Source organism: Weissella oryzae SG25, assembly GCF_000691805.2.
GTDB lineage: Bacteria > Bacillota > Bacilli > Lactobacillales > Lactobacillaceae > Weissella > Weissella oryzae.
On the sequence record NZ_DF820494.1, the window covers coordinates 1 to 57,671 of the forward strand.

Consider the following 57,671-nt stretch of genomic DNA (forward strand, 5'->3'; position numbering starts at 1 on the left):
ATGCTTCTGTTACACAAATGCAAAATTGGGTGTTTATGTAACAGGCGTTTTACAAAAGTATTCCTAGTTCGTAACAGATGTGCATTTGGGGTTGCAATTTCCCCTTGATTTTAAACTAATGATAATATATATTATGTAAACTAGGAATTGTCGGGAATTGTCAAGTATTAGATGCAACAAATTTCAAAATAAGTTTTCTCACCCCTCGCAAACGCCCATATAAAGGCATTTGCGATTTTTTACATTTATATAACAATTTACTTTGGTGAAGAAAACTTGGGTGCAACATGGCTACTTAACCTTTAATATTTTTGCTGATAACTTGGTTTCTTTCAAATTATGATTATACCGAAAGCTAAATTTATTTTCAATTCAGCACAAATAAACCTAGCTTTTTCTAGGTTTTTAACAGATTATCCTTATTTGTTAATCATCTGAAGGCTTCTAAAATTTCAATACTCGGACAAGTGTCCATCAATCATGCATTTTATGTCTTAGAATGCGTTTGACAAGCGTTGCTTTTTATTAAGTTCACGTACATACTTTCTAAACATTCTCATTGGACTTTGACCGTTAGAAAATACATGTGTCAGAGGTTTATCGTTAATTTCTTCAGTAACTTCATCTACACGTTCCTGAGAAACTTTATTGAATGATGTACCTTTAGGAAAATACCAAGGTGCACGTAGGTTTCGATTTGTGCGTTCATTAGTGCCGCGCTCATATGGTGCGTAGGAATTTGCTATGTATAGTGAACCGAATTTATTCAAAATAAAGCCTGTTACTAAGCTATTAATAAATTCATGGCCATTGTCACAAGTAATCGACTTAATGTATTTGCCGTACCGTTCGTTAACTGATTCTAAAGCTGCCAGAATGTCTGTAGCTTGTTTAGACTTAGCTTTAACTGCTACCTGGAAACGGCTTTTACGTTCAACGAGGGTAATGAGGAGGGACTTACCCCCACCTTTTCTCCCCTCTACTCCGTCCATTTCCCAGTGACCGAACTCAGTTCTATTATTAATTATGTCGGGCCTATCATTAATGCTGAATAACTCGGCCAATTTAGTTTTTTTGTTTTTCTCACGTTGACTTTTATACATATTTTTAACAATGCTCCGCTTAAATCGTTTACCTTGCATTGGTAAGTCATGATACGTTACATTCGGGATTTTTTTTCGATTAATCCACGTGTAAATAATGGTTGAATTGGAGAATAACTTTGGGTGTCTTGCGACTACTGCACCTGGTGTATAGTGTCGTTGGTGAATTTCTCTTTGTAATACCTTAGTTTTATAGCTATTCAGAGAACTATGTCGGCCAGCACGTCTAACATGCTTATCTACAATATATTGGCCCTCACGGGCTGTATACATGAACTTTAAGAACCTTGTGGGCGTTTTTTCATTAGGGTTACCAGTGGTTGCTCTCCTAATCTCACGCGTGAGTGTAGAGCGGTCCTTGTCTACTTTTTCGGCAATATAAGCTAGTGTACGATCCTCTTTAAGCAATGTTTCAATCTTAATCCGGTCTTCAAAGGTAAGTTGTTGTTTAGATTTTGACATAAGAATTGTGGCCAGTCTTTCTATGTTATATTTGATGCATCAATGTTCAGTAATGCACAATTATATAATTTAGTCTATCAATCTAGGTGATTGCAACCATGACATAAAAAAAGCCAATTACTCAAAAGTAATTGGCTTTGGGTTTATCCCAAAAAATAAATGATTATTCTTTTATCACCATGATCGAAAACAAAGCCAACTTTTTCTTCAGTGGCAACATTCGTTGACAGCTCAACTTCTTGTTCAAAGGGTAATACTATGACTTCTCGATTTTTATCATTAGGCCATTCTATCATTAGTGTTTTGGCACGTTGATCAGTCTTTGTAATCACAACACTCCTTACTGTCTCTTTGTTCCGCTCAACTGTATTCGAGAAATGTGTACCATCATGAAGCTGTAAATCTTTAACTTTCACCATGTTTTTTTGCATGTTCACCCCGCCTAAACTCATAAGATAAATTCATTATATACTCACCTTCAGACAATTAGTATTTTGGATTTCTTACAAATCAGAGCGAATGTGACAGTGTGCACATAATACGTTAAAATAAAAAGAAAAACCCACGTGCAGTCCCTTACTTTGACGAGCTAGGAACACGTGAGTTATCTCATTCGAACGGTTTAATTATATAATAAATTAGTTTCATTTTAAACAGCTAACACGTTTCACCAGAGAGACAAAGATAATTTTTGTTCTCATACTCCTTTAATTCAAATATTGTCTATATTCTATCAAAAGACCAGCAAACATAAATGTAATTAAATACGCAAGCGCAAAAACAACAGTCAATGACCAGTTATTATATATTGCGTATGCTCCTAAGATAGTAGCCGGCGTAAATATGACACATGCTAGAGTTGCCTGGCTTTTAAACTTCTTAATCGTGGCTTCTTTCTTGATATTCATTTCCCAATACCTCATTGATCTTTGCCTTTTTAAGCCTTGCTTGGGGCATATTATGTATGGTGACATCTTTTGGTCACCTTTTTTATTTGGCTGCCTTAGAAGCTAACTTCTTGTGTTAAGTGAAAATAGTCGTCCAAAGTAAAATACTTCAGCTTGTCAGCATAGCTAGTAATCTTACTTAAATTAAATACGTGTTCTAAAAATGAGTGCAATCTCGATAAGTGTTCAGTGTCAATATATTCTAAAAGCGGATTGTTTAAAAAACGATATTCACGCAAAAAATATACATAATTTTCACATAAGAGCCTATCAATTAATCGTGGTATATCTGCTTCATTAATTGATAGGTTTTTATAATGCTCAAGTTGTTTGTCAAACCATGAATCATGCAATTTTTGAATTTCCTCAAACACAATTGTATTTTTAAATTGAATTTTCATTTAAATAGCTCCTTTCATAAACTACTGCTTATTACCCTTCTATCAAGACAAAAGAGTCATTTAACAAAGCTAAGAGGGTCACCAGTCTAGTGTCTGATTCAGAGGCACTAATACCTTCTTCTTTCCACCAAGAGCGGATAACTTCAGGCATAGCTTTTATTTGTTTAATATCGAGATAATTATTAGGTCCCATCTGCTCAACCCACTGCTTAACTTCTTTAGCCAATTCTTGTGGCAACGTATAATAAAGATTCATAATTTCTACCCCCTCTTAGTTTTCTTTTTCGAAAATTTCGACACCTTCAAACCAGAATGTTAATGCAATAAGCCTGTTGTTTTTTTCATGATTGTCTGTAGGTTCGTCCTCCCACCATTTACGAATTAATGCAGGCATCAAGGTCATAAAGTTTTCGTCCATAATTGTTGAATAACTCATGTTGTATGCCCACTCATATAACTTTTCAAAAAATGCGCTACTTACTTTGTATTTTTCCATCTTAAATTTGGCCTCTTACTCTTTTAATTCAAATTATCTTTAGACAAGGTGCGTACTTCATTGACGATCTCGATGTTAGTAACTAAAAATTCTATACTTTCCTCAAATGAATCATCTAGAATAAAGTACCCTGATAGTTTTACCCTTTGACTCAATAACTTTCGATAAAAATCAAGATTTTTATCTGGTTTTCGAATTTTAAATTTTTGGAATGAACGAACTCCGGAACTATTGTCCGTATAATCCAAAATTAGGTTAACTAGTGTTGTACTTAAACTAGTGCTTATCTGTTCAATGATTCTTACTTCTTCAATTTTGCTAATGACTTCAAATGAATTACAAACCATAATTGGCTCCTTGTAAATTTCAAAACTTTTTTGCTTTTTGCAGTAGCTATACATTAATTCAAAGGTTGAAAGGCATAAGGACCGTTTTTAATGTACCTACTTTCGTCTATTTCTTTTGTAGTGACTAATTGAAATAATTCGATATTGTTTCCTGCTCTCATTACTTGCCAATATGAATAAGTTCCTTTTTCAACTAAATTTTTGAACATCATACTAATATAGATTTGGTCTTGTTGTTCACTCATGACGATTGGCTGTTCGTGCCATTCATTCGAGGTGTCTACACGTTGCTTATCCCATTCATTCCACTCCATCAGTGTTCGAAGATCTTCTGTAAAATCATTTTCTGGCAGTGTTCCAAATGCTAAATTTCCAATCTTGAAGTGTTCAGTGAACTCTTTATATATATATGTTTCCTTCAACTCTTGTTTTGGGTGAAATTCAGCTAATGTTCTAAATGTCTTTTGACGATTAATTAAGTTGTATCTTTTCATTATTAATGTCCTGTCAATATTTATTCCCAAGGAAGATTTTGTCATGATAGCTTTGAAGAGTTTCCAACACTAGAATTATTTATGGAACTCATTGAATCAAGCCAAGTTTTATCTAATTATTTTGATATGGTTCCCACGGAAATAATCCCGTATCTAAAAAAACTTCAAGAGAACTAATTGAACTTAGTTCTCTGGTGCGGCCATGTGATAATTGAAGTAATACTCCTAGTTCGAATATTATTTCGCTTGCTGTTCTTCTTGATAGAAAATCTGATTCCACATCAGTAAAAATCCATTTTGAACTGTTATATGCTTCAGATATTAAACGTTTTTCTACATCGTGTACAATTGGATTATTAGTTTTTAAATTACGTGCATTAATTAAAGGCTCTAGATTAAAATCCTTCATTGTATTTAATGCATAGCTGTAAAATTTTGTATTTTTGAACTTTTTTTTTAATATCACACTTGCTACCTCCTAGAAATTCATTATATTCGTAGGAACTTTTTACTAAGGTTATTAGCAGCCACTAGCTGTTCTTTATTTGCCTTCTTCTGTCGTTTGTATATTCAATTTATCTTTAGACAAGGTTTGTACTTCAATTTTTACCTCTGAAAAGAAATCTATTATTTGATGTGCAAGATTGTTAATTTCATTGTTCTCAGTCGTCATAATTTGCCAATCACTACCACTAAAATCTTTGGCCAACCAAATATTTTGCGTTAACATTACTGATTTAATTTTTTCAGTGCCATTATCAGGGTAACTAAGGTGATTTAAGCGCCGGTCAAAGGAATAATCTTCTGCTATATTGAAATCTGCCACATAGTATTTGTCGTCAACTACTAGAACCGTTTTAATCTGTTGCATGGTCTTAATTTGTGCCATTAGTTGTTACCTCACAAATCCTTGTTTCTTGTGTTACTTCTAATACCTTAGCTTTTGGAAAAGCAGCTTTTAATTCATCAATCCATAGCTCGTTATAGCGCTCAGTCAATAAGTCTTTCGCCTCATTAAGGTCATTAGTTATAACAAAATCTCTTGGTTCAGCAACGTTATTCGGATAATTAACCGCGTATTCTGGACGACCAGCTGCCACAGACCATCTAAAGTCGTCCCCAATTGTTTGTAAATAAATACCTGGCCAAAGCTCTAAAACTTTAAATTTTTCTACCATTGTCCATACCCCTAATCTTTTTGAAAGGTTTTTATTAAATCAAGAATCAACCTTATTCATATTTTTCGATAATGTTTATTTTTGTTGCAATTAGTGCTGCCTTTTCATCTTCAATTGAAAATTGCCCGCCGACGAGTAATGACTCAACTTCCACAGTTGATCCAACTAACTCTGATAGTGGTCTATCTAAGTCTATGAGGGTTTCGTCATGCGGGTTTATTTGGATTACAAACGTCTCTAATAGTGTGTAATCGGTCATAATCTCAATCGTTGGATAAGACAGACGCTTAATTACATTGGTATCTTCGTTATAATCTACTACCAACCCTTTTATAACAGACGTAGGTAGTATGAAGTCTGAAATTTGAACTTGTGCTTTTGAGTCAATAAGATTAAGTTCACTTGATGACCGTTGTAACTTTGAAAGTTCAGTAATTTTTTGCCATATAGTATCTTTAATCATTGTTATTACTTCTTATCCACATTTATCCACATTTATTTTTTTGTAATTATGAAATCAATCAGTATTAGGATCATTAACGTCTATGAGAAACTCCTCTGCAAATAAGCATTCCATTCAGCCTACTCAAAAAGAAATTATTGAGCAAATTGAACATTAATCGTTGCAGATACGTCTTTGAAATTTCCTTCGCGAAAATTACTTTTTAAGCCTTCTTCATAAAGTTTAATTTCCTCTTTACTGAATTTTTCGGCTTCCCATAAACTTGTTGTAAGCTTCACTTCATTTATGGTCGGCTTTCCATTTCTAAAGTACCACTGTTGATTGCCAGGCTCTCTGATATAGGGGCTATTAGCGTTATTTCCAATGCCTGATTCAATTACGAAAGCATCTTGCTCCTTTAGGTACCAGCCTTCTGTAATCTCAAATACTGTAAATTTGCTATCCATTTTTGTTTGTTTAGTCATATCTGCCTCTCAATATACGCGACTTTTAGCTGTTTTTTATTTGCCTTTTAACGCCTTGCTTGGGGCATATTATGTATGGTGACCTCTCTTTGTTCACCTTTTTTATTTGGCTGGCTTAGAAGCTGGCAAAGAGCTTCTGGAAGAACTCAGCAATTGGATTTGTGGTCCCTATGGAAAGTGGTTCTTCAATTTAACTGGGCAATTTAAAAGCCCTAGTCGCTACCTTTATGTGCCAAATTGGTTTAACGACCGTCAAGCAGATCCTGCCATTCAAAACTAAAATTACTCCACTCGTTAAATTCTCCAAGGAGTTGTATTAAATTTATGAATTCACGTGCATTTTTCTCCGAAAAATCATCGCTATTTTCATTTGGATACTTATTGAACCAATATCTACTCCAAGCAAACTCAGAATGGATTGTTTCAATAAAAAATTCTGCTATATCATTTTGTGTAATTAAAGCATTCGGATAGTTTTCAGTATAGTTAGGTATTAATTTAGTCATTCTTTTCAAAAAAAACTCAATTTTTTTGTTCATTATTCGGAAACCTCATTATTTTTCAGCAATGGCTGCTTTTTATTTGCCTTTTAACGCCTTGCTTAGGGCATGTTATGTATGGTGACCTCTTTTGGTCACCTTTTTTATTTGGCTCTTAGAAGCTGGCGAAAAGCTTCTGGAAGAGCTTTGCAATTGGGTTTGTGGTCCCTGTTGTAGGTAAATCCTTTGCTGGTGCTGGTTGTTCGGCTGCTGGTGTTGAATTAGAAACCTCATTTGAATCAAAGGTCTTATCATTAACGGAAAGTTCATACGTATTATTGAACGTGACCCCGTCCTTATTCGCGGTACCATAGATATCAACCGTTAAGACCTTAAATGCCTTAGTTTTGTCGGCATTAATTAGCTTTAGGTATTCATCAGTTGCCGTTGCGGTAAATTCACCGTCCTTGTATTCAATCTTAAGGTAGTTTGATACGTCCTTACCGTTCTCATCAAAGGCTTTAGCAGACTTGTACTCAAAGCCGTCTGGTAGTTTGTCTTTCCAAATCAGGCTCGTAATATCTTCACGGTTTGCTGGTAGAGCAGTTTTAACCGCTAAGGGGTAACTAAGCTCGTCACCATTCTTGACCTGCTTACCATTGATAGTTGCGTCCGTATCACCTTTAACTTCACCAGCTTCAACGTCCTTAGTCACCTCAGGTACTTCAACTAACTCGGTTTTTTGATAATCAATATCTGGCTTAGTAATTTCTGCTGGCGGATTTAACACCGTTACATCTAATTCTTCCCCAAACAATGGCGTAATCATATGGCGTTGTTTGTCACCATAACCATTTGACTTAGTTGAACCTGAATTATAAACGTGAATGGTATTATACGAACCGTATTCAACCGCCATAACCGAATCCTTATTTGAATCAGTGTTATCACCACTTTGCTTACGAACTAAATCATACTTATCAACGTTCAAACCATTATCAACAACGGCGATACCGTTTTGTTGAGCCTTTGAAAGGTCAACGTTTTGAATGAAGCCACTCACCGGCTCATCAATATCGCTCAAAAATAGGCCGTGCCAAATCTTAACTGGGTTGCCTTTGTCATCAATAAACTGATATTTGATGTTGGCGTCATCAAGAGAATCTACAATGATCTTACCTGAACGCGCATTATTATCCTGGTTAGGCTCATGTGGTGCTACCAAGAAGGATTGGTCACTGCTCAATTTCATATTAACGTTAGTGCCATCTTGCAAAGTACCAACATTAGTTAATACCACTGAGCCGCCATTATCATAAACTGAACCATCGTACATTGACCCCGTTTTACCCTGTTCTTGGGTCATCTGTGTGTTGTCGTTCCAGCGTAAAATTGTCCCCTTCTTAAGGTACTGGTGTTCAGCAACCGCTGCGGACAAATTCTTACTAGCAACAATCGTTAGTTTTGAATTACGTACGTCATCACGACTACCCGTTAACATGTAACGCCAGTCACCATTCTTAGATACACCCCCCTCTGTATTCAAACCTGAATCATTGGCGTTATCCTGATTAGGAATTGCGCTATTACCCTTGTCGTAAGCAGCCTTATCCTTGTCATATTGGGCTTTATCAGCCTTATACTTAGCTACTTTTTCACGAATACTTTTAGCCTGGGCTGCATTATCAGCGGCAACCTTTTTCTGCGTTTCGTCAGCGTCTTTTTCCGTGACGGTTTGATACTTAGTTGCCTTTTCTGTAACTTTCAAACCAGCGTCTTGGGCCTCTTTCGCAGCGGCCTTTAAGTCATCGTTACCAACGTTGATACTGATACCGTTATCGCCCTTTTTGGCGGTTGTATCAGTATCTTTATTAGTAGTGTCCTCAGCGAAGATACGGCTAGCGCTCAAACCAGTTCCAGCCAAGATTAGCGCGGTTGAAAACAAAACTACCGTTTTTTGTGACCCAACTTGCAAAGCATTAATAATCTGCGCTGCTTTACTATCTTTATTCATTACTCAATTCCTACCCTCTTAAAATATTTGTGGGAACAGTGACTTTTCAAAATCACTTGCATCATACTTATTCACTTGCTCAATTAAATGGGCCGTCATTACAATCCGCTTTTCTGGATTATTAGTCCAAGTCCCATCTTCATTACATGTCACCAACGTTATTACTGATTGGTTTTTAGCCACGTCGTCACTCGCCACGCCACCACCATTACGATAAGAAATCACCTTACGACCAGATAAGCTATCTGACTCCTTATTGAATTGGTAAACATAGATATTACGACCATCGGTTAGATAAGCTTTCGGTTGGACGTTGACGTTAATGCCATTTTGCATTGGGGAAAACATTAACTTACCGCCACCGTAGCCGACGTTGTGAGCTGCAATTGCGTAGTTATGGTCTTTGGCACCCATAACTTGGTTTGGTTTCAGTGTGCCAGCCCCATAAGCTAGAACCTTATTACTTACCCCTTCATTAATTTGCAGGGTCTGAATTGGTGTCGAGACACCGGCTTGCCTAGGTACGCTAATATAGCCATCAAAGCTTAGCTTTTCTGGTAAACTGCGATACTTTTGCAAGCTCTGGGCGTCTGGAATATCCGCATTTTGGTCAAAAGAAATGTCTTTATTCGCAAACTTATTCGCTGCGGTCGCAACTTTTGGACTTTGTTTGGCGTCTACTTTTTGATTTATGGACACCTGTGCCTCAATTTGATGGACGTTCCAGGCTTCATACCCTTTATAGGCACCAAGCACGATAAGAAAGCCAACAGCCAAAGCGCCTGTACCAATCGCTAATCTCTTAAACCACTTTTTTCGTTTTTTGAGTGGATTGCGGTGCTTTAGGGGTTTCTTGTTGTTTGGTTTAGGCGTGTTATTATCTACTACATGAAATGACATACCATACCTACTTTCCTACCTGTGCTTGGCCAATTGCCATCCACAAATCAGAACTATGTTCAGGATTGGCAGTCGCTAACTGTTTAGCACCGGTCACATTACCTGAAGCAATTAATAACTTACCAACCGCAAGTACGCGGGCGTTTGTACCAAGGTCCTTGTTATCAAAGCTTTGGTAATAGACCTTTAAGGAATTATTAGCTACATCTTGGTCTAAAGCTGCATAACTAGTAGTATCGGTTGCATTCGATGTAGTGGTAGCCGTTGAACTCTGACTTTGAGTCTTTGCGGTGTCCTTTTTAGAACTCTGCAAGACCAATTGTTGTTCCTTCTTCGAGTAGCTTTCCTTAGCGGCTTTCGCTTCAGAGGCGGCTGTATCTGCTTTAGCTTCAACAGTCTGTACTTGATATGCCCCGAGGCCAATACCACCAAGCGCTAAAATAATACCGGCACTAGTTAACATGCCTTTAACAAATCCATGTTTTAAATTTGCTTGTCCGTTATCTCTTGGAGCTAGGGCAGCAACTAATTCTCGATGTTGTTCCGTATCTCGACCTGCTGCAATTGAATCTGTTAAATCTTTGATTTTGGCATTTGCCTGCTCTAATTCGGTAGTCTTAAGTGTGAGCTCACGATTAAATTCCTCGCTAGTCTGCATTTTTTTAGATAAATCAGCTTGTAATTGAGTAGATAAGATTTTTTCTTGAGTTAATTGAGCCTCTAACTTATCAGTATCTTTTGCCGTGTTTGTGGCTTTAATACTTTCAGTTTGAAGCTGAACAGCTTTTAGATGCTCTTCTGAGTAGCCACTTTCTAACTCTGTTATTTGACTAGAGAAAGACTCAAACATATCTGACAAGGCAGCAAGATTTTGCTGGTTCATGTTGTATGACTCTTGTTCAATCATGTGATTGATTTTTTTTTGATGTTCCTTGGCGAGTTGGGACAACTGTAAATCAATATCAGCTTTAATTGATGCAATGCCAGCCGTTGTCGTCTCATTAATGGCCTTTTTCTCATCGTTCAATAACTTAAGTTCAAGCGCCTCTTTATCTACTGCAAACTTAGAATTAATCGTTTCAATTTCTCTTTGATGCCGTTCCTCTTCAGCCTTGAGTTTGGCATCTCGAGATTTTTCTAAACTACTGTTTTCTTTTGCACTTTGCTCCATAAATTCTGCATGAATTTTTGATCGAGTTTTAGTTATAAAGTCTTCTTGCCAAGAAGAGTTCAAGATGGCTTGTTGACGTTCATAAAAATTATCATCTTCCGCTTTAATTGCATTCGAAAGCTTCAGCTTAGTTGCTTCTAGTAGCTGGTCGGCAGTTGTTTGTAAAAATTCATTTGCATCGACCTTGTCATAGAATAATTTAGCCTCAACATAATTTTCGGCTTCAGCTACAATATTTTTTGGCATTGACTCGCTAGCTAAATTAAACTGTGGAGCAACCAGTTTTACATGGTTCAATTGCGATTCTGTAGTTAAATCCACTTTAGGTTTTGGTGTAACAGTATCCTTAGAAGAGGTATCGTCATTTGTTAACCCCTCACCACCCAAGACGGTTGTTTGCACTGGCGCATCTAAATGTACAACTCCATTGTTCTGGAATTGTGGTTTGCTACCAGAATTATCTGTTTCATTATTAGATTCGTCTTCACCAAATGAAAAGAAATTGTCATTACCATTGTCGGTATCTTCACTCGGTTCAACTGGTTGTCCTTCAGAAGGGCTAGTTGTTGATTCCAATGGTTCATTGTCACTCTGATCTGAACTGACTAATCTTCTTGGCAGAATCAATAAATCGGTGTCATTTGACAAGGCTTCATCATATTGCTTTTCCGTCGGCAATATTGGCATATCATCTGCTGATAAATCGGTTAATTCTTGGCTAAATGAGATTAGTTGAAACAATGATTGACTGATTAAGCTGTAGGTTGCATGTTCATCTAATCGGGTCTCACGATCATTCAATGTTGACGAAACAGTACTAACAACAAAATTTTTGAAGTCATAATCAAGTTTGACATTGTCCCACGCTAGACCAGTTGAAATTACTCCCTGATCAGAGTCGTCGTACATAAACTCAATTGATTCCATTTCAACTATGTGATTTTGCAAGACCAAATCATTTTTAAGTGTGGCTAGAAACGTTGTTAACTCCTGCAAGGTCGCCATTGGCCAATGCTCTTCTAAATCTAAAGCTGTCTCAATAGCATTTTTTATAGTGTAGTTATCAATATCCAGTGAGCCTGGTTTGATAACTGCATAGTATGGATCTTCTAAGGTTGTCGGGTGACGCTTGAACATATCGCGGAACATATATTTCTTCTCCTAAAAATTTAAATTAACAACAAACTGTTTAGAATGGATAGGTCACTCCAATACCACCGCCTGCATTAGAAAAAAGGTTATACACCCAAGTTACTAGTACACCAGTCAGAAGTACTCCTCCAATAGAAAACGCGGCATACATAATTCGTTTCTTTCCCTTATCTATCCCTTCACGACTTCCGGTTGCATGATAGGCCCACCCGATAGCTAATGAAACTACTCCAATTACTAAAGCAATGATGGAAATTAAGGTGGTTGCGTCTGTACCAGCTTTTTTTGCTGAATCTTCGAGTGAAGCATCAGCAACCCCTGACGTTATTAGTTGAGTCATAGCCATTAACCCAAAACCTGTTACGGTTTGAACTAATCCCTTGACCCGAGATATCTTAGCAATACTAAATTTCATAGTATTTGCCTCCTTATTTTTTGATTGTTACCTTAGTAACACCCACAAAATAACAAATAAAAAAAGCGTGACAAAAAAGTCCGCTTTTTTTTTGGCATTTACACTGCCATTATTTTGTTTGTTTTAAAAATAAGAATGAATTTAACCCTTAATACACTGATTTTTTAATTGCTTTTCGTTGAACAACACCACTATTCATGTTGTATTTATACTTTTTCAAAAATAAATAATCATTTGGGTCAACTTGTCTGAAAGCAACATATAATTCATCGAGTTTTAACATTGTCAACAGCTTATGCGCTTGGGCTTTGAAAAAGTTGATTGAATTTTCAAGTTTCAAATAAATGCCAGTGTTTTTGGAATTATAACTATGGGGACGATCTAACTTTAATAATCCAACTTCCTGAGAGATTAAGTACTTAGTGACATCAGCACCACGAACATTAGTTTTGGTGAGTTCATCATAATTTGCGGAAATATAGTTTCTAACAAACAGTTGATCTACATCGTAAAAATGTGGAATGTGTTTTTGTCCAACTTCTTCCCAAAGAATTACTGTTCCAGGAATAAAGTAAATAACACTTTTTTTACCACCAGTGAAATTTCTCGTAATTGGATAGAATCCAGAATAATTAATTTGGAAACTTAGTAATTTACTAGCCAATACTACACTATAAAATAGTACTAACAGACCAATTGATACGTTAATCACGGTATAGAAACCATTTAAGCTAGCCAAATTAACATCGATAATGCTATGCGGATTGCCACCTAATAGCTTAATGGTGACCAAAATAACATAAAAACCAGCCGTAAATCTACAAAGATCAATAAGCACGGCATAGAACCACGAGATTATCCATTCAAATAAAAATTTGAACCATGAAGTAGCGAATCCTGAATGCTTAAAAAGCAAAATCACATTTGCTACTAAGCGTTCTTTTGAACTTCCTGTGGATACTTGCCATTTCATCTTGTTAATATGCTCTAAAATATTCATGTTCATTATATATACCTGATTCCTTGTTTTATTTTAAAAAAGTGTACTGTCAGCTGATAAATTAAACTGTCCTACAATTTGCACATTCGTAATTTTTTTCTTACTGGCATCGTAATCGATGCTATAAATCATTTGAACTGAACGTTTATCATTGTCGCCAGTCTGAACTGCGTACTTATCAATGACTGACCCAGAAACTTTGTTCCCATCTAAACTATTTGGAATAAACTCAACGTTTTCTGATGTGCTGGTCAAATTCAACTGGGCAACTTGATGGTAATTATCAGGGGCAAATAGTTTTGAATCCTTATAAACATTTTCAGCGCTAATATCTTTTACTTGAAAAGTACGGTTGTTATAAGAAGCTTGGTCTTTATACGTATGCAAAACAGTGAAGAATGTGGTTACTGCTTCTTCGGCTGAATTTTGTACGGGCGTTGCGGCAACCTGGGCTTTAACTAGACTAGTTTTATTAACTTTATTTTGATTTTTAATTATATTCACGCGACTTTGCTTATTCACGCCACAAACAATAAAGACAATACTTACAATCAGCATCAGACCAATCGTACCCGTGAATATCATGTTCTTTGGGCTTTTAGATGTTTTCATCTGCCTTAGCCTCCTGAATATCGCCTAATTGTAATGATGTTATAACTAGATTATGTTTATCATCATAATCAATTACCATGTACACAGTCTTATCAACCACTGCTGAAGTAGCTTCAGTGTTTTGTTCTGAAGTTCCCTCCTGACCACTACTAATTTGTCTTTGGTTGACTTTAATGTCTCCAAACAAAACCGTTTTTGCTGAACCATTAGTATGCTTTAAAGTTAAATCATAGTCGCCAAGTTTGTTAGAAAATCCACCGACTCCATTAAAAGTTGCCACCAATGTTTCATAGCAATTTTCTGTCCCATATTTTAGGTGTCCAGTATTACTTGTTGTGCTTTGCTTCTCCATATCGTTAAACGATTGATTAAAAAATTGATTAACAATATCTTGATAAACGCTTGGATCTTGCCAATATTTATTTTTTTGCATTTCATCGTTTGATTTAGCGTTTTTCAGGTCTTCAAACGAAGTTATTTTCGTTGAATTTAAAGTCTCCTTCATATTTTTGTTTGTAGTTAATTGCTTTTTCAGATCACTCTGTTCTTTTTGTGAAGTCTCTTGCTGAGTCACATAGTCTGCTGAAGCTGAACAATAGTAAACAACAGACAGACCCAAAATTAAAATTGATAAGAAACTAAGTAGAATATACTTTTTATTTTTTAGTGACTGGCCCATTGTTAACTCCTTTACCCTTTTGAAGACTCAAAAATTCTCTTAGCATTCTTTTGTTTGTTCCCCAATACCTTGATATTTCTTTTCCATTTTTCAACCAAACAAACGTTGGTGCATTCGTAATTTGATATTTTTGGATAATTTCTTTTGAATTATCATTCATCGCATCTACAACTACTAGATTCACTTTATTGTTGAGTTTATTTTCGATACCAGCAAAAGTTTTTGCAACGGCAGCACAATCTTTACAACCTGTTTTGTGAACTACTAATAACGTTGGCTTGGTTGAATGTTGCTGGTCACGAGTTAGTGCTTTAAGTGGATCAATTGTGTCAGAATAAGCATTTTGTGGTGTTAAATACGTAAATAAATATACTGATGCTAAACAAGCAACGAGTATTCCTAATGAAATATACTTTTTGGTCATTAATTGCCTACTTTCCTGAATTAGCACCTTGCGTTGTATCAAAGGGGCCTGCTGGAACGACGACTCCGTTATTTTGAACTGCTTGCGCTGGTATATTCTTTAAATATTCCGCGGGACTTATTAAGCCAGCCGTTCTTGGTGCCCAGCCATAAAGATTCATCTTATTCACTGCAAAATGAACATGAATTCCGGTTACTTTACCTGTTTCACCTTCATGACTAATATGTTGACCAGCCTTTACTTTGTCTCCGACATTTACGACAATTTTGTCTTGTGAAGGGGCATGCCCATAATAGGTATATGTCCCGCTATCGTCTTTAATCACAACATAGTTACCACTAATCGCATCATACGTCTTAACCACGACTGTCCCATCTGATACAGCGTAGACGTTGCTTTCTTCTCCGTCATTGGAATGTTTTACGGTCTGAAAATCTACTCCATAATGATCTCCACCGGTCTCACCATTGTAATCAGGATAGCCGCCGGTAATATTGTATTGCCCTTGGATAGGTAAACCACTTGCTGTACCTGTACCACCATCACAACTAGTTGAATCCGTACTGCTTGAGTTGTCGGCGTCTGAATTACCGGTATGAATATTGCCACCATAATTTAAATCAAATACTTCTTTGATTTCTTTGGCCGTTGCAGTGGTCTTGGAAACCTTCCTTTGTGGATCACTTACGGATAGGCCTTCAAAATTTACGTCCCATGCTTCGAGTGATTTGTCCAAATCCGCATCTTTCATTTCATTAAGGGTTTTAATATGACTAGTTCTTAACTCCCGTTCTGCTAAAGCTACCTGCGCCTCCACAGTCGCTTCTGTATTTCCAAAACGGTTACCGTTAATTCCACCAGCCCCCCACTGCCAAATCCCCTTCACAGCGCCACTAGGATTTTCTGCTGATGGATTAAAATTACTTTCCCTTAATCCAATTGCCAAAGCCGCAGCGACATTAACACCGCTCATTCCTAAATCGTTTTTAAATGAATCAGCAGCTTTCTGCATTCCTTTGTGCGTAACCGAGTTCTTATCTTTCCAATTCCCATCAAAAGTAGTTCCCCCCGCAATACTAGTATCAGAATTTGTGAAGCAACTCTCCTGACCTTGGCTTGCAATCATTACAAGTGTAAGAATGAATATTGCTAAACCAAGCAAGACACTAATAGGAATGAGCCATTTCGCTAGTTTTTTTAACTTCTTCAAAGCTTGCGACATGGTTGTTTCCTGACTTTGGACATTTTGTTGTTCTTCTTCCATTTGAATCACCGATTAAATATCATCATGATCAGCACCAAAACTATGAAAATCAAAATAGCAATTAATAGGTACGTATAAAGCTTTGGATTAATAACAGACTTATACTTAGCTGTTTCTTCAGCCGTTTCGTTAAACTTTGCTTGTAAATCAGCTTGCGCTTGTTTACGAATATCAGAAGGCTTCTGAAAATTTTTTAATTCAGGACTCGCTAGTCCTGCAACGATTTTCTTCATTGCCCCTGGCTTTTTGAGAGCTTTTGCTTCAGTATTTGGTGCCTGCTTCTTAGTTGAGCTTGGGCTACCAGGTGTTTTGTTGGGGTTTGTTTTAAAGCTCATTACAAACCTCCCTTAAATAATTGTTCTTCTTCAGCTGTTAATGCCATAGTCATAAAGGTTGCTTGTGTTCCCACTAAATTTAGTAACAATTGACCTTGATCTAAATCATTAATAGCGTTTAATTGTGAATCAGTAACGTCATTTGGTGAGTAGACTTGGCGTAACCGTGAGGTATCTTCTCTTGAAGACCTGAAAACGGCATGAGTACCAAAACGACCAAAGAAACTTGTAGTAGCACGCGAAGCCGCAGAATCTTGCATAACCCCTTTCGGAATTACGTTCGTTAAGCCTGGGAAATTCACAAAAGTTCCAAAGAAATTTTTAGCTTGTTGGGCCATCATATTATCCCCAAAGGTTATGCCCATTGGGTGTGAAGCATTAAAAATTTCATCAGCCTCATCTTGAATCCACCAGAAATATTTCGGCATCGGACCCACACCCGAGCGAATACTTTCAGCTGTGAAATCCTTTCCTAATCGACTACGTTGCTTAGAACCATTCATTGTGACGTAAGCACTCATCAGAGACAAAATATTAAAGTATTGCGCGTTAAAAATGGTCTTACCTAACGCAGAAATACCTCGTGTATTCAAACGTACAACTTGCTCGTAACGTAAATCCGGCACAGTAGTAATCGAATTAACCATAGTGCCGTAGCTTTGTACCAAGCCGTCAAAGATTTGCTTAATATTTTCTAACCGTTCAATCTCTGATGGAGTTAGGTTTTGCGAATCCATTAAACAACTCGATAAATAGTTAATAAAATCTTCCATAATCGGATAGTCTTTATTTTTAAGGCCAAGAACTTTAAGCTCTTCCGGGTGTTGTTCAGGCGCTCGTGACCACATACGTAACTTAATATAAAAATCAATCAGTCTTGAACCCAAAGTACTAAGTTCGTGCGTATCCGCAGTAGGTTTAATCGTATGATAATAGGTTTTAATTTTATCTATGTGTGCATGAAACGAACCAATCACATCAACTTTGCCGTTATTCAGTAAAACCGTCGCAAAGACTTGCAAAATATTGATGTTATTCGAGGTTCCGTCCATAGTAAGGTGAACTCCGTGCATCGAGTCTACCAAGCCATCGTACTCATCAATCTTGTCAAAAATCCAAAGAGTGTCCCCGCGTGCCCATAAAGCGCGAGCATTCTTTTTTGTCCATGTGGATTTTCCAGAACGCGTCATACCAACAACTAGGTTATAAGGCACAATTCGGTGCTGACCGTCATTAAAACTTGGATCAAAAATCATTTCTCCGTCTTGTAGACTTGTCCCCATAAATGCTCCCCGTGGATCATTTAAAAAGGTGTAATTAAACGGATACGTACCTGCCAGGGCATAAGCTTTCATTGGAAAGCCTTTGTCAGACATGCCAGCGTGTTCAACTTTCATGGCTGGCGTAAATATTTGTGAGTATTGTGTTGCCATTTCACCTGAATAAACTTTCATTCGATAACCTGAAAGTTTTCGTTTGATAATCGTAATTCGCTCTTTAAGCTTAGGCAGACTCACGTCCATAACCATTAAGCGAACATAAAGCCGTTTATATGTGGCGTTTGAATTAACGACGGCATCTAAATCAGCCAGATTGGTTTGATAATCTTTACTAGCCGCAAGTTTTGCACCATCATCTTTCCACTTATCATTGACGATCCCTTCCGCTGATGAAGCCGCTCTTTTCAGAGCTTGTTCAACTTTCATGCGGTCTTCTGTTCCAATCTTTAGTACTGAAATGGTGTTTGATTGACCCAGCAATTCACGAAACCAAGCTTGCCCCTGTGCATTTTTGGGGTAATCATACACAGATAAAATCGTCGCATACCCATCTCCATACTGAATAAAGTCAGAGTGGAAAACTATAGGTGCTCCATTTTCTGTGGCTTTAAGGAAATCTAAGTCAAAGCCTCTTGCTTCTAATTTATTCCTTGTAGAATTTCTCATTCGTCTACGCCTCCTGCTTCAATATTTTCCGTTGGATTATTCAATTGTCGTAAAAGCATCATGATTCGTTCATATTTCATTGGCGTTGGTGACAATGAATTAGCTGCTTCTTGCATAAAGCGTTCCCGCTTTTCCAAAACTGAAGAAATCGAATTGCCATGAACAACGGCTGTGTAGTCCTGGTGGGTAATTTGTTCACCCACATTGATTGCAATTTGAATTTGTTCAGTTGCAAACTGACGACGAGCCAGTGCTTGATCATAAAGACGTTGATCCTGAATTTGTGCAAGTTCTTGGTCAATACGATTTTGCAGATCTAACCAGGCAAGTTTTTGCTCGGTAGTATCAGCAGGTAGTTGACTGATAATAACGTCCCAATCGTCTAAATAAACATTTAAGAAACGATGATACTGTGCAATAACTTCCGCTGCCCCTTCTGTCCCTTCAGAGTTAATAAAATCTAGATCACGACCTGGAATATTCAGAAATGTGATAAAACCTAAATCGTTATTTAGTTCAACGACGTTCTCACGATCACGGTAAATTTTTTTGTAGGCAATAAATTGTGTGAGCTCAAATTTTTCTCGAGTATTAACTGCCAACTTAATTTGATTAAACAGTTCCGAAGTTACTTTTGCTTTTTTCTTACTGTCTTTAGTCCTAAAAGCCAAAATTAGTCCCTCCAATCTAATGGTTTGATAAAGATAGCCCGAGCAAACCGTTTAAAATTACGAATAGTAATTTCTTTGTACATCAATTGATTTGGGTTGCTAGGAGCTGGTAACATGCAAAAGATTCCGACAACAAAACCAGAAATTAAAAAGAATAGCCCTTTTAATCCCAAGTTGTATGGGAAAATTTGCTTTGCAAGGAAAAAGGTTAAACTGAAAGTAATAATAGCTATAGCTAATCTTTCACCTGTTAAAAAAAGAAATTTCGACATCTTGTGCCGGAAATCGCGTCCTGGAATAAATGTTGTATATGGTGCCGGTTCATTATTGTCATTCATTAATCAAGTCCTCCCAATATTTCGTTTTGACAAGGTTAAAATAACAAATAAAAAAAGCGTGACAAAAAAGTCCGCTTTTTTTTTGGCATTTGACTAATGCTTTATATCTTATATTTAAAAATATTTGGTTAAGAAATGTAATTGGGCCTGCTTAATTAGTAGTCAGATATAATCATATCTATGTTTATGTTTATATTTAGATATAGTTCTACTTTTGTCATATTTACGTTGCAACATAACTATAATTATAATTACACTTATGGTATAATATAAATGTGGTTTAGTTATACATATACCTCGTGACTAAGCCTAGTACTGACCTAATAATTATTTCGTTTTGACAGACTAAAATAAATTAGGTGGTATCTAAACATGAAAATTATTACTTTCTCAGCCTCTAAAGGTGGCGTTGGCAAGACTACTTTATCTTTTAATTACGGCTCTTGGTTAGCTCAACAAGGCTATAAAGTGTTACTCATTGACACGGATTATCAAGCCAATTTGAGTTCAACCTTTGATTTTTTTACTACTGAGAACACTGTTTTTAACATTTTCACTGACGGTATTATCAAACTTCATGAGGTCGCAGACAACTTAACCTTATTGCCGGCTTCACCAAATCTTGATCAACTAGAAACAATGCTACAGTCTCGCGTGAATAAAGAATTTATGATGATGATGTGGATGCAAGATCATCGAGCAATGATTGACAACTTTGACTTTATTTTAATTGACACGCACCCAGAATTTGGCACTTTAACGAAAAATATGATTGCTGTTAGCGATTATGTTTTCGTCCCTATTGAACCTTCTGAGTACGGATTTAATCAGTCTCGTAACCAATTCGACATTCGTATGGAAAAATTCAGGGCTGAAGCAGTTGATTTTATGACTAGGAAAAGTGTTATTGACGCTAAGGTTTACTATATAGCTAATCGAGTAAAGAAAAACACCAAAAGCAGTCAGGCATTTATACGAGTACTTTCTGAGCTTGATGCAGTATTGGCCCTGATTCCAGAACGTGAATTGTTCAATTCATCAACTATTTTAAAAATGCCAATATTTGATATTCCAAATTCAAATAAATTATTAGAGGACATCGTACCTGAATTCAATAAAATTTTAGACAGAACTAAGGAGAATTAATATGTCATTAAACTCAGTTAGCCCAGAAACATTTTCTAAAAACAATAACAAGGAACAAATGGAGAAGGCGTTCAGTGATGCCCCAGAAGTTGAAATTCCAAGTGATTTTAAGTTACCCGTTTCTAATAAGAAAGTTGGAGAAGTTACTAAAAGCTATTCCGTAACACTTTTCCCAAGTGATATGGAAAAATTAATAAAGCTTGCTGAACAGCAAGGATTCGGTAAGAATCGCTCTGCATTCTTGCAGGCATTAATCCGATCATTATAGAAAAAAACCAGTAATTAATTTTACTGGTTTTTTTCATTGGTATTAATTAAATCTCCTAAAATCACTAATTAAAAAAGCACTATGCGAATTAATCACATAGTGTCGTTTTTTAAACATAGTTGCTATTGTACTGTTTTCAAAATCTTTATACTACTACTATGATTTTGTGCTTTTACTGATGCTGTATATGCATCACTCGCAGAATCATAATAATTTCTCGAAGATGCGACATCCGCTAGTTCATCAAAAGTTGAGAATGTTTTTGATGTTCCAAGGTTGCTGACTGGTACTGGATCATTATTAGACAATGATCCATCTGCGTGACCGTCAATAATAAACTCATTCTCTTTAACATAATCATCAAATTCAGCTTGAGACCAAGTGGTTTTATAGGCAATGCCGTCTGAACCTAAAATAACTGGGCCTTTGACTGAATCGAACTTCTTTGCAGATTTAGCAATTGAACTGCTTTCTGCTGACTCAGATGAAGACGCAGAGGATTTAGCACTTATTGAGCTTGCTATTGACGAGCTACTTGCTTTTTGGGCTTGTACCTCAGGACTATTATTATGCCCTTGTATCAACAAGGCCCCAAGCATAACAATAATCACAACCCCTACAGCCAACACAGCAAAAATTACTTTTTTATTTTTTTCCATCATCAGACACCCAAATCCTATTACTTGTATTGTATATAGTTAACTATATCACATTTAATAATATTTTATTTACCTATATTTGGGTTACTTTTTTTAACTGTTAGAGTTGGCTTAGAGGTTATTTTTTCATTCATGAATTGATTAGCTGATTGAGTAGACTTAGCATTTGGGGAACCCACAGGTTGACTTGATGGTGTAGCGCTGTTTAAAGGCTCAGAATTAGATGCTGAAGGCTTTCCAGTAATCTTTTCGTTCATGGCCTTATTTTTCTGGCTAAATGCGTGAGGTGTTGCATGACTATCACCAAAACCTTGTACTGCCTGTTGTCCTTCATTGAATGAATCTTTAATACCAGTTACTTTCTTATTAATAGAATCACTTACATTAGTTTTTACGTTTTTCGCACCTTGGGCGACCTTATCGATTGCAGCACTTGGTAACGATTCAGCCAAATTCCCTTTTCCAGCTAACACAGCCCCTGCAGCACCCAATACTTTAGCTGCTTTTTGTGATTTAGATTTGTTTGACGTACTTCCAGTTGCTGAGCCTGAGTTTGGTGCTGAATTACCGCCACCAACTCCAGCCATAACTTTGTCATTGGTTTCTTTTCCTTTTTTCAAACCATTTTTAATTTGTTGCAATTTTGAGGCTCCACCACTTACTAATCGAGCAGCTGTCTTTCCAGCTCCCAACACTGCTTTAGTGGCTACCGCTGCACCCAGAACACTCTGTGCAGCATTTGAGTGGCCTGACTGTGTTCCAGTAAATTCATCAATCAGTTCCATTCCACCCATCAATCCCTTATAACCAGCAAAGAGGATCGCAATAGACAGAATTGTAAACGGCCACCAGCTCATACCTTTTATGGTATCAAAACCAAATTGAACCCATGCATAGAAGAGGATTAAGGAAATTGGCATCATTGCCATACCTGTTATGCTTCCTTCCATTAGCTGCAAAATTCTTACGGCTTTTTTCCCATGAATATCCCTGAAACCAAAATATAGGATCGATAGTGAATAATAAGCTAATCGATACGTTCTTACCAATATTTCGATTGTTGATAGAACACCAACAATTACAAAAACAATTTCTCCTAAAATAATCCCCATCCAATTAGTTTTCACAACTGGATATGTTTCTGCGAAAGTTTTTCCAGTTGCCCAATTTCCAGATGCTAAATCTTCAACGCCAGAGCCGGAATCTGCTTTCTTTTTAAAAACATCTTTATCTTTATATTTTTTGGAGTCATCAATTGTATTTTCAAATATTGACCCTTTAATAACTGCATCATCGTCAGAATTTTTTTCATTTAAAATAGGAGAATAATCTGAAAGTTTATCTGCTTTTACTTTAAAATCATCATCATCTAACTTTGTTAGGTCAACTGAATTACTTTTCCAAAGTGTAACCACAGGATTTGAGTTTTTAGATATTTCACCATTGACTCCTTTTGCAATGCTTAGCATGCTGCTAATTCCAACAGGTAAAATTGCAATGACAATCATTGATGTTACCAATCCCTTTGGCCAATCCTTTCCTTTTTGACCATTAGTTAATGAAAATTGAAACATTTGAATTGCCATGACTACCCCTAATACCACGAAGCCGATTAGTAGGAAAATCCATATCAAATGACCTAAGTCATAACTTGAAAACACTGATGTTAACTTATCACTAACTCCACCACCGCTAGTTTTGCTTGAACTGGTAAATATTTTCGAGAAATCTACTAAGTCCCATGCTTTACTCCAAGCTGTTTGCACTCCGTCAGCAACATTGTAGAAGAATAGTGCAATCGCATGCATTATCCAAGCAGAAATTGTGATAAAGATATGATTTGTTGGCGTCAGATAATCAATCCATGACTGATAAAAAGCATGAGTTGGCCCACTATCAGGTAACGGTATTAATTTGTCCGCTAAATAAAAATTCATTACTTTCTCCTTTTATTATTAATACTCATCTGGATCTTCCTCAACATCTTCATCTAAAATGCCAGTTAATTGAGTTTGGTTTATTTCGCCATTAATTACTTGAGTTACAGCCCACAAGGCTTTCCAAGATAGTTTTAACTCATTTTGAAGAGTTCGCCTATTAGGGTTATCTAGGAAATATCTACCTGAGAAAACTTTTTGCCAAACATCAGAGTCCGTTGAAACCTCAGTAAGTTGTGCAGCCTCAATAAGCGCTTTACTAGCTAATTGAACTGTTTTACTATCACTATTTTCAGCTAAGAAGGCTTTTCGACTGTCTAACTTAAATGCTTGAACTTCTTCGTCAATTTTTACAACTTCGCGACCTTGTTGACTGGTAATCTCATCAATTGCTTCCTCAACGTCCGTTGCACTCACAGTAACCTTAGGCGTTGGAGTCTCTTCATCATTCGTCGAACCTACTTCACGTTCTAGTTCAAGATAATACGGTGCAAAGTCTGCAAATAATTCTTCATATTTAATTCCGGCCGTCTTACTACGAATTCCAAGGTCAGTTGTGTAGTATTTCAAAGAATATTCTTTTTTCAAAAGGTCTCTTGCGTTGGGTAACTTATAAGGTCCGGTCGCAAAAATTGGTACCGCTTGAATCTTCCTAAATTTTTTATCCAACCGTTTGGCCAAGGGTAGTGTTAGCGACTCGTTGTTTGATAAGTATTGAACTTCAACTGGGTCGAGCAAAGGAACTTTAACCTTGTTCATTTGTCGATTGCCTCGGTCTTGATGATCTAATCCAACTTGTGAGTTAACACTCTCTTCCATGACTTCAATTTCACCTAAAGCCTTAGAGAACTCTGTATTTGTTTCTGCGTTGGGCGTTAAAATATGATTCCAGGTCAATGTATTATCACTAATTTCTTTGACCTCTTCTTTTGTATATTTCAGCTCGAGTTGCGACAATGATTGAAGATAAATTTCTACCATGTGACCATACGTTAAACCACGAGTCAGAAGATTATTGAATCCCGGAATTTTAGGGAACATTGAGAACTCATTTAGCTTATAAAAGATTGGCGTCGTGAGTTTTCGTCTTGTAATATTTGAAGCAATGCTTGTTGTAACGGCATATACCTGGCTGATATAAAGAGTCGCGATAGCAGCGTAATTGTCATTGTCTTGTGGGGTAATAATAAACACTGCTTTAGGCTTTTCAGAATATCGAAGACTTACTTCAGCTTTTGCACCTGGAATTAATTTTGAATCGATACTGTCTACTACCGACTTGATAATTGGCTTCTTTGAATATTCATCAACTATTACTTTGCCATATGCCCGCTCTTGTTCTTTGTGACCGACAACTGTAATAATATTTCCACGAATATGGTGAGGGTTGTTAGTGTCATTAAAAGTGATATTAATTGCCCAATTATTTGGAAACTTAGCCTTAAATGGAAATTGAAACAAGCCACTACGAGTAATGCGAACTTTATCCTCTTCAATGAAATCCTGCTCGTCTTTGGCATTCTGACTGTCATAAAGTCTGATAATACCTGTAAGACCTGAATACTGGCTATTCAGCAAAACTTTAATCATTCTTGGATAAGCCATATCCATTACATTAATTGAGTTTGAAGAAGTTAAACGAGCGATTGACTCACTTGCAAACAGTCTTGTACGAGCTTGGAGTGTAAACATGACAGAAGTTTTTGTATCCCCTGAAGAACCCAAGTAAGCTCCCGCAGTACCAATGATTTCATTTATCATAGGCGTCATAGGCAATTTTTGTAACATCTTCAGATATTTGGTCAAACCATCTTCATCATCGTCTGTAAATTGTGACAGTGAATTAATGAATTGCGGTACACCTGCTGGAGTAACCAGTGATGGATCATTGTTATCAATCGCAAGCTTCAGTAAGATTAAAATCACCGCTTGTTGGGTTGACTCAGCTGTCTTATCCCAAATATCGCCTCCACCTTGATTATTAGCATCTGAACCAATAATTTGTACAACCTTCGCTACCTCGATTTGTGCTTGATCCAAATCACCGTCCATCGCGTAATCCAATGCCATTTGCAAAGGATTAAATGTCTCTGATTCATCGACGTTCATAATGTTAATTGCATGAACGTCAAACCCAGCTTTTCTTAGCGGAATATAACTCATTTTGTAATCTTCGTTCTTAGCATCGGTATCAACAATATTCCAAGGTTGTGTTGAACGACGGTTAATGTCGATTAATGGGTAGCCCCTCATCTGATCCTTACCCGAACGAGTAGCTCCAGTCGTTTTTACGTGTGTAATTTCAGTGTCAACCCAATAAAATCCATGGAAACCACCTTCGACGTTTTCCTGATTCGCATATAGTTTTGGAAATGTTTTTACCAAACTCGGACGTATTTTTCGATACCAAAAAGGGAAAACTTCAGAATTTAAACCTAAAACAAGTTTGAGGACTTGAGTTAGCCAAATTATCGGGTGCATTGCTAACATTCGTAAGTTGTAACCAGATATATGTGCAACTTGTTGTCCTGGCTTACCGTCATAAATTTTATTTCTATCGGGTATCATAGAAAATGCACTGTCAATTTCATAAAAATTGGCAAAGTGGTTACTGTTACGAATCCGATTTCCGTAGAGTGTATACCAGTTATACCAACGTTTAATCACAAAATTAAAGATGGCTAAGCTTAGCACTATCAACCAAGTAATTTGAACATAATAAATGGTATAGTTTTTACCACTATTTGTAATAACCCAGGGCTGAGCCTGAATTACATTTCGGAACAAATTTTCAGGCAAAAACGAATTTAATGAATCAAATAAAAATTTGGTCCAATCGACTGAACTTATACCTGTTTTGTAGTCGATATAGCTTTGCATAGCATTCTGACATAGCTTAACCAGTAATCTAACAATGTTTCCAACAGCAGTGCTTAAATAAGTTACAACAATTGTCGTGATTGAGTAGTAAACAATTTGAAACCACAAGCGCCCACGTAGCCGAACGAAACTTTTTCGTCGTGAGTTACGACGTTTAACGTAGTTACGACGTAATGGATTTCTAAATATCGCCATTTGACTTTACCTCCATTATTTCCGCGTTTGTTCGTCCAACCGCTACCTCCCAAGTACCATAGGTAGTAGTTTCATTCTTACCTTCCACATACGCCTTAGGTCCCTCACCGTAAGCCCTAAAAATGAAGGTATTTCTCTGAGGTTCACCACTAATCCGTTGCAACATAATTGCATCGGCAATCACTGGCTCAATTAGATTATTAATCGTTTCATCTAGAGGGCGAACACCTTCAGAAAGCTCATATCCTTTATCAATTAAGAGGTCAACAACTGGACTAGACGGAACCTTATTTCCCTCACTATCGAGTTCATACCCTTTATCAAACGTCGGAATGTATTTAACAACGTCTTTAGGCCTATAAAGAATCTGGAATCCCTGTTTGTTGGCTTGCTTATTGAGCTTTTGGAGTTTCAAATCAACTACTTGCGCAATATCTGCTCCTTGTAATGGGTGAAACATTATAATATTTCCAATACGTGCAATGAATTCAGGTTTGAAGCCAAAACCGCGCAAAGAACTTTTAAACTCTTCCATAAAAGCTTTTTGGCGTTTAGGGTCATTTTGGTAAGTGGCCCCTTTAGCATCACGAGTTAGAATCAATTCTGCACTGGCATTAGAAGTCATAATTACGATTACGTCTTTGAAGTTGACTTGCCGACCATAATCGTCAGTTAATCTACCGTCATCTAGCACCTGTAGCAATAAATCCATTACTTCTGAATCAGCTTTTTCTGCTTCATCTAGCAATAGAACTGTGTAAGGCATCTTCTTTACTTGCCTAGATAAAACTGATTTAAAACGTGGTACAGCTCTTTCAGCAATCTTATATTCAGACATATCAAGTCGAATCATTGCAGATTCACTACCAAACATTGCTTCTGCTAAGGCTTTAGCCGTTTCAGTTTTACCTACACCAGTTGGCCCTGCAAAGAAGAACGACAAAGGCTTTGACATATCGCCTAAACCGGCAGACCTCGACCAAATCCGATTTACAACTGTACCTATGGCCTCGTCTTGGCCAATAACCCGACTTTTTAAATGGTCTTCTAAAGTTAAAAGTCGTTTATTTACACTTTCTAAAAGGATAGACATAGGAATGTTGAATTTATCATGGACAATTTCTGCCAAATCAGCTAGTTCTAATTCTGAATGACCATTCATTTTAGCCAACGAGGTCGCACCGTCTAGTAAACCAATCGCTTTATCGGGAAAATAACGATCCGAAATATAACGATTAGCAAAGTTTGTGACGTTAACCAAAATTTCGTCTGAGATGTTAATATCTTGTTTTCTACTAAACTGCCATTTAATTGACTTTAGTAATTCCACAGTTTCAGCTTCAGTTAATTCAGGTACAGTAACTTCTTCCAAACGTCGCATTAAAGCGCCATCTTTTTCAATCGTTGCATGAAATTCGTCAATGGTTGTTGCACCAATTACTTGGATTTCACCTCTCGATAACGCAGGCTTTAACATATTAGCTACGTCTTGTAGTGAGCCCTCTTTGGCTCCAGTACCAACTATTTGATGCATTTCATCAATGAACAAAATAAAATCATCTCGATGATTTTTTAATTCTGCAATAAAGTTTCCAAAGCGATAAGCATAATCTCCCATATCAGCATGGCCATCATTAACCCGAGTCAAATCTAGTTTTAAAATATGCTTGCCATATAGTGAATCCTTTTCGTTCGCATTTAACATTTCAACTGCTAAATTCTCAACTATGGCAGTTTTACCAACACCTGGCTCTCCAGTTAATACGATTGAACTTTGAATATCTTGATTTAAAATAGCTCGCATTCTTTTTGTGATTTGCTCACGTCCGAAGGCACGATACCGTTCAATATCTGTCGCGACCTCTTCTGTTAGATCATCAGTAAAATCTGTAAGTTCCATATTAATACCTGCACTTACATTGGAAAATCATCGGAGTCAGCAGTCATGGTATCATCGCTTGGCTCATCTCGTCGGTAAGCATCTAATGTCTTTTTACGGCCCTCACGCGCGTCAATACCAATAGAAGAAGAATCTAAGATAGGTTGTTCAGGTGTTGGTGTCGTTGGGTTAACTGGCTCAACACCGTCAAAATCACCTAAGAAGGTCTCAGCTCCTCGTGAAGCAGCTTGTTTTGGTATCTCTTCAAGTCTAGATTCATCAGCTTGTCGCATAGCTTGCACACTATTGATTAGCTCTGTATCCTCATTAATTTCTTTAATTCTTTCATCACGTAGCAAAGCTGCTTTTTGTAAATCCATATTAATTACTCCCGTTTCATCAATTTGTGATAATCCATCAATGCCTGGGATCTCATCTGCAAAGATAATATCTTCAGTCTTCATTGCTAAAGTTGCTTCTTTTAGAACCCATGCAGGCGGGTTTGCTTGTTCAATTTTAATGTCATAAACATCATTAAATTCTGGATCACCTGCTGGAAACATTGTTGGATAATCAATTTCCCTAACTACAACCACATATTCTTGACCATCTTCTTTAGTACTGAACTGCATGCTGACGTAGCCATTTTTCTTAACGATAATATTGAAGGTACCTGTTAACTCAGTAATCATATTTTGCGACCTCGTTTACTTGTATTGTTTTCATTTTGATTAGTTAAAATGTTGCTGCTAGCCTTTAAAGCTGGATTTTCTGTAACTCTAGCTTTCTCGTAAGACAGTGAATTGTCTTCATATCCTTTAGCTGTAGGATTAGGATTTAAATTGTCTTTTTTTGACCCTTTTGGAACTGTCGTTACTCCATTTGCAAAATTAATGGCACTTTCGGCATAATCAAAACCCTTTAATTCGTAATCGAAATCTGCTTTTTTAAAGTCTGCTGGTTGAATTTTTATTGCGTAAAACACGCCTTTCCCATTTTCAAGCACATTGCCATGTTGATAGGCAAATGATAATTCCTGATCTTTTAACCCCAGATCGTTTGCTAGGAATTTTACGGCAAGTGGTTGCCACGGATTAGCTCCTCTTGGACCACCACCCTTACCCTCTAGTCCGTAAGTATTTGCAACCATTAGAAGATCCACAAACTTGTCACCATATTTGTTGTCAATTAAACCTTCATGACTACGAAGTATTTCCGGCGTTTTTTCCTTCAAAAATCCAAATTCCTGATTAAATTTGCTATTAGATTTTTCAATTTCTATTTCACGTGCCTTCATATAAATAATTTCTCGCATTTCTGAAGAGTAGACTTGTTCGTTCCACCCTCCCTTAATGCTTTTCATGAACTCATCTTCAGCTGCATGGATAACGGTAGCGTTCACTTTTCCAGTTGCATTCAAAAGTGCTCCGGCAGTGGATTCGAATTCATCAGACGTCGATTTTGTACCATTGATAATTACCGTTGTTACTTTCATATCTTCAGGTCGTTGATAAGAAAATGCTTGTTCACCTGCTGGAATATTTAGTTCATCTTTAATAAAGTACTGTGCATCAAGCCAACGAACATCTTTTTTGTCCTGGGCAATCTTGAATAACTCATGCAATTCCCAAGGTTCAAAATATTCAAAAGCAACTCTTTCTCCACGAGTAGACAAAATTTGTGAAACATTATTTTTTAGAAATCCAAATTCAGCTTCAATACTTTCGGGTTGCTTCAAAATTTCATTGGCTTTCAATCCTTGTAACCTTTTGCTAAGTTGAGTTGCCACGTCTTTAAAATTCATAGTAATTACCTCGTACGTCCTTTTGCTGCCATCTTTTCGCTAGATTCATTCATCATTACTTGTTCATTTTGTCTAATTGCCGGGTTTTTCCGGATTGTTGGCTTAGTATCCAATATCTTTGCCATATCGGCATCCAGATTATTTGTAATGCGTGTACTCGCTTGAGTGATTTGCCCCAGTACCAAACCTTTTGGATCATTAATATTTTTCATTCCGTTCGTCCAATCGTGCATATACTTTTCAGACATTTCGCCAGGTTCAATACCAATATGCTTTAAGACTACATAACTAGTCATTTCTGCCTGTAATTCCTTAACTTCCCGAGGAAAAGCATTTCCTGCCGCTGTATTGTGCAAACTAGCATGTCCAACTTCGTGCGCTAGTGTCGCCACTTTGTCTGTCATCGGTAAATCTTGTCGGATAAAGATACGTTGATCAGTTGGGTCCTTTTTACTAGTCGCATAGAAGCCCTTTGCACGACCTGAATTAGATATACGCTCCCTTTCAAAATACTTATCATTATCTTTATCAATGACTTGTACTCCAAGTGTTTCTGCATATTTAGCTAACGATTTATAAGCCGCTTCAACTTGGTCAGCCTCTAAATTGGTTTGTAAGTTAAAACCACGGTTATCTAATAATTTTGGTAAATCAGATTCTTTTGCCGTTGTTTGCTTAACGTCAAACACGGTAATGATTGGGTAATGCTTGAACTCTCCAGTTTGGAGTTTGCCTTCCTTAACCAGAGCCTTCTGCTGTTCAGAAGCCTTACTCATTGGAATTCGATCACCCTTCTCATCAACGATGAATGTGCTTACTTTAGGAGCCCCTAAAATACGCATGGCTTTCTCACCCTTTTTAGGATAGAAGCCTAAATTCTTGAATTGTTTTGCGCCCTTTACATAGCTTGCGTCAGGGTGTTGTGCGTAAATTAACATTGAATTACGAGAAGAATATTCACCACCCTTAGAAATGAAATCTAAGTACTTACGAACTTCCTTTGGATCACGTTGAAACTTAGCCACTTTTGCCATAGCGTCAGTAAGTATCTTTTCATTGGCCTTACGAGTTTGAATCCTACGTTCATCAGGAGTAAGTTTCCGCTCGCCTTTTGAGTTATTCTTTAAGACTTGAGCATCATCTTTGAGCGCGGTACTTGACTTTGCAACTTCTTTTGCAAGCTTGTCTTGCTTGGCAATGTCTTCTAATGAATCGAGCCTTAGCTTACTTTCTTTAATCGAAAATTCATTAATACCTGTCACCCCAGCTTTTAACTGATCGTTCCAGTCCTTACCGCTAACTGGAATTTGGCGAGTGACAGTAAGCATGTCATTATCAAAATTAAAATTGTTTGCAACACGGTAACCTGTTAAATCGTTATCTGTAGCAATCACCAATTTATCAATGACCTTGCCGTATTCTGAATCCATACGCTGTAATTGCTTAAATACCTTTTGGTAACTCGATCCAGATAAAGCCATAACCGTTGTGTTCTCTTTACCCAAAGTTTTAATGTTTTGTTGGACATAACTAAGTAGGTCAATAGGTGCTTCAAAAACAATCAACTTATCAGCACCTGATCCAAATTTCAGATTATAGCCGTATTCACTATTACTACCTCTTTGAATTTTCTTTTCAGTGCCTCGTTTCGAATATTTTTCAAAATTCACAGTCGTACCTTGACGATCAGCTCCAACAATATTGTTATTTTCGTCACGCCAGGGGAAATAAATAGGTGCTTGTAACCTCACCTTTGACTCAGTAGTTGAGTCCTTATATGGCTTCCCTTCAAATGCGTACCCATTTTCAAATAAACGATCAACAAACTTTGGATTCATCTTACGTTCATTAATAAGATAATTTCGACCAATTTCAGTAGTGTTTGATTTTTTGATTTTAGACCAATCAAAATCGTAGTCAGGTTCTGCATTGACTTTATATTTTTCCTTAAAGTCGTCTCCTAACGATGAAGTATTGCGTGCATAATCTAGCCATCTAGATAGTGCTTGCGAAGGGCTCACTCTTTCATATTCACTGATGAAATTACCAAGATCGCCACTAGCTTGGTTGGAATAACGCCGAAATGTATTTTTTTGGGCATCAATTACCAAACTGTCAGGCTCTTCTAACCTGTACCAACGACTTGAGTCTCTCGTATAAGGAATTCTTTTATAGTCAAGATAACCAAGGATTGGCAGTTCTTTTAACTGAGCCCACTGTTCTTTAGTTAATTTGGCCATTTCCAGAAGCCTCCTTAATCTCCACTTGTTTTACAAATTCAAATGCCTTCTTTGTTTCTTCAGATGTAGAAAGCTCACTAGAATTTAAAGTTCGATCATACATATTCTCACTAATTTTGACTGATTTGAGAGTTTTTACTTTTTCAAAAGCAACCTCAAAATCATCAGTTTCTAAAATCTCCAACACCTCAAAACCAAGTGCACGTGCCATGTCTGATTTCAAAGCGTCTTGTTGCTTTTTCTTGGCAGCGACAGCTTTTTCAGCCTTCTTGAGCTCAGTTAAATTCTTACGGTACTTGTTCAATGTTGCTTGAGATACATTTTTTGTCATAATTTCACACCCCTATATATTTTTTAACAGGTTAAAAATAACAAAATAAAAAAGCGTGACAAAAAAGTCCGCTTTTTTTTTGGCATTATTCAATTGTTATAACCGTTTGGCCCCAGACCCCGCAAACGGGGATCAAATTTACTACCGCAAACACCCACTATGACTAATCGTCTTTGTGCCCTCCAATTAATTCATGGGCCAGAGTGTCTAATGAATTAATTCATAAGACACTCTAGTTCAATGTACAAGGGTAAATGCACGGCTAAAGCCGCCCTTGTACATCGAACCGCCCCATGAAATTAAATTCCTGTCACAACGACAAACAATTAGTCACAGCGGGTGTGGCTTGCTGAAGGTCGAATGACAAATATTATTCAAGGGGGTTATTTTAATGGGCACTAGATTTACAGAGAGCTTATTTAGTCGTGCAAAAAAATTTGTTGAGAATGAAGGTAAAAAGCCAATGTTTTTACCCGGCAGAGTTGCATTAAAAGCAGATGAAAAACCGGACAAATACGGCAAATTAACGATTTCTTTATGGGCAGTCAATGATGCACACCAATTAGAATTTAAAATTCGAGAAGTAACACACTGGTACTGTTATCAAAATAAATTTATAAATCTATTCAACGCAACTGACATTATTACGTTTGTGATGAAGTACATTCGATAAATCATTTTGCAAGTTTAGGTATGCACGTTTTACAACTATTTTAGTTAGGAGTTTCTTATGGAAAATAACGAGTCATTATTTGTGTACGTTTTAGAAATGCTTGAAGGTTTGGCTGAAGAACCATACTATTTGCCGTTTGGGTTAGCATTAAAAGCTAAATTAGATAGTAAGAACTCTTATAAATTAAAGGTTTCTCTTTGGCGTACTAACGATGAAGCCGAGTTGACAAAAAAAATTCATGAAGTTGAGCTTTGGTTTTATTGCCAAGAAAATTCTTTCCGTCTTTTTAACGATACTGAATCATTTACTTTCGAAATTGAATAACAAAGAATAGGAGAATTAAAACATGGGCTTAGATATGTGGTTAATGTCAGGAAATGATAAAAAGGCTAAAAAGTTAATGTACTGGCGTAAGGCTAACCAAATTCGAAACTGGATAGTAACACAGGCAAACGCTGATAAAGATTCCAATGTTACCTGTGAGCTTTCAAAGGTAGAACTAAACGCCCTTTTAATTGATATTAAGAGCGTTTTAGATGATAACTCAATGGCTTCAAGATTATTACCAACACAAAATGGTTTCTTCTTTGGGTCAACTGATTACGATAACTATTACTTTGCAGAACTTAAAGACACACTGAAAAATCTGAAACCAATAGTAAACAATATGGCAGAAGATGAAAAACTTACTTATACGGAATGGTGGTAAAAAAATGACTAGAACTCTCTATGATGACTTTGCTAAAGAACCCATAGCAAAAATGTCTCAATCAATCTCAAATATGACCTTTGCTTATAACGAAACTAAAGTCCCAGCTAAGCATTATAAAGCAATGTTAGGTAAACAGATTGAAGAAGTAATGGAAACCGCAACAAGTGTTAAATTAGTTGAAGTTATATACAACACATTAACTAGTTTAAAGAAAGAAAGTCCCCGCCTTTTCTTTCAAGCTTTACTACTGCTTGATTTAGGCATTAAGCCTAACAGTCTGACGGCTGAACAGTACCAAGCACTAACTGTTACTTCTGATATGTATGAAGCTAATAAGCTTCCTAAAGTCTTAGACCGTGATATTTTGAGTTGGTTTAACGATACTATGAAGCATGGCTTAGCGTAATCGCAAGAATAAGTATAGGAATAAGTAATTATGGTTAAAAAGATACCGGTTACCTTTACTTTTGAAGAAATACTCACCAAAGCTGTAACAGTTGAGTTGCCTGAAAGCACTGATTTTTATGAGTTTGCGAAAAAGTATTATCACGCTGAAAAAATCGTTTTAGACAGTGACGATTTACAAGTTGCTTCAGTAATGGCAGAAAGCGAGCAGAACACTTTAGAAGTGTATGATTGGCAAACACTTTATCCTAACTAACTAGGATTAGGGCTTTGCCCTACCTGCCCCAGTCCCCGCAAGCGGGGTTCAAATAAATTCACTCCCAAAGCCACCAAAAATACATAATCTATGTATATCTCACTACCCTGTTCCATTTCCTGCGTCATTATGGCACATGGTGCCGCACTAAGTGTGCAAAGCACACAAGAGCGGAACGTAACACAAGGGCAAGCCTTCGGGCGTACCGCCCCTTGTGTTACTACAACCATATGCCATCAATCCTTGTAAATTCCACCAGGCAGTGAAATCTACTACTCAATAATTTATTTTGAGCTTTAGGAGGGTTCAATCATGGCAACCAAATTAATAAACGACGAAGCAAAATATTTTATCGAACTCTGTGCTGGTAAAACTAAGCAGCAAATTATTGGAGTTGCAGCTTTACTTAGTGACTATCGTTTAGCAGCGTCTAAACGGGACTCGACAGCCTTTGTTAAAAGTCATGAAGCAGCTTATAAAACTGCAGAAACACTTTTTAATTCGATTACTTTTTTTGATACTCCAGAATTTTATAGGATTAACCCATGGGGTTACGAACAGACTAATTATGAAAATATCAAAGTAGTTGGTTCGTATAAAAATACGGTTATCGCATTTAATCAGCATACCGTTTACGCAATTTCTAAAAATAAATATCGTAATCGCGAACCTCATACCTATTTAGATAATCAACGGTTACGGTCGACAAGTTGGTTACGCCCTTACACCAATCAGGAAATTGCAAAGCAAAGTCAAGAGAATATGTATTTGGGGCACTAGAACACTTAGTCATTAGGAGGCTTCATCATGGGAGAACGCACACAATTACTTATCGCAATCAATATATTTGAAAATATGGATTCATTCAACAAAGGTGACAAGCCTTACGACACCATTTACCAAGCCTTTCATTATAGCTGGGGCTGGGGTCGTGTAATGCCTATGCACTTCTTAGACATAGTAATGAGTTTTGCAAAAGGCGTTGTCACTACTAACTCTGGATATAGCAATAATACAATAACCCAAGCTACTCAACTGCTCACACCCGCCGTTCAATTTATAGGCTATCAAGGTGACGCCAATTTTGGCGAGCTGTTCCAAAAAAACAATATCGCAATGAATGAAAGTCAAAGGTTAATATTTAACCCTGATAAATTTGGCAACAATGAACAAGGCTACCAAACCGCCATTTTAAACGTTGTATTTGAGTGTGAGTGTGGCGACTTTCGTTTAATCAATGGTGAAACACACTTTTTCCGTGGAATTTGCCAAGCAAAGGGAAATAAAAAAGCTGGTTTAGCCATCTCATTACAAGAATGGCACAACAGCTTTAGTAATTTTATTGATAATGATTGGTACGTCGGGTATAAGTCATTTATGAAACATTATGAAATTGCGCTAGATACACCAGCTCGCCTATCTGAACTGAACAAAGCCATCAGACCAACTCTAAAATAATAGGGCTTTGCCCTACCCTCCCCAGTCCCCGCAAGCGGGGCTCAAACTGACTTTACCTGCAACTTTTCACTTACTTAATATTTCTTTTTTGCCATCCAAACAATAACCCAATCAGTTGGACTAAGTACTAAAGTACTAAGTCCAACTAGTAAATATAACAAGGGTAAATGCACGGCAAGCCGCCCTTGTTATATTTACTGATTAGGTTATGGTCCTCCTGTCAAAACGAAATAATTATTAAGCAAGTAAAAAAGCTTTCAGAAAGGTTTTTATGAGGTCTATAAAGCTAATGAAAAATAGTGTAAATAAACTCTTCACTCTCGAAGGATACGAGGTTTTGGAAACGTCTAACAAGCATTTTTTTGCTCAAAAAAGTGAAGATACTCAGACAAATTATTTATCTATAACCTTCTTTTCTAAAATATTGAGAATAGGACATTCAGAACAAATATTCTACTTTTCAAATTTGTCGGATCTAATTAAAGCGATTCAACTAGAACAGTTTTTACTAATATGCGGCGAATAGGACAAAATACTATGGTTGAACTTACAATTCAAACTCCTCAGCAATGTTATCAAATTACAGTAGACATCGTTGACAGTAACGTAACTCTGAAGATTACAAGTGAGCACTTTTCACCAACAACTTTACGACTCCACTGTTCTGAACAAAGCATCGCTTTAGAGCAGTACTATTTCTTACTCAGAATCATAGCAACTCAATTTTCAAGAAGTATTGATCACAACGACGTGGTAATGGCTGAAGTATCATTTTTAAACCGATTAAATAATTTAATTAATTGGCTCTCAGAAAGCTGGGAAATAGTTGAATAGAAAGGATTACTTATGACAAATATGTTTTCAAACTACTTAGTAACACTTCAAAATGCAAACCAAGATTCTGCTGCAATTTTTCTAGCTTTATTTTTCATTGGCATCTGTAGTGCATTCCTCTTGTATGGGCTTGTTGAAGTCCTATTTAAGCTAGTCAAATATTTATTCATCTTAATTGGTCGGGATTTCTATTCACGTTATTGGAGGAGAAGAGGTATTCGCGTCACTTTTAAGAATTAGCCCTAATTATGGGCTCATACATATTTTGGAAAGTGGCTGCCGTAAAGATCGCCTTAGTTTCCAACCCCCATTCTATTTGTTCTAAACAACCCCCTTTAATAAATAAAAAATGGGAACTAAGATGAATCTCACCCCGTAGTGGGATTCATACATACTAAAAACTATGGAGGAAAAAAGTATGCTTGCATTAATATTAATCGCTATTGTAGGAATTATTACGGGTGGCTTTTTTGGGCTTCTAATTGGCCTAGTTCATGCGTTCTTCATTCTTAGAAGGTTTACATTCCCGCTCACCTTAGTCATTATTTTATTTCTTATCTTTGGATTGGAAAAATTGCTTGTCATTGCTGGCTTGTTATTACTATTTATCGTCATTGCAGGCGTAATTATTATTAAAGCCGCACTAAACGAAAATAAATAAACTGGAGTATTAACATGTCAAAAATTAATGTACTTAAAGTTAAACCCGAAGCTTTCTTAGCAATTAACAATGGGTCAAAAAAAGCTGAAGTCTGTGTAAATGACTTCAGCTATGAAAATTGTGATTCACTGTTAATACTGCCTTATTCAAAGGTTGATAAAACCTATTTAAACTATGACCCATTTGAACACACATTTAAGAAAATAACTCAGCGACCAATTTTTTCAAACGGAATTCTAGTTGATATAACTTACGTTGACCCAATTGAAAAATCTGACAATTTGGTTGTTTTAAATTTTAAGAAGATTACACAATACAAACGTAGGAGCTTTTTGTTGGCAAAGTTAGAATATAGTTTTAAACATATTTCAGTGTAAACATAGTGGCAATTAGATAATCGTTACAACGTAGCTATACTATAATCATGTTATGTTTAACTTCTAATTAATGAGAGTTATATTTAACAATTTTGATTTGTGACTGTAATTCAGATAGTACAGTCTTTGCCCTTAATCTATCTCTACGTACCCATTCTGCATAACTTTCCAGTAACCTTAAAATAGCTAGTTTTTGAGTATATACTACTTTTTCTTTCTTTTTTTTCCATAATTCTATATTAGCATCATCTTTTATATACGAATCATTATAATAAAAAATGAGATTAACATCTCTTGAGTTTAACAAATCTACGTCATTAAATACTTTATAAAAATATCCATAATCCGCCCTGCCAAGTGAATGTCCAAAAAATACAATATTTTTCACCTGACTGTTATCTATCTCACCAAAGCGTTTAGCAGATGACTCACTTAATGTCCTGAATGCTTTAGTAAAGTTAACTTCAGTTTTATTGGGATCAATATTGGCATTATCAATTCCAAATATAATTGGGTTATCTTTATCTGATATCTTACCGTGGACATTTTTTGAATAAATTTTTTGAGGAGAAGCTTTTGCAATCGCATTCGAAACCAAATGTCTATATAGGTTTGGTTGAGTATAATTAAAATTCAAGAGATTTATCTCAGTTCCTTCAAATTCTCCTGAAACGTTAGCAAATATTTTAAATGCCTGTTCAGCATAATCTGCTGTAACCGTTTCATAACTATTTTCATCTAATTGTGGCACTAAAATTCTCATATATTCTTTAAATCTTTCTTGAAATAAAGTTAATTGCTCATTTAACCACTCTAAAATTTCTGAATCATACAACATAGATAACTTTGTAATCTTTGTACCAATTTTTCCAGTACTTGAAGCCCAATAAGAAAAAATTAAAAAAGCTTCATCAGAAGAATGGCCTAGTTCATTCACTTTTCCAATTTTATAGTTATAAAAATTTGTAACATCAGCAATAAATGAATGGCTTGTATTTACAATATTTTCGATCAAAGATTCCACATCATACCAATTTTCAGTCGAATTACTCTTAAAAATCAATAAAATCTCCCAGACAGACATTTTTTTATCATTGATTTTTGTCATTAGTTCATCAAGACTTTGTGCAGTAATATATGGATTAATGGTACTAACAGCTTGCCCATAATCATAATTTTTAAGGCGTTTAGATATTTCTTTACTAAGGTTTTTGAGAACATTTAATTTTGCATATTCTTGATCATCGATTTTATCTTCATCAAATAATTTTCCACATTTTATTTCTAAAAAATCAGCATAACTTGTTTTTAATTTAGCTTCTAAATCAAATCCATTACCAATAATTAATAGATCTTTTACTGGTTGTATTTTTTCTGTATCTTGCATTTTAACCTATACCATTTCTACTTAACATAACTGCTATTATTAATAGTTGTTGATTTACCGACGTTTATAGCTTGGGCTGAAATTCAGTCGATTCACAAACTGATTTCAGCCTTTTCATAATCTTCGTGACGTGTACCCCCAAAAAGTTGTAGTAAATTCTATAATTTTTTGGGGTAATTTATTATGCAAAAGCATTCCGCACAAGAAAAAATTGATGTTGTTCATGAATATTTAGAACACCTAAGCACTCTCACAAGTTTATCAAAAAAACATCGCATGAGTGTTGAATTAATTAGATTATATGTTGCAGTTCATAAAGGACGTGGCGACGTTGGATTACTATGCCCGCCAAAGATGACACCTGAGCTTCGTCTACAAATCACTGAATGGTCAATTGAGAACGATGCGACTCCTGAAGAAATTGCTGAATATTTTATACTAGTTTTGGAACAGTTTCTAAGTGGAAGAAAATGTACGAAAAAGATGGTCCGCTTGGCTTAATTAGAAAGAATTCAGGAGTTAAAAAAGAAACTATGAAGTCTAATAAAGATTTCTTTCAAAGTAATGAACTTACAAAGTTAAAAGTCGAAAACACACGGTTAAGGATTCAAAATGAAGCTTTAAATTATGGTTACTTCATTTTGTTTAAATATTTGAGATTAGAGTAACGATTAACAAACTATTACACGGGAATGTTTCTTCTTTAAAATTAGGTTCTATTTTCAATCACAAAATTTTTTCCTAGGCTAAATGATAATTTTAATCGATCAGCTACGCCTTCCAATTCATTTTGAGATAGCTCTTTGCCATTTATATTTGGTATTTTAATCTCGACACCGGCGATGTGGAATTGAGAATTTTTACGTGTTGATTTTCTAATTTTGATTGTTTTTGACAGGTCAAGCTCGTCCTTGAAATGAAGTAGCGTTTGTAAGATAAATGTGTATCTTGCAATGTCGTAGATATCAACCTTTCTCATTGAATCAAGTTTAAACATCATTCCTGAATATATATAGCCGGTAATTATTAGTGCGGTGATAAATTCAAACGGATTATTCGAGTACCCTTGTTCTAGAATATCGACTGCAGCAGACGCTAGATCAATATTTTCATTTACTTTTATTGCATCAGGATTACTATATCCAGCGTATACAGTTGATGGGTGTAGTTTATTTTTAATATCAAGTAAAAATTCTTCTTTTTTATCTAGATAGTTTATCAAGATAGTTTTATTCACATCGTTCCCTGCTCTAGCATAGCCTCTTCGCATGACTTTAGTTCTTTCACTAGCAGGTGCTGGAGATAGCGTGAGAGATTTTTTAACTAATAGTTCTGGTGATGTTTGAAGTTCAGTGGTTAGGAAATATTTATCTAATTCGCCGAACCATGTGGAATCAATTTCTGAAAAATCACTCTGTTCTTTATAGCCGACCTGTCTGGCTATATTATTATTGTTGATGTATTTCGCGTCTTTATGTGTGTGTCCAAAAATTTGCCAAAAATCCCCTTTTAAAATCCTTCGATCTGTTTCCACATTCCACCAGGAATCTTGTGGGGCTTGCGGGAAATCTCTTGTAACTCTCATTGGCCAATGGGTTACGATTAATAATGGGTTATTTTCGTGGATTTTATCCTTAGCAAAATTTACCCATTTATTGTGGAGTTCTGCAATATCAGTTGTATTCCAGTTCTTGACTAAGTTTTGTGTGATTTCTGGAAGCACGTTTGTGAAGTCTGATGTGTCAGCAAAAAAATTTGGTTTATAATACCAGGAAAAACCATCTGTTACCTCTGTGGTAAATTGATGGTCATAACCAAAGTTGGTAAAACTCGAATCACCAATAATGGTTAATTTTCCAAGTTTATATGAAACACCTGTATGTAAGAAATGTGCGAATTGATTTTTTTTTGTCATTGTTTCAATATATTTAATGACCTCTTGATAGGATTTTGGGGCTCGAATACTCCAATAATCATGATTGCCGAGAACGAAGTATGAATTAATGTGTAAGCCTTCCAGCTTCATAATAAATGCTAATGTAAGTTCATAGTCATCATATAGATCACCTGCAAATATAAACGTGTTTGAGTTATTTTTAATCAAATATTTGATTAGGTTTTCCTCTCTCACGGTAATTAGATTCAGATTATCATTTTTAACATGATCAATATGTAAGTCGCTTATGTACCTGATGTGGTCAGTAAAATCTAATGCTTGAATAATCATGCTGTTACTCATAACTAAAATCCTTTCATATTCCATATAAATTATACATCACATACTTGTTATTTTTATATAAATATTTAATGCTATCTTTGGAATCGAAAAAATTTCACAATAAAAAGGCCAGGGTGCAAATAAATACGTCCTGGCCTTTTTATTGTACATACGTGGAATATTTTGTTGACGAAAGTTAAATTTTACTTTTAAATACTGGTCGCGAATTTTCATACCATGCAATCTTTAATTTGAAAATTTTTGAAAACAGTCTTTGATATATCTTCCAGATAACAATTAATAAATAGAATAAGATGAGCCAACCGAAGATAAATAATGGGTTTTCATCAGACGTGCCAAGTATTCCTAATCCCAAAATTCCGAGTATTCCAAGAATGATCGAACAAGATAATGAAAAAAAGATTCTCATTAGTTTTTCTTTTTTTGTCAAATTTGAAAGTTGTGTTATGTAATCAAAAGAGTTTGGAATGAAATCTGGGAATGGTATACGCCCGCCTTTTCCATTAGAAACAGTTTTTCCCTTCGCCGTTGAACGATATCCCAAATAATTTGCGAGTGCATAACCTAATTCAGTCATTATTTGCCAAATTAGTGAGCTTAACATCAACCCAAGAACCGTGTTAGCGAATGTTGAGAGATACATGCATACGACAATAGATTGAAATATACACCAAAAAAAGACAATTAGTTTCAATGTTTTTTCAGCAACTTTAGGTGTTGTGTCAACGTTCATTTAAATATTCCTACCTACGTTTAAATAATCCTATATCTTCAATATCTGTCCATTTTTTAAATTTTTTCTCCCATCATAAAATGAAATACCTTTCTGATCCATCTTAAACGTAGTATCGTTATTATTTAAAAGATCTGTTATATCTTGCAGTCCAACCCGTATAAGTCCCAGTGCAAGTATTATCTGTTTCGATTATATTTTCTAATTTTAAGGTCATAAACATTGCCCTCAAGTAAAGAATAGCATCGTAACTACCATGGCACCACTACAAATCATACATATAAAAGTTACTATCAATATTTAATGAAATAAATATCATTAAATTTATACATAAATGATGTACTCATTGATAGATATATTTTAACACTTTAATTGAACAAGATGACATTTGGAGATGAAATAATGAATAATACTCAAAGATTACTAAACGATTTTTTAGAAAATCCACCAGCATTTATAACGCTATTTATATTCATTATTTTGCAATTTATTATTTATTTTTATCTAGAAGGTACATTAGAAAAGAAACTTTTTAAAAATAATCTGAATATAGATACGTTAAAGTCTTTCTTTACAACGTGTTCTATACTACTAATTCCTAGTGCTTTTTTGAGTGTAAATTTACTTCCAGATGTTTCAATTCTACCAACTTCCTACAATACCGGCATACCTCTTCAAATGTTGCCTTTTTTATATTAATCGGGTGGAGTTTATATTTTTCGAATTTCAGAAAAAAACTGTTGAAATTCAAAAAAGAAAATTAAATAAAAAAGAAAAAATTTTATTAGACGCAAAAGAGAAAAAAATGAATCACAGGTTATTCTTAGCCATTGCTTTGCTTGTCATCTTATTCATGTTTATTGGATATATGACTAATTCCTAATATATAATTTGTACACTTCCACTGCTCCTATACTAAAAATATAGACCAATTTTATTCGTATCTGTCAATTTTTAGTATAGTAGTTTTTTATGAAAAGACGAAAGACAACAAAATAGTATTTCTCTGATTTTAAAGATTCTATGATTAAATTTTATTATGCGAGAAAATCATTTAGAGAATTATCTATTCCATATGAGGTATCTTTTGATTCAATTAGACACCGGGTTATACAAGGTACTCCTGTTTTTAAAGATGCAACATGCAGAATTATTACAGATAAAGAATTTAAAAAGCTCAAATTCAAAGGAAGAATTAGAAATTTTAGAAAGAGTGGTAATCCTACTCGCAAAATATTCTATATTCAAATAGATCTAAACCCCAAAAATAAAAATCCGTAGTTGGTTTGCTTACGGATTTTTTTGACTACTTTAATGAAATTTTTCTTTAGTATACCAATATTTTGGTATACTAATTTTACTACAACTTTTGGGGTACACCTCATCGTATACCATTGATTTTTAGGTCACTTTCACAATCTAGACCATTATTTTAAAACTAGCCCACATTAACCTTTCAAAGTTAACGGCACTATCTCCAATATACACATTTTCGTCATCGAAGCCTAGCACTAGTCCTTCAATAATTGGCGGCTTTAGTCCAGTAATGGTTTGTGCACGTTCTTGAATCTGGACCTGTCTATGTTTCGCGTAAGCTTCAAACAAAATTTTACTGATTTCCTCAAGTGACATTTCAGGCATGGCTTTTTGTTGTATCTGAGCAGCACGTTTGGCTGAATACTTACTAACATCTTCAGTGTGGTCAGACAAATAATAGCCCTGCCATTTCACCATGCCACGATCCTGGTAGTCGTGTTCAAAATAGTACTTAGCGCGTTCAAAGGTAAATTGTTCCTCGTCATTATCCATACGCATTACCACCATTGTGACCACCAACAAGCCCAGCACGGTTAATCATCGTACCACCTTGGCCCAAAGAGGATAATTTCACTAATGAAGTGACGCCGTATTTTGCTCTAATCTCGTCAATCGTTTTTTCTAATAAACTAGCTTCAACCTGTTTATTGGGTGCGATAAATAAATCCATTTGTTCATGCCCATCAGGTGTTAATTTTCCAGCAGAAACCCCAAGATTTCTAACCACTTCTTTATCATAGTGTGCATCAAATATTTGCCAAAGAGCTTGCACGATTGGTTGCGAACGATTAGTGCTTTCTATTTTCATTTGTGCACTGAAACCTGAACGGTTACTATCCTGGCTTGCTGCATAGGAAAAGCCCACATAAAGTGACACGACACCCGTATTTTTATGTTTAGCTCGCAATCTCGAAGCTACTTGCTCTCTAATCTCGCGGATAACATTTTCAATCTCTGAGCGCTTAACATAATCGCGGGGTAACACCTGGCTATTAGAAATATTACCGTCTTTAACATGGTACTTTTTGGCTACAATGCTGCGATCAACTCCCCATGCAAGAGCAAATAACTCTTCACCGCGAATACCCAGCTCTTTCTTTAGATAGTAAGGATTCATTCGAGCTAAGTCTCCCATGCTGAAGACACCAAGTTTATTTAACGTCTTAGCTGTACGCCGACCAATACTCCACACTTCATCTAATTCTTTGATTGGCCACAACTTTGTTGGTAGGTCTTCAAACGACCATTCACCAATTAAAGAATGGTTATGTTTGGATTCAATGTCCAAGGCCATTTTAGCCATCGCAACGCTGTCACCAATACCAACCGTAAGGTACAACCCAAGCTTTCGCTTGACATGAAGTTGAATAATCCGTGCCAGTTTATGCATGGTTAAATCATTACCAAATTTAGATTTTAAATAGGTCCAACTTGGCGTTAAATCTAAGATTGACTCGTCGATTGAATACAATTGCAAATCATCTTCAGCTACATATTGACGGAAAATATCGTTAACTTTCTTATTCATTGCAATATATAAGTTCATACGTGGATTCACAATAATCAAACGTGGATCCTTTGGTACGTCACGTTGGCGCATTACGTTCTTAACACCTAACTCTTTTTTTGCTCTAGGAGAAGCTGCTAAGACCAGCCCGCCATTCGTATTTTCTTGCCGGCTCATAACAACCAGAAAGGATTTTAAAGGATTAAGCCCTAACGAAACACTTTCGACACTAGCGTAAAAGCTTTTCGAATCAATTAGCATTATTTTACGTCTTTTTTCATTTTGTACTACGTTCGAAACGTCCATAATGTTACCACCCGATTAGTTTTAAATTAATATAATTAATTGTATAACAAGTTTAAACATGAACGCAAATCCCTGGAAATTAGGTTTAATATGATTTTTTGCTTAAATCATATTTTATTCACTTATATTCATATCTTATTCACAACTGATTGCTAATATAAAAAACTGAAATTAATTATTTATAGAAAGAATTTCATGTTTGTAAAAAAGGCGCAAAGATTAAAATTCTCTGCGCCTTTTTGTGTGTAATTTTGATGAAATGTTATTCTTTATTTTCTAGTTCTTTTCTTTGATCACGTAATAATGATTGATAATCACTTTTTAACTCTGATAATTGTTTCTTAGCGCCACGCACACGCTCATCGTGCCACTCTAACTGCTAATTATATTCATGACGAACCATCTCATTATCAGAAATGCCTAGCTTCTGGATAGTTGAATGTATTTGATTAAATTGGGCTTCAAATTTCTTTTTATAATCAGCAAAATCATCTTCAAATTTTTGTATTTCATGCTTAGCTTTTTCACGTGCCAAGTGTTGGTCTTCTTCCAGTTTTGTCATTTGATAGAATTCACTCCGTTCTTAAACTTTGATTCGGAATGAATTTTTCCAACAGCTTCAACTGCTTTGTCACCAGACTTACCTTTTAGACTTTGTTGGATTAAGCTTTCTTTACTCTTAATCTTGCTTGAAAATGCCGTTTCGTCACTCATAATCTTAACTTCATCTATGCTCTTTAAACCAACATATCCTACTCTTAAAGCATTTGGAAGAATTACCTTGGCCATGCGTTTTCCCATGTCATGAATTTCTTTTTCAAACATTTTTTAAAAACCATAGCCCTTTCCAAACGCAACGGCCCATTTTTGGTCGTTCATGATTGCATTATTACCAGTGTCTTTTAACCCCTGTGCAACTGTCTTTAAATGCGCTTTTTGGTTTTGAATCGACTTGTGCGTTTGCATGATTTCATTTTCATCAACATGGTGTCGAACGTCACTGTTTGTTTCAAAAACAATCTGATCAAGATCACTCATGGTAATGCCCGTACCGCTTAAAGTGTGGAACACGGTTGATTTAACATCTTTAAAGATGTTATTCATATCAGACATAATATTCTGATTAACTTTATCGATATTATCTAAATGACTATTTAAGCTTAGTAGGACACTTGCTGCAGAATCTAATTCATCTTTATCAACCTCTATTTTACTACCTACGGTAGCGGCACTAGCAGTTGAACCAAAGAACCCTTCAATACCAGATAAAATAGAGTTGACATTTTTTTCAGCCAGCTTGGCTCCTTTTTTAAACCAACTAATACCTTTGGACGCAATTTTAGCATCAATGCCTAATATTGCTATTGGATATGCTAACCGATTGGTTACTTGTTTTATCACATTATTGGTCCAAGAGTACAAAAGAAAATCACCTATTTTAGAAGTATCGACTTTAAACTTTTCTGGATACGAATTCAACATATGCGTTGAATATATTCCAAAAACGGGTATCGTTGCAGTCGATTTTGAAAATACTGTTGTTCCATAATTTTGAGTTGCGGTCCATTGTGCTATTACATCATTATAGTGAACAATATTAATTACTTTTTGTTTTCCACCAATTAATAACCACTGCTTTTCTTTTTGGGTTAACTGTTTTGACACATCTGCGCTAGAAAAAGTCATTGCAGAAATATGATGTGTAGCTGCCACTTTCTGTGCTAGTGCGCCTCCGAGTGAATGGCCTGTAATTTTTGTGATATTAACGCCCTTCATCTTTGAAACATCTTTATAAAAGCTCTCAGCTGACTCAAACTGATTGCCTTTAGATTCTATGCCACCAACAACACCACCAACATCAGCGGCTCCCACATCATTTATAAATTCACCTGTAAAATCCGTTCCTGCATATCCAATTGTAGTATTTGAATAATCAGGATTATCACCGCTAGCATTTGAAACGGGAACAATGGCTATTCCCTGAAACCCATTATTTGAATAACCAAAACTCTCTTTACCATCAAGCTTATTATTATCCGCAGCAGATATGACTTTATAGTATTTCTTGGTATCTGGATCCTGAAAGATTTGTCCCTTTTTAAAATTCTCATCGCCAGCACTCATATGCGAAGCTTTATATGCCGTATCGCTAATAAACTTATCTTCTTGATATTGAATATTATCTACACTCATACGGACACCTTCTCACCATCACTTAGTATAAGCGTAATCGTAGCTTTGGTTTTTCCTTCTGAAGGTACACCCTCCGCAGGAATATATCCTCCAGTATCAATATTATCCTTTGAATAATAACCTATTCCACTAATCTTGATTTTCTTTCCATTTTCGATAATAACGGAGTGGTATAAAGTTGAACCGCTCCCTAATTTAACTCCCTCTCTTAAAATTTTTATCTCGGAAATGTCACTATATGAACTCTTTAATTTCTTTGCAACGGCAACCTGTCTAGTCTTTTCTTGTTGCCAGTCATAGTCTTTCTTGTAATCCATTCCAACCTTCCCCCCTATACCCAAAACAATCACACCCAGTATGATTGTAATCGCTAAAATCCTATGCTTTTTAAACATAATATGTATTCTCCCTATACTAATGAAAATTAATATATTAAATTTTATTGTGATTAGATTATCATATTTAACAGGATAAAAAAAGACGCACAGATATAAATATCCTTACGTCTTTTTTATAGTATCTACTTCTACTACTGTATAGGCTTAAAATTTCGATTGAGTCTTATTTCATTAAGAGTGCGGTTATATGAAATTATCATCAGGAAGCAATTGAACATACTTTTGTCGCCTGATTATTAATTGCTCATCAGTCAACTCATGTAATATAGTTGGTTCTTCATTTTCATTTGTGCCTGTTTGTTTTCCAGTGCCTGCCTGAACTGATTCTAGACAATAAAACAGTGGTTGTCCGAAGGCCGGCAAAAATTCTACATTAATGATTTCCTCATAAATTTTTTTGAATGTATCTGACTCAACTTTATTTGATAATGTCCAGCGTATGCGAACTTGAGTAATTGAAATAAATTCAAGCGCATCTTCAAATTGAAAGGCAAGTCCTCCTTTAAATGTTTTTTTACCAAATTTTCCAACCAACTGAGAAAATAACTTATTGGGATACGGTTTTCGAATTTGCGATTTTACCCCGGACTCAACTTGTCTAACTATTTCACCCTCACCATTAAGTAATGATACTTCTGCTCCAATAGAGGTGTATGCCTCATCGTAATTATCGTTATAAATCAATGGATTAATTATGAATAAAGGCTTCTCATAATTTAACCCCACAAGATTTAACGCCTCATCAAGAGCCTTTTTATAGTATTTTTGGCTTCCATTTGACACATTCAAGAACTTACTACCATCGTATGATAAAGAGGCCCCAAGTTCCGAAAAGATTCCTTTATTTTGCTCAAATTTGTCTGTACTTACCCAAATATATGGCATGATTATATTCTCCTTCAATCTTGACTACTTGTTGAAGCTAAATTCAATTTTTGAATTTACTACTTTAAGGCTTGCTGAGAAGTCCTTTCCTGACTTACTCTTAAATCCCTTTAATTCTTTGGTTTGGCCGTTATCAATCAATTGCTTGGCAATGGCCTTTGTAATTGTCTTACCAGCAATTTTTTTAGCAATTGAAAACTTACATGGTGTATCAGCTTTATAGTTGGAACAACCATAAAAAGTTTTCCGATCAGTTACGTTACCTGTTTTACAAACCGGGCATTTACCAATCAGTAATTTTTCCTTTTCGGCTGCTTGTTCACTAGCTTGTGTTTGGATTGAATTATTCAGTGTGGTTTCATCTGCGATTTGTCCTGGAACTTCTTGTACCAGTTTATTTACTAGCTTATGAATATTGGCTAAGAACTCGTCTTGCGTACGCTTACCATGACCTATATCATTCAAAGCTAATTCTCACTTGGCAGTAAGCTCTGGTGAAGTTAGCAAGGGTTGCATTTTAAGAGCTTCGCACAAAATAATTCCTTGGGTTGTTACCTTCAATTTGTTCTTCTCAACGACGATATACTTTTTATCTTTAAGGCGATCAATAATACCAGCCCGAGTTGCTTCAGTTCCAATTCCTTCAGTCTGAGACAGAATTTCCTTCTCATCATCGGATAGTTCCCGGCCCGCCCTTTTCATGGCTGTGATTAAAGTACCTTCAGTATAAAATTCTGGTGGTGTGGTCATCTTATTTTCTGCATTCAAAGTTGCGTTAATAACTTGCCCGGTAGTAACATTTGGAAGAATTGCAGCTTCATTGTTATTACTTGACTCATCACCGAAGATTTCTTTCCAACCGTTGCCAGTAATAACTTTAATTAATGTACCTAGAGTAGAGTCCAAAGCCTTCTTAGCAATTAACAGTGGATCAAAAAAAGCTGAAGTCTATGTAAATGACTTCAGCTATGAAAATTGTGATTCGCTTTTAATACTGCCTTATTCAAAGGTTGATAAAGCCTATTTAAACTATGACCCATTTGAACACACATTTAAGAAAATAACTCAGCGGCCATTTTTTTCAAACGGAATCCTTGTTGATATAACTTATGTTGATCCAATTGAAAAATATAACAACTTGGTTGTTTTAAATTTTAAAAAGATTACACAATACAAACGTAGGAGCTTTTTGTTGGCAAAGCTAGAATATAGTTTTAAACATATTCCAATTCAACTATAGCGAGAATATTATTATAGCTATCTTATGTTTAAAATATATCTATAAATATTTCATGGCCGTACTTTTTCTGTGTCTCGTATTTTAACCTATATCATTTCTACTTATTCGCCGAATTTTCTCAAATGGAATCCTTGTTGATATAACATGTTAATCTAATTAAAAAAGTAAGAATGAGGAAATAAACAGCTCTAAGATGATTATTAAGTATGAGCTTTTTAAATTAATTAACTTTACAATGCTACTATTTAATTAGTTTTAATTTAAACGAAAAATTGATCAATCAGTAAATTCCTTTTTATAACACATACTTATCTCAAAAAAGCGCTGTCTATTAGCCCACACTTAAAGCATGCATTCTGAAAATCAACTACTATTTGTATATATCTCAATAGTAATAGTATCCCGCAAATTTATAGATTCTAATTTTCTCTCCATTCTTTAAGATTACGTTTATAAAGGTAGAGTCTTTATAATCTAACGGAACTTCAAAATTGAAGTAATCATGGAAAAAAATCCTTTTAGAACCATCTGTCTGAAAAGCAGTGTCTTTCCTAAACTTTGTAAAATATGAATAAAAAATTTCGTATCCATATATTTCATCTTTAACTACAGCTTGTACATCATTTTTAAATAATACGGAAATAAAATACTTACCATCAGCACTATAATTATTATCATCAAAATTAGATTTATAAATTTCAGCTATTTCCTCATGCCTTTTGTCATTTTGATGATTATCAAAAATTTCAATTTCATCTTTATTTTCTAAAACTGCATAAATTTTAACTTTTATATCAGTATTAATTTTCCCAGTCGATATAATAAACAAGCGCAAATAGCCAGAGTAATCAGCAAGGTGCACCCTACTAGGATTCTTAACATCAAATGGCTTTATAAGATCAAAATGAAAATCCTTTGGTGGGTTTTGATTAATAACATCGTGTGGATTATCATAGACAACTCTGTAACCATATAATTTACCCCTCGTAGCTTCGAGGATATTTTGAAACGTTATTCCCTTTACGTCATTAATCCTTTCACCATAATCGATGAGGTAAGTTTTACATGCATTCTTTATGGAATCGTACCAAATATCATTAATAACGGTTACCTTAAAACTTGAGCTTATTATCTTAAACTTCCCTCTGTATCTGAACGTGATATCATACACTCCGGCTTTATTTATATCAACATCACCCTCTTGGATAATTCTATCATCGCTATAATCAACTTTATTACCATCTTCATCAATTACCTCAACTAGATTGTCAGCTCTTACCCATTCCTTACCATTTTGTAACGTACTATCTTGAGTTTTAATTGATGATTTATCGAGCTTCACCGTTATCGTTGCTTTTTCTGTATTTGTTTTATCGATTCCTGTATAACTATATACGACAGAATAAGTTCCTACCTTATCAGTATCTACGCTACCAGTCACACTGATTCTATTATCACTTAAATCAATTTGATTCCCATAATCATCCGTTGCATCTAAGAAGTTATCCTCCTTAAGCCAAGGATTCCCTTCTCCCAAAACACTATCTTTTACTTCAAGACTAGCTAAACCAATAGGCTGGATATAAAACGCTGTGTTTGCTTCTTCTGCTGGTAAAACTAACATATCTGATTCCATTGTAGAGTACAAAATTCCAGCTTTAAAATTCAACCGATAAATATTATCACTAATCCTCTCAACGTTAATGAACATATTCCCTAAAGTTTTAACCACATAAAAAATATCTATGGTGTCTTCTACAACTGCTTTTTTTAAGTAAAACAATTCTGCTTCTTCTTTAGGTACGAAAATTAGATGGTTGTCTTCTATACCTAGATAGTTTTCTTCTCCATTGCTATTGATAGTACGGATATTTACACCAGCATCTACGGAAATTTTATCGCCAGTAGTTGACTCTAAAATAATATTCAATGAGCTTTCTACCTCTACATCTGTAGAGAATACTGGATATTTCTTATTTTCGTCCGAAGTTAATATGCCCATATCATCTAGTATAGAAGACTTTAGTGCATATTTTTCACCCACGATAATTGGCATTTTCTTGGCTGTATAAATAATTCCATTTTTAAAGCCTTGCTCAATATCATTGTAATTAGCTTCTTCATCCTGTTCAAAGACTTCAAAGCTCTTTAAAATTAATTCATTATCTAGATTTGTTAGCTTAATAGGTGCTTTCACTATATTATTTTGTGGTGCTGTTAAATCATGACTGACTAATAAAATATTTGAATGGATGTCCCAAATTTCAACTGAACTATGCTTAATTAGATAAACTAATGAATTCCAACCAAATAGCTTTGCTATTGAATATTTTTTTGTTTCTTGTCCAGTTTGTGTGATTTCAAAAAAGTTATTGCTAAATGCTATATTAATGTTCATAAAATCAACTGAAAAGTTTAAATTCTCAATTGATTTAAAAGTAAAGTTAACTCCAACACTTGACAATAAATATTTTGCTGAAAAATTGCCCTCAAATGAAGTGTTCTTACTTAATAACAGACTAGTTTCATCATCTAAGCTATCATCTGTTTGAGTAATAGAACCATTACTTTTAATTTCATCGTTGCCTAACAATAAAATTGGTGAGTTATTATCATTTAAAGCAAGTTTTAGGTCTTGAGATGGAGTGAAATTATTGATAGAGTCAGCTCCAAATTGGCTAATTGTTAATTTAAAAGTATCATAATCATACAATAAATCATCTATATTAAATTCACTTGTCATAGACGAAGTTTTAATAACTTGTGTGACCTGATTCTTAAAATCATAATAGCCGAGCTGAATCGTCCAATCAGATAACATATACTGAGCATTATATGCAATCTTATCTAAATCATTCATAAAGCCTTGCAAATACTGGCCTTTATTATTACTTGATACCAATGATCTAATGAGTGTAATATGTTCATTTAAGATTTGATAAAATAAGCTTTCGAGCCTTAAAATTCGTGTATATCTCTTTGCATACCATTGATAAAACAAATATGGCTTTAATTGTAAAATATCCTCAGGGAGTTGCTTTGGTAAAATTAAGGTATCACTTATATTGAAAACCTTCTCAAAATCACCTTGTACAATTAAATTTTTTAGATCACTCCCAAAAACTTGCTGAAAGCAATAATCAATCCACCTTGGGCAAGACCAATTATCTCCAAAAGTAGTAAAATTATCAATTACACTTAATAACTCATTTTTGATCAGCCGAATTATTCCAAATAACTCGGCATCAGATACCGACGTTAATTCTGACAATTTATCTACTAAAGTATTATCAAATGCAAAAGTTTGTTTATCAGAATCAAGTGCATCTGATAATTTAGATGTCATTTTAATATCAGATAAATTTTGTTTGGACTTAACAGCTGGAAATATTAATCCCAATGTTGGAACGTCGGTAGTAATCAACTCAGTTGTAATCGATTTTGGCGTTGCAGGTTGAAAAGGTATCTTGATTAAATCACTCTCCGCAGGAATCACTGGTAAAATAATTTTAGTAATTTCCTCAGATGGTAAATTTACAAAAACATTTTCTGGTGTGGGTTGAGTCTCAACAAATACATGTTTACTTTTAGGGAATGTAAAATTTTCAAAATATTGAGTTGAATCTTCTCCATTTGTAAGATCATATTCATCGTATTCTCTTGATTGGTTTTTGCTATACTTTATTTTCTTCAATGGTATTTTGACCATACTTGTTAATTTCTCATCAGTTTTAGAATCAATTAACGCATTTGGCCCAGTATAATAAGAGACTAACCCACCATATTTATCATTTGCTGGAATGACCGTACTTACAATATAAGATGTTGAAATATGGAAAAGGCTGTATAAATCAAATTGGTACTTTAAAGTTAGCATTTGAGAATACTCATCATTCACTTTAATATCATCAATTCTTTTTTTTGCAGATTCATATTTCTCTTTTACTTTTGTGAATTGATCTTCTAAGAAATAATATGGTTGTAAATTTACAACATTAGCTGAAAAGCCACCATAAGAGATTAAATCCTCAGCTGTTAAACTATAATACTTCTTATCATCTAATTGGTAGAAGGGATAACGTATTTTGTTTAATCCTAGGCCATAAAGTCTAAACAACGCCTTCGTTAATAAACCAACCAATTCATCTGTGGCTGGTTTAATTCTATTTGTTCCAATGTTTTTAATTAAAATTTGTGGGTTCCATATAAGCTCAACCATCGACCCAATACCATTTGAATCATCATCCGATTTAGAAATTAACCTGTTACTATTTAAATTATTGCCTGGTCCCCACAACACGACGTTGGCTACAACATCATGAGTATGTTTTCCGTTCTCATCAATACATTGCAAAGTAGTATTAGTTGCACCTGTATCTTTAGGTAATGGAACAGCACCAGAAACTGCCGTCAAAAGTTCCAATCCAAAAGTTCTTTTTTTTATGTCTTCAATTGCTGCTTGGATGCTTTTTAGGAATTCATCCTGCTCTTGAATATCAGCTAAGTACTTTTTATCATAAATACTAAATTGTTCAGGATTGGTGACTTCATCTAAGTCTTGTAATGGCTCCATCATATATCTCGATGGGATAGCCCAAACGTTTGGATAAACTTCATAAGCTTTGACTTCTAATACATCTTCTGAACCAGCTGCTGTGCGAAAATACCTTATATTTTCAGTTTTAAGTTTATTGTCCATAATGTTCTCCTACAAAAATCATCTTCAATGCCTTTCATTTTCTTTCCATATGTCAATTATTGGCTATTTTTTTTGTACAGTTATTCAACCCAATTTGCATCTTTGGGTACAAATATCCATTTGAATTTTTCTTGAATTTCATCATTGCTGTAGTTACTCTTATTCACTACTGTTACGTAACCATCTAACCTTGCACCATTTATCCATAAATCTCCCGAATATCCACGCTTATATGCAGAGATTGGACCTTGTTTGCTATTTCCCGTACCTACCAAAATAGCAGCATTCTGTAGTTTAATATTTCTGTCAAAAGTAAAGATTTCCTCTTCAGACTTTCCTTCATTTGAAATTAATTTAAGCTGTGTTGGCGCGAAGTACGCATTATCTTGAATAATTGCCAAGGACAAGTTTGTAGTCTCTATAGACTGCATTGTGAACTTGTCACCCCATCGAACGTAATTATTCATGTTTTTTGAATCAAGTGGTACTAATTTGAATTGCAAACCACCATAATAACCATAGACTCTATCATTCATACCAAGATATTTAATATCAACACCAGGTACGCTTTTTAATTTCAAACGTTTTGTCTCATAAACCGTTTCAAAAGCAGATTTATTATCATCGGAAAGTAAATAATATGCTTTATTGTACTGTAAACGTTCACCCCAATGATCATAGACAAATTGACCGTGATCTTCTTTAAACGTATACTTAATGTCTCGTTGAGAAATAGTGCCATTATAATAGCTGATATCGTCTAATTGATAATCAACGTTATAGTTATAAAATTTAAAGGTCCCTCTCTGAGCGATTGGTTTCTTCCTACTTGAATCTTTAATTAAACCTAATAAGTTATCATTCTGATATACTTTAATTCGGGTATTTTCATTAACAATTGTGATTTTTACCCAACGATTTAAAGCAATACGAGGTTCAATGACAAACTCACTATTCCTCAATAGATTAGCGGTTGCAAGAACGAACTCATTGTTTTTAACTTGTAAAATTAGTTCTTCAACTTCTTTATTAACACCACTAACTGCAGAGTAAGAAAAAATTCTTCTTTCTTCCGAGCTAGAAGGCACTGGCATACGTAGCCAAAAAGAAATTGTATACTGTTCATCCTTATTAAGGGCGTATTCTTTTCCATTGTTTGAGGATACTGCTAAAACCACTTTATTTATTGTGTTGGTATCCTTAGCAATTTTTATTGTTTGATCAAAATGGCCTTCCTGAGTAGAGACCGTCTTTTTATCAGCGTAGACTGAATAATTTCCATATAAATCTTGAATGTCTTGCGTACCTTCACCAAGTCCATTCAAATGTACCGTATTACCTTTAAAATCAGTGGCTAAATCATATTTTCTACTATATCTTCGTATATATCTTTTTCTTTTGACTACTGTATCATGCGCAGCAATATAAAGATCAATAACTTCGCGTGGACTTACAAACTTTTCTCTAGCTTCAGTCTGATATTTATAATAACTTTCGGCACTAATTGAGCCATTATTATAGGCTTCTTCTAAAGAATCCAAAAAATATTTCTTAGAATCTATAACATATTGATCAAGTTCTTCTTTAATTTTTTGCCACACAATATCATTGAATATTTTACTAGCATTCTCTAAATTCGCCGTCATAGAATTTTTGGCAAAAGTCTGCATAAGCATAGGGAATTCACTAAAAATTTCTTCACACTTAGCTTTAATTATTTTCCTATCTTCTTCACTATAAGCCTGATTTGTGGCGTCAAATTCCATAACAGTTTTAACAGTTTTTAACATATTCCTAAAACCGGTTATTGCAAGTCTGCTTTCATTCCACAAACGGCTTAAAATATTATTTTCCCATTGTACATACGCATTAAGAGTAAAATTCTTTATATCATTTTGATACTGGTCTACATACTTACCAAACATACTATCATAAGCTTCCATAGTCTCAGCCTTGGCATACATTGAATTAATGGCAATTGCACCAACTGTAATTCCTAATCCCGCAAATCCACCGCCATCAGTTGCAAAAATTAAGAATGCATCAAGTGTCGCATTTGCAAAAGCCTGTTCATACTTTTCTGCTGACAAATTCTTATATGCACAATAAAAGGGAAGGATTGACATTAAGTCATCTTTAATTTGGTCTATACTAACTTCTTTCTTCTGCGCTAAATTATACAAATCCTCCAATATCTGGCCTGACCACACTGCAAAGCCCACAGCACCTAATGTTTGATCTGCCCCTTCTTTTAACTTCATCATTGCAGTTGTTTTGGGTATATAAACATCTTTAGT

At 35.3% G+C, this 57,671-nt stretch carries 63 protein-coding genes (1 of these 63 running past the window's edge); 14 read left to right on the top strand and 49 right to left on the bottom strand.

Annotated features, from left to right (window positions below; translation table 11 throughout):
• Positions 1-494: 494 nt before the first annotated feature.
• The 27 genes from TT13_RS07960 to TT13_RS11195 form a co-directional block, all read right to left on the bottom strand.
• Positions 495-1,565: an IS30 family transposase gene (locus tag TT13_RS07960; RefSeq protein WP_052348595.1), complete on the bottom strand. Its 1,071-nt coding sequence runs from the start codon at positions 1,563-1,565 to the stop codon at positions 495-497.
• A gap of 143 nt (positions 1,566-1,708) precedes the next feature.
• Positions 1,709-1,984: a hypothetical protein gene (locus tag TT13_RS07965; protein WP_190279648.1), complete on the bottom strand. Its 276-nt coding sequence runs from the start codon at positions 1,982-1,984 to the stop codon at positions 1,709-1,711.
• 288 nt (positions 1,985-2,272) lie between these two features.
• Positions 2,273-2,473, bottom strand: coding sequence for a hypothetical protein (locus tag TT13_RS07970; protein ID WP_027699106.1), 201 nt, complete (start codon positions 2,471-2,473; stop codon positions 2,273-2,275).
• Between the two features lie 95 nt (positions 2,474-2,568).
• Positions 2,569-2,913 carry a hypothetical protein gene (locus TT13_RS07975; protein ID WP_027699491.1) on the bottom strand — a complete coding sequence of 115 codons (345 nt, stop codon included), beginning with the start codon at positions 2,911-2,913 and terminating at the stop codon, positions 2,569-2,571.
• Between the two features lie 31 nt (positions 2,914-2,944).
• Positions 2,945-3,169 (bottom strand): hypothetical protein, encoded by a 225-nt coding sequence (locus TT13_RS07980; protein ID WP_027699492.1) that lies wholly within the window; start codon positions 3,167-3,169, stop codon positions 2,945-2,947.
• A gap of 15 nt (positions 3,170-3,184) precedes the next feature.
• Complete coding sequence (locus TT13_RS07985) at positions 3,185-3,409, bottom strand: hypothetical protein (RefSeq protein ID WP_027699493.1); 225 nt, start codon at positions 3,407-3,409, stop codon at positions 3,185-3,187.
• Between the two features lie 23 nt (positions 3,410-3,432).
• Positions 3,433-3,756: a hypothetical protein gene (locus tag TT13_RS07990; RefSeq protein WP_027699494.1), complete on the bottom strand. Its 324-nt coding sequence runs from the start codon at positions 3,754-3,756 to the stop codon at positions 3,433-3,435.
• A 53-nt stretch (positions 3,757-3,809) separates the two neighbouring features.
• Positions 3,810-4,250: a hypothetical protein gene (locus tag TT13_RS07995; protein ID WP_027699495.1), complete on the bottom strand. Its 441-nt coding sequence runs from the start codon at positions 4,248-4,250 to the stop codon at positions 3,810-3,812.
• A 112-nt stretch (positions 4,251-4,362) separates the two neighbouring features.
• Positions 4,363-4,716 (bottom strand): hypothetical protein, encoded by a 354-nt coding sequence (locus tag TT13_RS08000; RefSeq protein WP_027699496.1) that lies wholly within the window; start codon positions 4,714-4,716, stop codon positions 4,363-4,365.
• A gap of 75 nt (positions 4,717-4,791) precedes the next feature.
• The gene (locus tag TT13_RS08005; protein ID WP_027699497.1) at positions 4,792-5,139 is read right to left on the bottom strand and encodes a hypothetical protein; all 348 of its coding nucleotides are present in this window, start codon (positions 5,137-5,139) and stop codon (positions 4,792-4,794) included.
• Positions 5,126-5,428 carry a hypothetical protein gene (locus TT13_RS08010; protein WP_027699498.1) on the bottom strand — a complete coding sequence of 101 codons (303 nt, stop codon included), beginning with the start codon at positions 5,426-5,428 and terminating at the stop codon, positions 5,126-5,128. Before TT13_RS08010 ends, TT13_RS08005 begins: the two co-directional genes overlap by 14 nt.
• A 52-nt stretch (positions 5,429-5,480) precedes the next feature.
• Positions 5,481-5,891 (bottom strand): hypothetical protein, encoded by a 411-nt coding sequence (locus tag TT13_RS08015; RefSeq protein ID WP_027699499.1) that lies wholly within the window; start codon positions 5,889-5,891, stop codon positions 5,481-5,483.
• A 134-nt stretch (positions 5,892-6,025) separates the two neighbouring features.
• Positions 6,026-6,355, bottom strand: coding sequence for a hypothetical protein (locus TT13_RS08020; protein WP_027699500.1), 330 nt, complete (start codon positions 6,353-6,355; stop codon positions 6,026-6,028).
• 242 nt (positions 6,356-6,597) lie between these two features.
• Positions 6,598-6,894, bottom strand: a complete 297-nt coding sequence (locus tag TT13_RS08025; protein WP_027699501.1) for a hypothetical protein — start codon at positions 6,892-6,894, stop codon at positions 6,598-6,600.
• Between the two features lie 115 nt (positions 6,895-7,009).
• On the bottom strand, positions 7,010-8,848 hold the full coding sequence (locus TT13_RS08030; protein WP_027699502.1) for an isopeptide-forming domain-containing fimbrial protein: 1,839 nt from the start codon (positions 8,846-8,848) through the stop codon (positions 7,010-7,012).
• A gap of 18 nt (positions 8,849-8,866) precedes the next feature.
• Positions 8,867-9,748: a sortase domain-containing protein gene (locus TT13_RS08035; protein ID WP_052348596.1), complete on the bottom strand. Its 882-nt coding sequence runs from the start codon at positions 9,746-9,748 to the stop codon at positions 8,867-8,869.
• A gap of 7 nt (positions 9,749-9,755) precedes the next feature.
• On the bottom strand, positions 9,756-12,068 hold the full coding sequence (locus TT13_RS08040; RefSeq protein WP_027699503.1) for a hypothetical protein: 2,313 nt from the start codon (positions 12,066-12,068) through the stop codon (positions 9,756-9,758).
• A gap of 40 nt (positions 12,069-12,108) precedes the next feature.
• The gene (locus TT13_RS08045) at positions 12,109-12,486 is read right to left on the bottom strand and encodes a hypothetical protein (RefSeq protein ID WP_027699504.1); all 378 of its coding nucleotides are present in this window, start codon (positions 12,484-12,486) and stop codon (positions 12,109-12,111) included.
• 148 nt (positions 12,487-12,634) lie between these two features.
• Positions 12,635-13,492, bottom strand: coding sequence for a hypothetical protein (locus TT13_RS08050; RefSeq protein WP_027699505.1), 858 nt, complete (start codon positions 13,490-13,492; stop codon positions 12,635-12,637).
• A 27-nt stretch (positions 13,493-13,519) separates the two neighbouring features.
• Positions 13,520-14,098 (bottom strand): hypothetical protein, encoded by a 579-nt coding sequence (locus TT13_RS08055; protein WP_027699506.1) that lies wholly within the window; start codon positions 14,096-14,098, stop codon positions 13,520-13,522.
• On the bottom strand, positions 14,085-14,777 hold the full coding sequence (locus TT13_RS08060) for a hypothetical protein (protein WP_027699507.1): 693 nt from the start codon (positions 14,775-14,777) through the stop codon (positions 14,085-14,087). Before TT13_RS08060 ends, TT13_RS08055 begins: the two co-directional genes overlap by 14 nt.
• On the bottom strand, positions 14,755-15,201 hold the full coding sequence (locus TT13_RS08065) for a thioredoxin family protein (RefSeq protein WP_027699508.1): 447 nt from the start codon (positions 15,199-15,201) through the stop codon (positions 14,755-14,757). Before TT13_RS08065 ends, TT13_RS08060 begins: the two co-directional genes overlap by 23 nt.
• Positions 15,202-15,208: 7 nt before the next feature.
• Positions 15,209-16,465, bottom strand: coding sequence for a phage tail tip lysozyme (locus TT13_RS08070; protein WP_242868530.1), 1,257 nt, complete (start codon positions 16,463-16,465; stop codon positions 15,209-15,211).
• 5 nt (positions 16,466-16,470) lie between these two features.
• On the bottom strand, positions 16,471-16,800 hold the full coding sequence (locus TT13_RS08075; RefSeq protein ID WP_027699510.1) for a hypothetical protein: 330 nt from the start codon (positions 16,798-16,800) through the stop codon (positions 16,471-16,473).
• Positions 16,800-18,746, bottom strand: coding sequence for a hypothetical protein (locus tag TT13_RS08080; RefSeq protein WP_027699511.1), 1,947 nt, complete (start codon positions 18,744-18,746; stop codon positions 16,800-16,802). The genes TT13_RS08075 and TT13_RS08080 overlap by 1 nt, the downstream gene beginning before the upstream one ends.
• A complete protein-coding gene (locus TT13_RS08085) occupies positions 18,743-19,417 on the bottom strand; it encodes a hypothetical protein (RefSeq protein WP_052348597.1) in 675 nt (224 codons plus the stop codon). The genes TT13_RS08080 and TT13_RS08085 overlap by 4 nt, the downstream gene beginning before the upstream one ends.
• Positions 19,418-19,419: 2 nt before the next feature.
• Positions 19,420-19,755, bottom strand: coding sequence for a hypothetical protein (locus TT13_RS11195; protein WP_145912366.1), 336 nt, complete (start codon positions 19,753-19,755; stop codon positions 19,420-19,422).
• A gap of 372 nt (positions 19,756-20,127) precedes the next feature.
• On the opposite strand from TT13_RS11195, the gene TT13_RS08095 reads away from it, so the two are divergent.
• Complete coding sequence (locus TT13_RS08095) at positions 20,128-20,901, top strand: ParA family protein (RefSeq protein WP_027699513.1); 774 nt, start codon at positions 20,128-20,130, stop codon at positions 20,899-20,901.
• A gap of 1 nt (position 20,902) precedes the next feature.
• Positions 20,903-21,169, top strand: a complete 267-nt coding sequence (locus TT13_RS08100; protein ID WP_027699514.1) for a hypothetical protein — start codon at positions 20,903-20,905, stop codon at positions 21,167-21,169.
• A gap of 122 nt (positions 21,170-21,291) precedes the next feature.
• Here the strand turns inward: TT13_RS08100 and TT13_RS08105 are convergent, their stop codons facing one another.
• The 8 genes from TT13_RS08105 to TT13_RS08140 form a co-directional block, all read right to left on the bottom strand.
• Positions 21,292-21,828, bottom strand: a complete 537-nt coding sequence (locus TT13_RS08105) for a hypothetical protein (RefSeq protein WP_027699515.1) — start codon at positions 21,826-21,828, stop codon at positions 21,292-21,294.
• Positions 21,829-21,893: 65 nt separating this feature from the next.
• Positions 21,894-23,765, bottom strand: a complete 1,872-nt coding sequence (locus TT13_RS08110; RefSeq protein ID WP_027699516.1) for a pLS20_p028 family conjugation system transmembrane protein — start codon at positions 23,763-23,765, stop codon at positions 21,894-21,896.
• Positions 23,766-23,783: 18 nt separating this feature from the next.
• Complete coding sequence (locus TT13_RS08115; protein WP_052348598.1) at positions 23,784-26,840, bottom strand: type IV secretory system conjugative DNA transfer family protein; 3,057 nt, start codon at positions 26,838-26,840, stop codon at positions 23,784-23,786.
• Entirely contained in the window at positions 26,827-28,740 is a 1,914-nt protein-coding gene (locus TT13_RS08120; RefSeq protein WP_052348599.1) for an AAA family ATPase, read from the bottom strand. The genes TT13_RS08115 and TT13_RS08120 overlap by 14 nt, the downstream gene beginning before the upstream one ends.
• A gap of 14 nt (positions 28,741-28,754) precedes the next feature.
• The gene (locus TT13_RS08125) at positions 28,755-29,411 is read right to left on the bottom strand and encodes a hypothetical protein (protein WP_027699517.1); all 657 of its coding nucleotides are present in this window, start codon (positions 29,409-29,411) and stop codon (positions 28,755-28,757) included.
• The gene (locus tag TT13_RS08130; RefSeq protein ID WP_027699518.1) at positions 29,408-30,523 is read right to left on the bottom strand and encodes a hypothetical protein; all 1,116 of its coding nucleotides are present in this window, start codon (positions 30,521-30,523) and stop codon (positions 29,408-29,410) included. The genes TT13_RS08125 and TT13_RS08130 overlap by 4 nt, the downstream gene beginning before the upstream one ends.
• 5 nt (positions 30,524-30,528) lie before the next feature.
• The gene (locus TT13_RS08135; protein WP_052348600.1) at positions 30,529-32,763 is read right to left on the bottom strand and encodes a toprim domain-containing protein; all 2,235 of its coding nucleotides are present in this window, start codon (positions 32,761-32,763) and stop codon (positions 30,529-30,531) included.
• Positions 32,747-33,094: a hypothetical protein gene (locus TT13_RS08140; RefSeq protein ID WP_027699519.1), complete on the bottom strand. Its 348-nt coding sequence runs from the start codon at positions 33,092-33,094 to the stop codon at positions 32,747-32,749. The genes TT13_RS08135 and TT13_RS08140 overlap by 17 nt, the downstream gene beginning before the upstream one ends.
• A 391-nt stretch (positions 33,095-33,485) precedes the next feature.
• On the opposite strand from TT13_RS08140, the gene TT13_RS08145 reads away from it, so the two are divergent.
• The 10 genes from TT13_RS08145 to TT13_RS08200 all read left to right on the top strand — a co-directional run bounded on the left by TT13_RS08145 (position 33,486) and on the right by TT13_RS08200 (position 38,470).
• Positions 33,486-33,767 carry a hypothetical protein gene (locus tag TT13_RS08145; RefSeq protein WP_027699520.1) on the top strand — a complete coding sequence of 94 codons (282 nt, stop codon included), beginning with the start codon at positions 33,486-33,488 and terminating at the stop codon, positions 33,765-33,767.
• 57 nt (positions 33,768-33,824) lie between these two features.
• Positions 33,825-34,091, top strand: a complete 267-nt coding sequence (locus TT13_RS08150) for a hypothetical protein (RefSeq protein WP_027699521.1) — start codon at positions 33,825-33,827, stop codon at positions 34,089-34,091.
• A gap of 22 nt (positions 34,092-34,113) precedes the next feature.
• Entirely contained in the window at positions 34,114-34,476 is a 363-nt protein-coding gene (locus TT13_RS08155; protein ID WP_027699522.1) for a hypothetical protein, read from the top strand.
• A gap of 4 nt (positions 34,477-34,480) precedes the next feature.
• On the top strand, positions 34,481-34,885 hold the full coding sequence (locus TT13_RS08160; RefSeq protein ID WP_027699523.1) for a hypothetical protein: 405 nt from the start codon (positions 34,481-34,483) through the stop codon (positions 34,883-34,885).
• Positions 34,886-34,915: 30 nt separating this feature from the next.
• On the top strand, positions 34,916-35,140 hold the full coding sequence (locus TT13_RS08165; RefSeq protein ID WP_027699524.1) for a hypothetical protein: 225 nt from the start codon (positions 34,916-34,918) through the stop codon (positions 35,138-35,140).
• A 312-nt stretch (positions 35,141-35,452) separates the two neighbouring features.
• Entirely contained in the window at positions 35,453-35,920 is a 468-nt protein-coding gene (locus tag TT13_RS08175; RefSeq protein WP_027699526.1) for a hypothetical protein, read from the top strand.
• Positions 35,921-35,947: 27 nt separating this feature from the next.
• Positions 35,948-36,598: a hypothetical protein gene (locus TT13_RS08180; RefSeq protein WP_027699527.1), complete on the top strand. Its 651-nt coding sequence runs from the start codon at positions 35,948-35,950 to the stop codon at positions 36,596-36,598.
• A 537-nt stretch (positions 36,599-37,135) separates the two neighbouring features.
• Positions 37,136-37,432: a hypothetical protein gene (locus TT13_RS08190; RefSeq protein WP_027699529.1), complete on the top strand. Its 297-nt coding sequence runs from the start codon at positions 37,136-37,138 to the stop codon at positions 37,430-37,432.
• A 418-nt stretch (positions 37,433-37,850) separates the two neighbouring features.
• Positions 37,851-38,093 (top strand): hypothetical protein, encoded by a 243-nt coding sequence (locus tag TT13_RS08195; RefSeq protein ID WP_027699530.1) that lies wholly within the window; start codon positions 37,851-37,853, stop codon positions 38,091-38,093.
• A gap of 14 nt (positions 38,094-38,107) precedes the next feature.
• Positions 38,108-38,470, top strand: a complete 363-nt coding sequence (locus tag TT13_RS08200; protein ID WP_027699531.1) for a DUF3850 domain-containing protein — start codon at positions 38,108-38,110, stop codon at positions 38,468-38,470.
• Between the two features lie 67 nt (positions 38,471-38,537).
• Here the strand turns inward: TT13_RS08200 and TT13_RS08205 are convergent, their stop codons facing one another.
• Positions 38,538-39,857 (bottom strand): AbiH family protein, encoded by a 1,320-nt coding sequence (locus tag TT13_RS08205; RefSeq protein ID WP_027699532.1) that lies wholly within the window; start codon positions 39,855-39,857, stop codon positions 38,538-38,540.
• 183 nt (positions 39,858-40,040) lie between these two features.
• Here TT13_RS08205 and TT13_RS08210 point away from each other — a divergent pair, with 183 nt between their 5' ends.
• Entirely contained in the window at positions 40,041-40,358 is a 318-nt protein-coding gene (locus tag TT13_RS08210; RefSeq protein WP_027699533.1) for a hypothetical protein, read from the top strand.
• Positions 40,359-40,566: 208 nt separating this feature from the next.
• Here TT13_RS08210 and TT13_RS08220 read toward each other — a convergent pair whose 3' ends face one another.
• Both TT13_RS08220 and TT13_RS08225 read right to left on the bottom strand, forming a co-directional pair.
• Positions 40,567-42,084, bottom strand: a complete 1,518-nt coding sequence (locus TT13_RS08220; RefSeq protein WP_027699535.1) for a metallophosphoesterase — start codon at positions 42,082-42,084, stop codon at positions 40,567-40,569.
• A 187-nt stretch (positions 42,085-42,271) separates the two neighbouring features.
• Positions 42,272-42,829: a hypothetical protein gene (locus TT13_RS08225; protein ID WP_027699536.1), complete on the bottom strand. Its 558-nt coding sequence runs from the start codon at positions 42,827-42,829 to the stop codon at positions 42,272-42,274.
• Positions 42,830-43,210: 381 nt separating this feature from the next.
• On the opposite strand from TT13_RS08225, the gene TT13_RS08230 reads away from it, so the two are divergent.
• On the top strand, positions 43,211-43,528 hold the full coding sequence (locus TT13_RS08230; RefSeq protein ID WP_190279649.1) for a hypothetical protein: 318 nt from the start codon (positions 43,211-43,213) through the stop codon (positions 43,526-43,528).
• Between the two features lie 720 nt (positions 43,529-44,248).
• Here the strand turns inward: TT13_RS08230 and TT13_RS08235 are convergent.
• From TT13_RS08235 to TT13_RS08290, 11 genes are all read right to left on the bottom strand, one after another.
• Positions 44,249-44,638 (bottom strand): hypothetical protein, encoded by a 390-nt coding sequence (locus tag TT13_RS08235; protein ID WP_027699539.1) that lies wholly within the window; start codon positions 44,636-44,638, stop codon positions 44,249-44,251.
• On the bottom strand, positions 44,631-45,959 hold the full coding sequence (locus TT13_RS08240; RefSeq protein WP_045477004.1) for a Y-family DNA polymerase: 1,329 nt from the start codon (positions 45,957-45,959) through the stop codon (positions 44,631-44,633). Before TT13_RS08240 ends, TT13_RS08235 begins: the two co-directional genes overlap by 8 nt.
• Before the next feature lie 379 nt (positions 45,960-46,338).
• Complete coding sequence (locus TT13_RS08245) at positions 46,339-46,521, bottom strand: hypothetical protein (RefSeq protein ID WP_027699541.1); 183 nt, start codon at positions 46,519-46,521, stop codon at positions 46,339-46,341.
• Positions 46,518-46,784, bottom strand: a complete 267-nt coding sequence (locus TT13_RS08250) for a hypothetical protein (protein ID WP_027699542.1) — start codon at positions 46,782-46,784, stop codon at positions 46,518-46,520. The genes TT13_RS08245 and TT13_RS08250 overlap by 4 nt, the downstream gene beginning before the upstream one ends.
• Before the next feature lie 3 nt (positions 46,785-46,787).
• Positions 46,788-48,152, bottom strand: a complete 1,365-nt coding sequence (locus TT13_RS08255) for a Tle-like phospholipase domain-containing protein (protein ID WP_027699543.1) — start codon at positions 48,150-48,152, stop codon at positions 46,788-46,790.
• On the bottom strand, positions 48,149-48,547 hold the full coding sequence (locus TT13_RS08260; protein ID WP_045477007.1) for a hypothetical protein: 399 nt from the start codon (positions 48,545-48,547) through the stop codon (positions 48,149-48,151). The genes TT13_RS08255 and TT13_RS08260 overlap by 4 nt, the downstream gene beginning before the upstream one ends.
• A gap of 186 nt (positions 48,548-48,733) precedes the next feature.
• Positions 48,734-49,435 carry a hypothetical protein gene (locus TT13_RS08265; protein WP_027699544.1) on the bottom strand — a complete coding sequence of 234 codons (702 nt, stop codon included), beginning with the start codon at positions 49,433-49,435 and terminating at the stop codon, positions 48,734-48,736.
• A gap of 24 nt (positions 49,436-49,459) precedes the next feature.
• Complete coding sequence (locus TT13_RS08270; RefSeq protein ID WP_027699545.1) at positions 49,460-49,900, bottom strand: topoisomerase C-terminal repeat-containing protein; 441 nt, start codon at positions 49,898-49,900, stop codon at positions 49,460-49,462.
• A gap of 9 nt (positions 49,901-49,909) precedes the next feature.
• Positions 49,910-50,341 (bottom strand): DNA topoisomerase, encoded by a 432-nt coding sequence (locus TT13_RS08275; RefSeq protein ID WP_027699546.1) that lies wholly within the window; start codon positions 50,339-50,341, stop codon positions 49,910-49,912.
• A 719-nt stretch (positions 50,342-51,060) separates the two neighbouring features.
• Positions 51,061-55,374 (bottom strand): bacterial Ig-like domain-containing protein, encoded by a 4,314-nt coding sequence (locus tag TT13_RS08285; protein ID WP_027699548.1) that lies wholly within the window; start codon positions 55,372-55,374, stop codon positions 51,061-51,063.
• Positions 55,375-55,454: 80 nt separating this feature from the next.
• Positions 55,455-57,671, bottom strand: the 3' portion of a protein-coding gene (locus TT13_RS08290; protein WP_027699549.1) for a LamG-like jellyroll fold domain-containing protein. Its footprint extends 1,794 nt past the window's final position; 2,217 of the gene's 4,011 nt are visible here — the last part of the coding sequence; its start codon lies beyond the right edge, outside the window; its stop codon occupies positions 55,455-55,457.

Excerpts from the sequence above, each read along its gene's own strand:
- TT13_RS07960 (WP_052348595.1), bottom strand. The coding sequence starts at position 1,565 with ATGTCAAAATCTAAACAACAACTTACCTTTGAAGACCGGATTAAGATT.
- TT13_RS07965 (WP_190279648.1), bottom strand. The coding sequence starts at position 1,984 with ATGGTGAAAGTTAAAGATTTACAGCTTCATGATGGTACACATTTCTCG.
- TT13_RS07970 (WP_027699106.1), bottom strand. The coding sequence starts at position 2,473 with ATGAATATCAAGAAAGAAGCCACGATTAAGAAGTTTAAAAGCCAGGCA.
- TT13_RS07975 (WP_027699491.1), bottom strand. The coding sequence starts at position 2,913 with ATGAAAATTCAATTTAAAAATACAATTGTGTTTGAGGAAATTCAAAAA.
- TT13_RS07980 (WP_027699492.1), bottom strand. The coding sequence starts at position 3,169 with ATGAATCTTTATTATACGTTGCCACAAGAATTGGCTAAAGAAGTTAAG.
- TT13_RS07985 (WP_027699493.1), bottom strand. The coding sequence starts at position 3,409 with ATGGAAAAATACAAAGTAAGTAGCGCATTTTTTGAAAAGTTATATGAG.
- TT13_RS07990 (WP_027699494.1), bottom strand. The coding sequence starts at position 3,756 with ATGGTTTGTAATTCATTTGAAGTCATTAGCAAAATTGAAGAAGTAAGA.
- TT13_RS07995 (WP_027699495.1), bottom strand. The coding sequence starts at position 4,250 with ATGAAAAGATACAACTTAATTAATCGTCAAAAGACATTTAGAACATTA.
- TT13_RS08005 (WP_027699497.1), bottom strand. The coding sequence starts at position 5,139 with ATGGCACAAATTAAGACCATGCAACAGATTAAAACGGTTCTAGTAGTT.
- TT13_RS08010 (WP_027699498.1), bottom strand. The coding sequence starts at position 5,428 with ATGGTAGAAAAATTTAAAGTTTTAGAGCTTTGGCCAGGTATTTATTTA.
- TT13_RS08015 (WP_027699499.1), bottom strand. The coding sequence starts at position 5,891 with ATGATTAAAGATACTATATGGCAAAAAATTACTGAACTTTCAAAGTTA.
- TT13_RS08020 (WP_027699500.1), bottom strand. The coding sequence starts at position 6,355 with ATGACTAAACAAACAAAAATGGATAGCAAATTTACAGTATTTGAGATT.
- TT13_RS08025 (WP_027699501.1), bottom strand. The coding sequence starts at position 6,894 with ATGAACAAAAAAATTGAGTTTTTTTTGAAAAGAATGACTAAATTAATA.
- TT13_RS08030 (WP_027699502.1), bottom strand. The coding sequence starts at position 8,848 with ATGAATAAAGATAGTAAAGCAGCGCAGATTATTAATGCTTTGCAAGTT.
- TT13_RS08035 (WP_052348596.1), bottom strand. The coding sequence starts at position 9,748 with ATGTCATTTCATGTAGTAGATAATAACACGCCTAAACCAAACAACAAG.
- TT13_RS08040 (WP_027699503.1), bottom strand. The coding sequence starts at position 12,068 with ATGTTCCGCGATATGTTCAAGCGTCACCCGACAACCTTAGAAGATCCA.
- TT13_RS08045 (WP_027699504.1), bottom strand. The coding sequence starts at position 12,486 with ATGAAATTTAGTATTGCTAAGATATCTCGGGTCAAGGGATTAGTTCAA.
- TT13_RS08050 (WP_027699505.1), bottom strand. The coding sequence starts at position 13,492 with ATGAACATGAATATTTTAGAGCATATTAACAAGATGAAATGGCAAGTA.
- TT13_RS08055 (WP_027699506.1), bottom strand. The coding sequence starts at position 14,098 with ATGAAAACATCTAAAAGCCCAAAGAACATGATATTCACGGGTACGATT.
- TT13_RS08060 (WP_027699507.1), bottom strand. The coding sequence starts at position 14,777 with ATGGGCCAGTCACTAAAAAATAAAAAGTATATTCTACTTAGTTTCTTA.
- TT13_RS08065 (WP_027699508.1), bottom strand. The coding sequence starts at position 15,201 with ATGACCAAAAAGTATATTTCATTAGGAATACTCGTTGCTTGTTTAGCA.
- TT13_RS08070 (WP_242868530.1), bottom strand. The coding sequence starts at position 16,465 with ATGGAAGAAGAACAACAAAATGTCCAAAGTCAGGAAACAACCATGTCG.
- TT13_RS08075 (WP_027699510.1), bottom strand. The coding sequence starts at position 16,800 with ATGAGCTTTAAAACAAACCCCAACAAAACACCTGGTAGCCCAAGCTCA.
- TT13_RS08080 (WP_027699511.1), bottom strand. The coding sequence starts at position 18,746 with ATGAGAAATTCTACAAGGAATAAATTAGAAGCAAGAGGCTTTGACTTA.
- TT13_RS11195 (WP_145912366.1), bottom strand. The coding sequence starts at position 19,755 with ATGAATGACAATAATGAACCGGCACCATATACAACATTTATTCCAGGA.
- TT13_RS08095 (WP_027699513.1), top strand. The coding sequence starts at position 20,128 with ATGAAAATTATTACTTTCTCAGCCTCTAAAGGTGGCGTTGGCAAGACT.
- TT13_RS08100 (WP_027699514.1), top strand. The coding sequence starts at position 20,903 with ATGTCATTAAACTCAGTTAGCCCAGAAACATTTTCTAAAAACAATAAC.
- TT13_RS08105 (WP_027699515.1), bottom strand. The coding sequence starts at position 21,828 with ATGGAAAAAAATAAAAAAGTAATTTTTGCTGTGTTGGCTGTAGGGGTT.
- TT13_RS08110 (WP_027699516.1), bottom strand. The coding sequence starts at position 23,765 with ATGAATTTTTATTTAGCGGACAAATTAATACCGTTACCTGATAGTGGG.
- TT13_RS08115 (WP_052348598.1), bottom strand. The coding sequence starts at position 26,840 with ATGGCGATATTTAGAAATCCATTACGTCGTAACTACGTTAAACGTCGT.
- TT13_RS08120 (WP_052348599.1), bottom strand. The coding sequence starts at position 28,740 with ATGGAACTTACAGATTTTACTGATGATCTAACAGAAGAGGTCGCGACA.
- TT13_RS08125 (WP_027699517.1), bottom strand. The coding sequence starts at position 29,411 with ATGATTACTGAGTTAACAGGTACCTTCAATATTATCGTTAAGAAAAAT.
- TT13_RS08130 (WP_027699518.1), bottom strand. The coding sequence starts at position 30,523 with ATGAATTTTAAAGACGTGGCAACTCAACTTAGCAAAAGGTTACAAGGA.
- TT13_RS08135 (WP_052348600.1), bottom strand. The coding sequence starts at position 32,763 with ATGGCCAAATTAACTAAAGAACAGTGGGCTCAGTTAAAAGAACTGCCA.
- TT13_RS08140 (WP_027699519.1), bottom strand. The coding sequence starts at position 33,094 with ATGACAAAAAATGTATCTCAAGCAACATTGAACAAGTACCGTAAGAAT.
- TT13_RS08145 (WP_027699520.1), top strand. The coding sequence starts at position 33,486 with ATGGGCACTAGATTTACAGAGAGCTTATTTAGTCGTGCAAAAAAATTT.
- TT13_RS08150 (WP_027699521.1), top strand. The coding sequence starts at position 33,825 with ATGGAAAATAACGAGTCATTATTTGTGTACGTTTTAGAAATGCTTGAA.
- TT13_RS08155 (WP_027699522.1), top strand. The coding sequence starts at position 34,114 with ATGGGCTTAGATATGTGGTTAATGTCAGGAAATGATAAAAAGGCTAAA.
- TT13_RS08160 (WP_027699523.1), top strand. The coding sequence starts at position 34,481 with ATGACTAGAACTCTCTATGATGACTTTGCTAAAGAACCCATAGCAAAA.
- TT13_RS08165 (WP_027699524.1), top strand. The coding sequence starts at position 34,916 with ATGGTTAAAAAGATACCGGTTACCTTTACTTTTGAAGAAATACTCACC.
- TT13_RS08175 (WP_027699526.1), top strand. The coding sequence starts at position 35,453 with ATGGCAACCAAATTAATAAACGACGAAGCAAAATATTTTATCGAACTC.
- TT13_RS08180 (WP_027699527.1), top strand. The coding sequence starts at position 35,948 with ATGGGAGAACGCACACAATTACTTATCGCAATCAATATATTTGAAAAT.
- TT13_RS08190 (WP_027699529.1), top strand. The coding sequence starts at position 37,136 with ATGGTTGAACTTACAATTCAAACTCCTCAGCAATGTTATCAAATTACA.
- TT13_RS08195 (WP_027699530.1), top strand. The coding sequence starts at position 37,851 with ATGCTTGCATTAATATTAATCGCTATTGTAGGAATTATTACGGGTGGC.
- TT13_RS08200 (WP_027699531.1), top strand. The coding sequence starts at position 38,108 with ATGTCAAAAATTAATGTACTTAAAGTTAAACCCGAAGCTTTCTTAGCA.
- TT13_RS08205 (WP_027699532.1), bottom strand. The coding sequence starts at position 39,857 with ATGCAAGATACAGAAAAAATACAACCAGTAAAAGATCTATTAATTATT.
- TT13_RS08210 (WP_027699533.1), top strand. The coding sequence starts at position 40,041 with ATGCAAAAGCATTCCGCACAAGAAAAAATTGATGTTGTTCATGAATAT.
- TT13_RS08220 (WP_027699535.1), bottom strand. The coding sequence starts at position 42,084 with ATGATTATTCAAGCATTAGATTTTACTGACCACATCAGGTACATAAGC.
- TT13_RS08225 (WP_027699536.1), bottom strand. The coding sequence starts at position 42,829 with ATGAACGTTGACACAACACCTAAAGTTGCTGAAAAAACATTGAAACTA.
- TT13_RS08230 (WP_190279649.1), top strand. The coding sequence starts at position 43,211 with ATGACATTTGGAGATGAAATAATGAATAATACTCAAAGATTACTAAAC.
- TT13_RS08235 (WP_027699539.1), bottom strand. The coding sequence starts at position 44,638 with ATGGATAATGACGAGGAACAATTTACCTTTGAACGCGCTAAGTACTAT.
- TT13_RS08240 (WP_045477004.1), bottom strand. The coding sequence starts at position 45,959 with ATGGACGTTTCGAACGTAGTACAAAATGAAAAAAGACGTAAAATAATG.
- TT13_RS08245 (WP_027699541.1), bottom strand. The coding sequence starts at position 46,521 with ATGACAAAACTGGAAGAAGACCAACACTTGGCACGTGAAAAAGCTAAG.
- TT13_RS08250 (WP_027699542.1), bottom strand. The coding sequence starts at position 46,784 with ATGTTTGAAAAAGAAATTCATGACATGGGAAAACGCATGGCCAAGGTA.
- TT13_RS08255 (WP_027699543.1), bottom strand. The coding sequence starts at position 48,152 with ATGAGTGTAGATAATATTCAATATCAAGAAGATAAGTTTATTAGCGAT.
- TT13_RS08260 (WP_045477007.1), bottom strand. The coding sequence starts at position 48,547 with ATGTTTAAAAAGCATAGGATTTTAGCGATTACAATCATACTGGGTGTG.
- TT13_RS08265 (WP_027699544.1), bottom strand. The coding sequence starts at position 49,435 with ATGCCATATATTTGGGTAAGTACAGACAAATTTGAGCAAAATAAAGGA.
- TT13_RS08285 (WP_027699548.1), bottom strand. The coding sequence starts at position 55,374 with ATGGACAATAAACTTAAAACTGAAAATATAAGGTATTTTCGCACAGCA.